This is a genomic window from Mesorhizobium sp. M7A.F.Ca.US.005.03.1.1, assembly GCF_003997975.1.
Classification (GTDB): Bacteria; Pseudomonadota; Alphaproteobacteria; order Rhizobiales; family Rhizobiaceae; genus Mesorhizobium; species Mesorhizobium ciceri.
In genome coordinates this window covers 1-42,708 of record NZ_RZRO01000060.1, presented here as the reverse complement: position 1 = coordinate 42,708, position 42,708 = coordinate 1, and the positions used below count along the sequence as shown (strand labels likewise).

The following is a 42,708-nucleotide window of genomic DNA, read 5'->3' as shown; positions in this document are numbered from 1 at the left end:
GCGCTGGCCCTTATGACGACTTCATCCAGATCGACGCATCGGTCAACCGCGGCAATTCTGGCGGCCCGACCTTCAACCTCAACGGCCAGGTCGTCGGCATCAACACCGCGATCTTCTCGCCGTCCGGCGGCAGCGTCGGCATCGCCTTCGACATTCCCGCTTCGACCGCCAAGCAGGTCGTTCAGGACCTGATGAAGAGCGGTTCCGTTCAGCGCGGCTGGCTCGGTGTCGAAATCCAGCCGGTCACCTCCGACATCGCTGAGTCGCTTGGTCTGAAGTCCAACAACGGCGCACTGGTTTCCAGTGCCCAGGACGATGGTCCCGGCAAGAAGGCGGGCATCACGGCCGGTGACGTGATCACCCAGGTCAACGGCAAGGACGTCGCTTCGCCGAAGGAACTGGCACGGCTGATCGGCGCCTACTCGCCTGGCAAGTCGGTTGACGTCACCGTGTGGCGCGACGGCAAGAGCCAGACGGTCAAGGTCGATCTCGGCAAACTGCCCTCGAGCGACAAGCAGGCCTCTGTCGACCAGTCGCAGCCTGCCGCTCCGGCAAAGCCCGACACGCTGGCCGATCTCGGCCTGACCGTCACCAAGTCCGAAAACGGCAAGGGGCTGGTGGTGACCGACGTCGATCCTGACAGCGATGCTGCCGATCGCGGCATCCAGCCGGGCGACGTCATCACATCGGTCAATTCGACCGAAGTGAACGGCACCGACGACGTCACCAAGGCGATGACCGAAGCGGTCAAATCCGGCCGCAAGGCGGTGCTGATGCAGATCACCCGCGACGACACCAATCGTTTCGTCGCGCTGCCCGTCGCCAAGGGCTGAGGTCGGCTCCGGAGCGTTCTCTCGGCCTTCCGAGGCGGGTGAGGGCGTTCCGGCGGCAAGTTGGACTTTTCCAGTGCGCCGGTTCAACACCCCCGAGCCGCCGTACGGGAAAGCATGGAGGAGCGCGCGTTAGTCAGTCATCGCGCCTTCCCCCGGCGGCAGCGGGCTTCCCATCGCCCGCTGCCGCACAATTTCAAAAGCGCTTCAACGATCCGATGCCAACGACATCGGCAGCGAGCAGCTTTATCGCGCACTGCTTCGAGCGATCTCGGTCGCGATGCGCTTTGGCAAAGGCCACAATGCAGATGTCTGCCACTCAACCTTCCGGCGAAATCGCGTATAACAGCCCTATGAAGATTCTCGTCATAGAAGACGATCGCGAGGCTGCGGATTACTTGCAGAAAGCTTTTGCCGAGGCCGGTCACACCGCGCATGTCGCCGGTGACGGCGAAACCGGCTTTGCGCTCGCCGACGCCGGCGACTACGACGTGATGGTGATCGACCGGATGATGCCGCGTCGCGACGGCCTGTCGGTCATTGCCGGTCTCAGGTCCAGGGGCAACACGACGCCGGTGCTGATCCTGTCGGCGCTCGGCGAGGTCGATGACCGGGTCACGGGTTTGCGCGCCGGCGGCGACGATTACCTGACAAAGCCCTATGCCTTCTCCGAGCTTCTCGCCCGCGTCGAGGTGCTGAACCGGCGCGCCAGTGCCAAGGAAGCGGAAACCGTCTACCGCGTCGGCGATCTCGAACTCGACAGGCTGTCGCATTCGGTCCGCCGTGCGTCACGCGAGATAACGCTGCAGCCGCGTGAGTTCCGCTTGCTCGAATATCTGATGCGGCATGCCGGCCAGGTGGTGACGCGCACCATGCTGCTGGAAAATGTCTGGGACTACCATTTCGATCCGCAGACCAATGTCATCGACGTCCATGTCTCCCGGCTGCGCGGCAAGATCGAGAAGGGCTTCGACAAGCCCATCCTGCATACGGTTCGCGGCGCCGGCTATATGCTGAAGAGTGGTTAGCTGCGGCATGGCTCTTTCCGTGCCAGCCATCATGAAGACGACGGCAGCGCGGCTTTCGGCGCTCTACTTCCTGCTCTTCGCGCTCTGCGCGGTGGCGCTCGTCTTCTACATGACCTCGCTGTCGGCGCGAATGCTGACCGCGCAGACGCAGGAGACCATCAATGACGAAGTGCTCGGCCTTGCCCGCGCCTATCAGCGCGGTGGCCTGCCGGTACTGGTCCGCGTGGTCGAAGCGCGCTCGCGCCAGCCCGGCGCAAACCTTTACCTGATCGCCGACGCCAACGGCCAGATCCTGACCGGCAACGTGCAGAGCCTCGAACCTGGCGTTCTCGAAACCGAAGGCTGGACCAGCAGTCCGTTCTCTTATCAGCGCTTTGGCGAGGGAGAGCTCGAGCGCCTGCGCAACCTTCCCGCCGAGCAGGGTACCACCACCCAATCCGAGCAGAACGATGCGCAGGCGCAGGGCGAAAAAGGCCACAACGCCATTGCGCTGGTGCTGCGGCTGCCGAACCAGATGATCATGCTGGTCGGCCGCGACCTTGGCGAGCCGGAACGGTTTCGTGCCGTCATCCGCCGTGCGCTGATGCTGGCGCTCGGCATGATGGGGCTGGGCGGATTGCTGATCTGGTTTTTTGTCGGCCGCGCTGCGCTGAAGCGCATCGACAGCGTGTCGGAAGCCAGCCGTCGCATCATGGGCGGCGATCTGTCGGGCAGGCTGCCGGTGACGGGGGTTGGCGACGAGTTCGACCGGCTCTCCGAAAATCTCAATGCCATGCTGGCCAGGATCGCCACGCTCAACGAAGGCTTGAAGCAGGTTTCCGACAACATCGCGCATGATCTGAAGACGCCGCTGACCCGGCTGCGCAACCGGGCCGAAGCGACGCTTTCGGGCAAGCAAAAGCCCACCGACTACCGGCAGGCGCTGGAAGGCACCATCGCCGAGTCGGACCAGTTGATAAAAACCTTCAACGCCATCCTGATGATCTCCCGGCTGGAGGCTGGCTACTCGTCTGAAAATACGAACCGCGTCGATCTTGCGGAAGCCGTACGCGATGTCGTCGAGCTCTATGAGCCGGTGGCGGAAGAGGCGGGCGTGTCGCTGGAAGCAGACGCGCACGAGGCGGTGTCCGTCAACGGCAACCGCGAACTGATCGGCCAGGCGCTGTCGAACATCGTCGACAACGCTATCAAATATTCGACCGGCGCCAATGCCCAGCCGGCGGTGCGCGTCACGCTCGAGCGAACCGGTGCGGACGTTCGCCTGTCGGTTGCCGACAATGGCCACGGCATTCCCGACGATGGCGACCGCGCGCGTGCCACGGAACGTTTCGTGCGGCTGGAGAAGAGCCGTTCGCAACCGGGTTCGGGTCTTGGCCTCAGCCTCGCCAAGGCCGTCATGACATTCCACAATGGCCGGCTTGAACTCTTGCCTGGCAATCCTGGATTATCCGTGGTCATGAGTTTCCCGGTTCGGGAGGATCACTGATGAGCACGGCTGCAAGAGCGAAAGATTGGCTGCTGAAGCCGGCGGCCAGGCTTGTTCCGCTGGACGAGGACCGTGCGCGGCTGGAACTGGCCGAGATCGCGTCCGCCGCACGCGAAGAAGGGGTGACGCGGCTGGCCAAGTTTCTGGCCGGCAAAGGGGAGGGCCAGGATTTCCTCGCCGCCGTCTTCGATCTGTCGCCGTTCCTGCGCGATACGGCACGTCGCCGGCCGCAAATCCTGGACGGGCTGTTCGAGCAGACAATCGAGGCTCGGCTGAAAGCGATCGGCGCCGCCATAGACCTGGCGCATTTGGCGGAGACCCTTTCGGAATCCGGCCTGATGATGGAGCTGCGCCAGTGGAAGTCGGAGGCGCATTTCCTCATCGCGCTGGCCGATCTTGCCGGCGAGGCCGAAACGGCGCTGACGGTCCGGCGGTTGAGCGACCTCGCTGACGCCTGTACCCGTGCCGCCGTCGACTTCCTGCTGCGCGACGCGCACGGCCAGGGCAAACTCAAACTGCCGGATGTCGACAACCCGTCGAAACAGTCGGGTTGGATCCTGCTCGGCATGGGCAAGCTCGGGGCACATGAGCTGAATTTTTCCTCGGACATCGATCTGGTGGTTTTCTTCGATCCGGAAGCACCGGCGGTCGTCGACCCGCTCGACGCCACCGAATTGTTTTCGCGGCTGACGCGCCGCCTGGTTCGCGTCCTGCAGGACCGCACCGAGCACGGATATGTCTTCCGCACCGATCTGAGGCTGCGCCCCGACCCCGGTTCGACACCGCTGGCGATCCCGGTTGAGGCGGCACTGCGCTACTATGAGGCGCGCGGCCAGAACTGGGAGCGCGCCGCCATGATCAAGGCACGTCCGGTAGCCGGCGATCTGGCCGCGGGCGCTGCCTTCCTCAAGGAGCTTCAGCCCTATATCTGGCGCAAATACATGGATTACGCGGCGATTGCCGACGTCCATTCGATCAAGCGCCAGATCCACGCCCACAAGGGCCATGGTGAGATCGCGGTCAAGGGCCACAACGTCAAGCTCGGGCGCGGCGGCATTCGCGAGATCGAATTCTTCGTCCAGACCCAGCAGCTTATCGCCGGCGGACGCTTCCCTGAACTGCGTGGCCGCGAGACCGTGCCGATGCTCGGCGAGCTTGCGACACGCGGCTGGATCACCATCGAGGCGCGCGATGCGCTCGCCCGCCAGTACTGGTTCTTGCGCCGCGTCGAACATGCCGTGCAGATGGTTGCCGACGAGCAGACCCACACGCTGCCGGAAGATGACGAAGGCTTGGAGCGCATCGCCCGCATGCTCGCCTTTGCCGATGCTTCTGCCTTTTCCCAGGCGTTTCGCGCCTCGCTGCAGCAGGTCGAACGCCACTACGCGGCACTGTTCGAAACAGCACCCGAACTGTCGACAGGCATCGGCAATCTCGTCTTCACCGGCGATGTCGACGATCCCGATACGCTGCAGACCTTGCACGGCCTCGGCTTCCAGCGGCCAAGCGACATCTGCCGCGTCATCCGAGGCTGGCATTTCGGTCGCTATCGCGTCACTCAGTCGGCGGAGGCGCGCGAGCGGCTGACGGAATTGACGCCGGCTCTGCTGCGCTCCTTCGGCCAGACGCGCCGGGCCGACGAAGCGCTGATGCGCTTCGACGAATTTCTCGCCGGCCTGCCGGCCGGCATCCAGCTGTTTTCCCTGCTGCAGTCCAATCCGGCCCTGCTCAAGCTCCTGGCAACGATCATGGGTGCGGCGCCCCGGCTGGCGGCGATCATCACCCGCCGGCCGCATGTCTTCGATGGTCTGCTCGACCCGGCCTTGCTGACGGAGCTACCGGACCGCGCCTATCTGTCGGCACGGCTTTCCGCCTTTGTCGAGGGCGACCGGCTTTATGAGGACGTGCTCGACCGGCTGCGCATTTTTGCTTCCGAGCAGAAATTCCTGATCGGCGTCCGGCTGCTCGCCGGCTCGATCGATCCGGCGCGCGCCGGCCGCGCCTTCTCCGATCTGGCGGATCTCACCATCGAGGCTGCGTTGCAGGCGGTGACGGCCGAATTCGCGGCGCGCCACGGCACCATTGCCGGCGGCGTGGTTGCGCTGCTCGGCATGGGCAAGCTCGGCAGCCGCGAGCTGACCGCCGGATCGGATGTCGACCTGATCCTGCTTTACGACCACGCGCCGGACGCCGAGGAGTCCGATGGCGACAAGCCGCTGGCGCCTTCGCATTACTACACCCGCATGACGCAGCGGCTGATCGCGGCCGTGTCGGCGCCGACGGCGGAGGGCGTGCTCTACGAACTCGACCTGCGCCTGCGGCCATCCGGAAACAAGGGTCCTGTGGCAACCCATATCGATGCCTTCAAGAAATACCAGCGCCAGGAGGCCTGGACCTGGGAGCACATGGCGTTGGCACGCGCCCGCGCCATTGCCGGTGACGCCAGCCTGTGCGGCGAGGTTGAAGCGGAAGTGGCGGCGGTGCTTGGTCAGCCGCGCGACGCCGCCAAGGTGATGGCCGAGGCCTCGGAGATGCGCGCTATGATCGAGAAGGAAAAGCCGCCGCGCGACCTGTGGGACATCAAGCTGATCCCCGGCGGCCTGATCGATCTCGAATTCATCGCCCAAGTGGCTGTCATCACCGGGCAGGTAGGCGCCGGGCCGCGCGTTACCGGTACCGCCGAAATCCTTTCGCGCCTGTCACCGGGCTTCGCCAATGCCGGGGCGAGGCAGGAGCTTTTCGACGCCTATGCGCTCTATCTGGCGCTGACCCAGATGACGCGGCTGTGCCTTACCGGAGCCTTCGAGCGCGACGACGTTCCGCCGGGGCTTTCGGATCTGCTTCTGGCGGTGACCGACCTGCCGGATTTCGGTGTGCTCGAAGCACATCTCAAGGAGACGTCGCAGAAGGTCAGGAAGGATTTCGACCTTTTGCTTCGTGCGGGATGACCGGGAAGCGATCGTCCCTTGGAATCGGGGACGTTTCGTGGTCCTCCAGTCTCATGCAGCTACTCTGTTCGCCGAATCTGCTGCAGCGCCCGGCTTGCGTGAGACTGCAAAATCCGGTCGCGCAGATAGGCATAGAAACGCGGCGGCAGCATGCCATAGTCGAATCGGGACGGTTTGCTCCCCGCGATAGGCCTGAGATGATCGGGACCCGGCCAGAGGAAATGATTGGTTTCGGTGACGACGATCCATGATGGCGTGTCATCGAGGCCGAGATAGGCCTTGAGGGGCGCAGGTATTTCTACTGCATCGGCAGGATCAGCTGGTGGCGAGTGTGTGACCGGAACGACCGTTATGACTTCACGGCCCTCCACGACCGCGCGGCGACAATGGCGCATGGTCGGTTTTTGCGACCTTCTTCGGCACCCTTTTCGTGTTCTCTCACCCAGAGGTAAGAATAGGAAATCACCAGACCCGGGATAGGTTTGGGCAGGCTCACGGTGTCCAGTCTTTGAGCATTGCATCAAGCCCGGCATATTCGCTCGATACGGCGCTTTCGGCGATGGCGTTAAGCGTCTCGTCGTCCAGCTCTTCCACAGGACGGGCGACCCGTCCCTTGACCAAGACCTCGAACATCGCCGCCGACAGGAGTACCGTGTGGGTCCGGCCATTCTTTGTGATTGCGACCGGCGCACGCTGGGCAGCATCCTGAAAACGCCCGACATTCTGCTGGAATTCCGTTGAAGTCACTCGCATGACAAGGCCTTTCTTTTTTATCCAAAATAGATAAAATAGATAACTTTGTCAAAGCGTTTCAGCTCGCGTCCACGAGGTGGATCAGGCCTGGGATGGTGATAAAAACTTCACGCTGCAACCTTGACGGCCAGCACGCTCTTCTTCACCGGAATGCGCACCGACACGATCGTGCCGACACCTTCGCTCGACCGGATCTTCAGCGCGCCGCCCTGAAGCTCGGCCAGCGAACGTGAGATGGCAAGGCCAAGGCCGGACCCGGCATGGCTCTTGGAGAACTGGTTCTGCACCTGTTCGAACGGCCGTCCGAGCTTTCCGAGCGCCTCCTTGGGGATGCCGCAGCCATTGTCCTCGATCGTCAGCACCAGCGCGCCGGATGTGTTGCGGGCCCTGACCGATATGTGGCCGCCCTGGCCGGTGAACTTCACCGCATTGGACAAAAGGTTGATGACGATCTGCTTGATCGCACGGCGATCGGCGACCAGCGTCAGCGCATCGGCAATGCGCGTTTCCACGGTGATGGCCTTTTGCGCCGCCTGCAGCGAAACGACGCGTACGGTTTCGCTGATCAGCGGGCCGAGGTCGATCTCTTCCCGGTCCAGAGAGAACTGGCCGGCCTCGATCTTGGACATGTCGAGAATATCGTTGATGACGCCCAGCAGGTACTTGCCGCTGCTGTTGATGTCGGTGGCATATTCCTCGTAGCGCTCCGATCCGAGCGGGCCGAACAGCCCTTGTTCCATCAGTTCGGAGAAGCCGATGATGGCGTTCAGCGGCGTGCGCAACTCATGCGACATGTTGGCCAGGAATTCGGATTTGGCCCGGTTCGCCGCTTCGGCCCGTTCGGTTTCCTTCATGTATTTGCGGTTGAGGTCGACCAGTTCGCGCGAACGCTCCTCTTCGGCCCGCCGCGCGAGGCTGAGATCATGGATCGTTGCCATCAGCCGTCGCTCACTGTCGACCAGCTTCTCCTGGTGCAGCTTGATCTGGGTGATGTCGGAACCGACCGAGACGATGCCGCCGTCCCGGGTCTTCAGTTCGTTGACCTGCAGCCAGCGGCCGTCGGCCAACTGCCGCTCGAAAGTGGCGCCGCCCTGCAGGCCGCTGGTGTGGGCAAGCCGCCTTTCGGAAGCAAAGGCCAGCATGCGTTCTTCCAGCGCCGCGCGCGCGGTGCCCGGCATCACGTCGCGGTCCGAAAGCCCGTTGTCCTGCTGGTATTTGGAATTGCACATGATCAGGCGCTGCGTCGAATCCCACAGCACGAAGGATTCGTTGATGTTCTCGATCGCCGTTCTGAGGCGAAGGTCGGCAGCCTCGGAACGCAGCGCCAGATGACGCTGTTCGGTGACGTCGACGGCGATGCCGATCAGCTGGATCTCCGGCGCTTCCGGATCGATGACCTGTGCCCGTGCGCGCATCCAGACCCATTGGCCATCGGCATGGCGCATGCGGAACACCTGATCGATGTGATCGATCTCGCGTGCGACGATTCTGTTGGCGAGCTCGAACAGGTCGCCGTCCTCGGGATGGATGATCTGATCGACCTCGCCGAAGGACAGCATCGTTTCGCAAGGCTTGTAGCCGAGCATGTCGTACATCGAGCGCGACCAGTACATCTTGCCGCGCACCATGTCCCAGTCCCACAGGCCGCAGCGGCCGCGAACCAGCGCCATGTCGATGCGCTGATGCGCTTCGAGGTAGATGCGGTCGGCCGCCTGCGCACGTGCCGCCTGGCCGAAATAGGCATAGAGGATGACGATCAGCACACCGGCCGTCAGCACGAACAGGGTGACGTTCAGCGAAACGGTCTTGCGCCAGGCATCGAAAACCGCGTCCTGTGGCACCAGGGCCGCCGATGCACCCTTTCCGCCATTCGCCAGGCTGACCGCGGCGTACCAATCCCGTCCGTCGATGTTGACGTCCATGACGCCCGCACGATCGCCGAACATGAACAAGGGCTGGCCGCCCTCGACGAGGCCGTCCAGCGAATGGCCCTGCCATGGCATCGAGCGTGGCGTCACCGCGACGATCTTGAAAGCGCTGTCGGTGATGACAAGCACATGGCTGCGGCCCATCGCGCCCTGACGGCTGGTGGTCTCCAGCAGATCCTGTATGGCGCCGGGCACCGTTTCCGAGGTGGTGGCGAGCGAACTGGCCAGCTGGCCCGCCGCCAGCGTCAGGATCGCCTTGGCATTGCGCTCGACATCGTCGCGCTCGTTCATCAGCGACAGCACGCGCAACGCCGCGATGACGATCAGGAAGGTGATGATGAGGACGGGTATTGATCGGCGCAGCAGCGGCTCGGCGGCCAGAAGCCGCCGGTAGGCCGGTTCGGCGATGAGTCGCGTATTCCCGGCAAGACCGTCGCCGCGCGTCTCACGATGCGCAAAAACCGTCCCTCCGGGCGCGCCCCACGCGTCCGCCTTCGCCATAAATGGCACTCCCCGAATTTGCCTATGCTGCTTGGTGATCCGGCAAACGCCGCACTTCCGAATCGTCAGTAAAGAATCAAAGGTGATTCGCCTTGTCCAGTGGTCCGGCGAAAAAAGATTAAAAATCGACTAAAATAATGGGCTTTCGCTGGCGCAGCGCCTAACGGAAGCCGCTGCTGTCAGGTCCTGGTTGAAATTCACCAGCTTGGCGGCGTGCACGGATCTCCCTTCTGCCACAACAAGGGGAGAAGAAAGAGAGCGGCTAAGCCAGCGTGCGCTCGACAATATCCCGCAGATCCGCCGACAGGTTTTCGGCGCCGGCGATCGAGAGCAGCGCTTCCCTGGCCTTCGCCTGCCGCAAGGGTTCGAGCGAACGCCAGGATCTGAGCGCCGTCGCCAGCCTTGCCGCCACTTGCGGGTTGCGCTTCTCAACCTCGAGGACGGTTTGAGCAAAGAACCAGTAGCCTTCGCCGTCGGCCCGGTGGAAGCCGGTCTGATTGGCGCTGGAGAAGGTGCCGATCAGCGAGCGCACCCGGTTCGGATTGCCCATCGAGAAGGCCGGGTGGTTGGTCAAGGCCTTCACGGTGTCGACGGTTTGCGGCCCCGGTACGCTGGCCTGGATCTGGAACCATTTGTCCATGATCAGCAGGTCGGACCCGTAGGTCGTCTCGAAAGCCGCCAGCGCCTCGACCGCCTCGGGCGAACCGTGGTGACGATGCGCGAGCACGGCAAGTGCTGCCGCGCGGTCGGTCATGTTGGTCGCGGACTGGAAATGCCCGGCAGCGAGTTCCGCTCCGCCCGGCTGCAGCGACAGATAATCCAGCAGGGTGTTGCGCAAGGCGCGTCGTCCGGCGCTTGCGGCGTCGGGGCTGAACGCTTCTCTGTCGGCAAGGCTGAGGTAGAGGCCCGAAAAAACGTCCCGGTTCGCAGTGCCGATCGCCAGCGCCAGTGCCTCGCGAGCCGCATAGATGGCATCGGGGTCGATGTTCCTGCCGATGTCGCGGGCAATGTCGGCTTCGCCGGGCAGGGCCAGCGCCAATGCCCGATAGGCCGGCTCCAGCGTCTCGTCGCCGGCAATGCTGCCGGCGAGCTCGGTCAGCCGCGGCGCAAAGGCCGGCTGCTTGCCGCCGAGGATCTCGCGGAACGCTGATATCAGCGCATCGGTCAGCAATGTGTTGAAGGCCTGCCAGCGCGAGAAGGCGTCGCCGTCATGGCGGGCAAGGAAGAACTGGTCGTCGGCTTTCTGCTCGACGGACAACGTCACCGGCGCCGAAAAGCCGCGGTTGAGCGACACGGCCGGGCGCTCGGTGACGCCTGAAAACCGCACCATGTGGCGACGCTTGCGGATATGAATGACGCCGTCCTCGACGCTGGCGCCCTCGACGCTACTATACGGCACAGGCTTGCCGCCGGCGCCGATCAGCCCGAAAGCGAGCGGGATGTGCATCAGCCGCTTGCGGCTTTCGGAGGGTGTCGGCGGCACCGACTGCTCGATTTCGAGTGTGAACTCCTGCGCGGCCGGATTGTGCGCCGAACTGATCGTCAGGTTCGGCGTTCCCGCCTGATGATACCAGAGCGCGAACTGCGACAGGTCGCGGCCGGACGCATCCTCGAACACCTTGATGAAATCCTCGATCGTCGCCGCGTCACCGTCGTGCCGCTCGAAATAGAGGTCCATGCCGGCGCGAAACACGTCGGCACCGAGAATTGTGCGGATCATGCGCACCACTTCGGAGCCCTTCTCGTAGACCGTCGCGGTGTAGAAATTGTTGATCTCGCGGTAGCGGCGCGGCCGCACCGGATGCGCCAGTGGGCCCTGGTCCTCTGGAAACTGGTGGGCGCGCAAGGTCCGCACCTCGGCAATACGCTTGACCGCGCGCGAGCGCTGGTCGGCGGAGAATTCGTGGTCGCGGAAAACCGTCAGGCCTTCCTTCAGGCAGAGCTGGAACCAGTCGCGGCAAGTGATTCTGTTGCCTGTCCAATTGTGGAAATACTCATGCGCTATGATCGCCTCGATATTGGCGAAATCGGCGTCCGTCGCGGTCTCCCGGTCGGCCAGCACATATTTGTCGTTGAAGATGTTGAGGCCCTTGTTCTCCATCGCGCCCATGTTGAAGTCCGACACGGCGACGATGTTGAAGACGTCGAGATCGTATTCGCGGCCGAACGCCTCCTCGTCCCATTTCATCGACCGCTTCAGGGCGTCCATCGCATAGCCGGCCAGCGTCTCCTTGCCGGGCTCGACATAGATGCCGAGCTCGACCGTGCGGCCGGACAGGGTGACGAAACTGTCCGCGAGCCGGCCGAGATTGCCGGCCACCAATGCGAACAGATAGGACGGCTTGGGGAAAGGGTCGTGCCACACGGCATAATGCCAGCCGTCGCCGAGGTCGCCCTTTTCGAGCGGGTTGCCGTTGGACAGGAGCAGCGGCGCCTCGTCGCGCATTGCCTCCATGCGCACCGTGTAGACGGACAGGATATCGGGACGGTCGAGGAAATAGGTGATGCGGCGAAAGCCCTCGGCTTCGCATTGCGTGCAGTAGACGTGGCTCGAGCGGTAGAGGCCCATCAGGGCTTCGTTGCCCGCCGGCGCCACCTCGGTCTCGATGAGCAACTGGAAGCGCCGCGCCACCGGTGGCTCGAGGATGGTCAACTGGTCGGGCGTCGCCAGCAGATCCGCCGGTTTTACCTTCTTGCCGTCGATCTCGATGCGCTTGAGCGTCAGCCCGTCGCCGTCGAGCACCAACGGTGCCGACACGGAGACGCCGTCACGGCGCTCTATCGTGAGCACGGCGGTGACACGCGTTGCGTCTGGCGAAAGGCGGAAGGTGAGGTCGGTTTGCGGAATGAGGTAGTCGTTGGGGCGATAGTCTTCGAGCTTGAAGACCTGGCCGGTGTCCGTGCGCATTCCGTGGGTTTTCCTGTCGATTGCCTTGGCGGCGGATTGTGTCCGCTGGTCCAAGAAATTTGAAGTCCGCGCTCTTTACACGAAACGGCCCCTCGACAAAACTGAGGCAATGCCTATTTCAGGCGTTCGTTCTCCTGTCATCATCACGAGGCATCCATGACCGTCGTCACACCGAAATTCGGCATGGGCGCATCCGTGCTGCGGCGCGAGGATGCCGCCTTCATCCAGGGCCAGGGCCTTTATACCGACGACATCCAGCCGGCTGGCGTCCTGCATGGCTATGTCCTGCGTTCGCCGGTCGCCAAGGCCAGCTTCACCATCGGTTCGACCGAGGCGGCGAAGGCCGCACCTGGCGTCCATCTGGTACTGACCGGCAAGGACCTTGCCCATCTCGGCGATCTGAAATCCGGCGTCATGCAGGAACAGCCGGACGGCACCAAGGCGCCGACGCGCGACATCCCGATCCTGTGCCGCGACCGCGTCAACTATGTCGGCGATGCCGTTGCCTTCGTCGTCGCCGACAGCCGTGCCTTGGCGCAGGATGCCGCTGAATTGATCGATGTCGACTATGACGGCGAAGACGCGGCTTCCGGGACCGCAAATGCACTTGCCGAAGGCACGCCGCTGGTCTGGCCGGAGCTCGGTTCCAACCGCGCCTTCAGCTACCACATGGGCGACAGGAAAAAGACCGAAGCGGCTTTCGCCAAGGCCGCACACGTCACCCGCATCGAGTTCGTCAACAACCGGCTGGTCTGCAACTACATGGAGCCGCGCTCCGCGATCGGCGAATGGAACGTCGAGGAGAAGCGCTTCGTGCTGACCACCGGGTCGCAAGGCGTGCACTCCATGCAGTACATCCTGGCCAGCGTGTTCAAGATCAAGAAGGGCCAGTTGCGCGTCATCACGCCTGATGTCGGCGGTGGTTTCGGGCCCAAGAGCTTCGTCTACCGCGAATATCCGCTGGTGCTGGAAGCGGCGAAGCGGCTTGGCCGCCCGGTGAAGTGGGCCGGCGACCGCACGGAACACTTTCTGACCGACGCGCAAGGCCGCGACAATTTCGTCACGGCCGAGATGGCGCTGGACAAGGACGGCCGCTTTCTCGGCATGAAGGTGGACCTGCTCGCCAACATCGGCGCCTATATCTCGCAATATGGTCCGTTCATCCCCTATATCGGCGTCACCATGTCGACCGGTGTCTACGATATCCAGGCGCTCGACGTCTCGGTGACCGGCCTCTACACCAACACCTGCCCGGTCGATGCCTATCGCGGTGCCGGTCGGCCGGAAGCAGCCTTCCTGCTGGAAAAGCTGGTCGATGCCTGCGCCCACGATCTCGGCCTGCCCGTCGAGGAGATCCGCCGCCGCAATTTCATCCGGCCGGAGCAATTTCCCTACCGGACGCAAACCGGCCGCCTCTACGACACCGGTGAATTCGAAGGCCATATGGAGCGCGCCATTGAGCAATCCGAATGGAAAGCGTTTCCGGAGCGGCTGGCGCAGTCGAAGGCCGGCGGAAAAATCCGCGGTCTCGGCATGGCGACCTATATCGAGGCCTGTGCCTTTCCGGGCTCGGAGCCGGCCTTCGTCGAACTCAATGGCGACGGCACGGTGACGCTGAAGATCGGCACCCAGACCAACGGACAGGGACACGCCACCGCCTATGCGCAGTTCCTGTCGGAAAAGCTCAATCTCGACATCGACAAAATCCATGTCCGCCAGGGCGATACCGATGAATTGAAGGCCGGCGGCGGCACCGGCGGCTCGCGCTCCATTCCGCTGGGGGGTGTGTCGGCTTCCCGCGCGGGCGAGGATCTGGCCAACAAGATCAAGCGCATCGCCGCCGACGAGCTCGAGGCTTCTGCCGGCGACATCGAGTTGTCCGATGGTGTTGCCCGCATCGTCGGCACCGATCGCTCGCTCGATTTTTCCAGCATCGCCAAGGCCGCCAAGACGCCTGACGATCTCAAGGGCTTTGGCGAGTTCGTGCAGGACGAATGCACCTATCCCAACGGCACCCACATCTGCGAGGTCGAGATCGATCCCGACACCGGCGCGACCGAGATCGTCCGCTACACCATCGTCGACGATTTCGGCGTGACCGTAAACCCGATCCTGCTCGCCGGCCAGGTGCATGGCGGCGTCGTGCAAGGCGTCGGCCAGGCACTGACCGAGGACACTATCTATGGCGAGGACGGACAGCTTTTGACGGCGAGCTTCATGGATTACGCCATGCCGCGCGCCGACAATTTCCCGTTCTTTCATTTCGAGACCCGCAACGTGCCTTCGACCACCAATGCGCTTGGCATCAAGGGCGCGGGCGAGGCCGGCACCATCGGCTCGACCCCGGCGGCACTCAATGCGGTGACCGACGCGCTCTGGCGCGCTTATGGCGTCAGGCACATCGACATGCCGGCAACGCCGGCGCGTATCTGGGCGACGATCCGAGAAGCGTCGGGAGCGTGACAGCAGGCCCCGGCAGCCCCTCGGCCACAGCCAGCGATGATGCCGGCGGGCACGACACGCTTACCGGCATCATGCTCAAGATCGTGTCGGTGGCGGTCTTCGTCGGCATGCAGACCTGCATCAAAGCCGCAGGCACCGTTCCGGCCGGCCAGATTGTCTTCTTCCGCTCTTTCTTCGCCATCTTCCCGATCATCGCCTTCCTGGCCTTCAGGAAAGAACTCGGCACTGCCTTCACCACCAAGCGTCCGTTCAACCACATCGCCCGCGGCCTGGTCGGCGTCTGCGCCATGGGGCTCGGCTTTTTCGCGTTGACCCGGCTGCCGCTGCCCGAAGCGATCACGCTGAACTACGCGCAGCCGCTGCTGGTGGTGGTGTTCAGCTCCATCTTCCTCGGCGAGGCTATCCGCGTGTATCGCTGGAGTGCGGTCGCGGTCGGCCTGGTCGGCGTGCTGATCATCTCCTGGCCGGAACTGACGCTGCTGAGTTCCGACCAGGCGCTCGACGACCAGGAAGTGCTTGGCGTCATGGCCGCTCTTGTCGCGGCAGCGATCTCGGCCGTCGCCATGCTCTTGGTGCGCAATCTCGTGCAAAGCGAGCGTACGGCGACCATCGTGCTGTGGTTTTCGGTGACGGCGAGCGTCATGTCGCTGCTGTCGCTGCCATTCGGCTGGCAGGCGCTGACGCCGCTCCAGGCGGCCCTTCTTGTTGCCGCCGGCTTCTGCGGCGGCCTTGGCCAGATCCTGATGACGGCGGCCTATCGCCATGCCGAAGCCTCGGTCGTGGCGCCGTTCGAATACACCTCGATGATCCTAGGCCTCGTCGTCGGCTATCTCGTCTTCGGCGACGTCGCCACGCTCCATATGCTTGTCGGCGGCCTGATCGTCGTCGCCGCCGGCATCTTCATCATCTGGCGCGAACGCCAGCTCGGCCTGGAGCGCACCCGCACGCGCAAGGCATCTTTGCCTGAAGGGTGACTACGACAGCTCGGCTCGCTCCTTCGCCAACCGAACCAGCACCGTCCTCGTCTGTTCGTCGGCGGGGAAAAACGATTCGATCGCCAGTTCCGAAAGCGTCACGTCGAGCGGCGTGCCGAACACGGTGATGGTGCTGATGAACGACAGCACCTGATCGCCATGCGCCAGCCTGAGCGGATGCACGATGGCGTTCGGCTCGACCGGCGACGGCCGGCTGCCTCTCAAGCCTGACGGATAAGTCCTCAGCTCACGCTCGAGTTCGATCAGCGCCGCGTCGCCGCTCGCGTCATTCTGGTGTTTCAGGCGCTCGAGCAGATGCGTGCGCCATTCCTGGAGATTGACGATGCGTGGCGCGATGCCGCCGGGATGCAGGCTGAGGCGAAGCACGTTGACCGGCGGCGTCAGCAGCGAAGCCTCGCTGACATCGGCAAGGAAGGGAGCGATGGCGGCGTTGGCCGAAACCAGGTTCCAGTGGCGGTCGACAGCGAGTGCCGGGAACGGCTCGTGGCCTTTGAGCACGATTTCGACCGCCGCCATCGCCGGCGCCATTGTCGTGTCGGTCAGCGAGCGTTCGCCGAAACTGGGGGCAAAGCCGGCGGCGAGCAGCAACTGGTTGCGTTGCCTCAGCGGGATCGACAATTGCTCGGCCAGATGCAGCACCATGTCGCGCGAGGGCGCGGCGCGGCCGCTTTCGACGAAGCTCAGATGCCGCTGCGAGATTTCGGCCTCCATGGCGAGGTCGAGCTGCGACATGCGCCGGCGCGTGCGCCATTCGCGAATGAGGCTGCCGGCGGAGGTTTGGGCTGTTGTCATGAGTGAATGGTTAGGCTGGTGAGGACGGCATTTCAATTACCTGCGAGGTTATCGCTAGGTGAGCCCTCGCAGCTTTGCCTTCACTTCGAGGAAATCCCGCCACGCCAGCTTCTTGTGCGACGGGGTTCGCAGGAGATAGGCCGGATGCAGCGTCGGCATGGCCGGGATGGCGATGCCGGATGCCGTCGTGTGAACGCGCCAATTGCCGCGCAGCCGCAATATGCCTTCCGAGGTGTTGAGCAAGGTCTTGGCCGACGGGCCGCCAAGATTGATCAGCACCTTGGGATTGACCAGCTCGATCTGCCGTTCGATGAACGGCCGGCAGATCTCGGTTTCGTGCGGCGTCGGCGTGCGATTGCCCGGCGGCCGCCAGGGAATGACATTGGCGATATAGGCTGAAGTGCGGTCGAGCCCGATCGCGACCAGCATGCGGTCGAGCAGCCGGCCCGAGCGGCCGACGAAGGGCAGGCCCTCGATGTCCTCGTCGCGGCCGGGCGCCTCGCCGACCAGCATGACGGCGGCTTCCGGGTTGCCGTCGGCAAACACCAGGTTCTTGGCGGTGGCCTTGAGATTGCAGCCCTCGAACGCCGCCATATGCTGGCGAAGCTCGTCCAGCGTCGTTGCTGTGGTCGCCAATTGGCGGGCAAGTGCCGCCTGCGCTTCGTCGGGAACCGCAGTCGTCGCAGACGGCGACCGCGCGACGGGTGGTGCATTTGCTCTGTCCCCGGCTTCGCCGCGGGTCGTCGAGCGCAGCGGTGCGGCGGTGCCACCCGAAGGCGCTGCAATCGGCGCGCGTTCCATCGGCTTTGGCGCAACCTCGGCGAACCGGTTCACCGGCTGCTCTTCGAGCGCCTCGTCGACGCCCACGCTGGCGTAAAACGCCAGCAGGTCGGCGATATCAGGTCTGTTGGTTGGGGAAGCGGCAGTCATCGATTCACATTCGTCCGCGTGGCGGCAATTTGCAAGGCTGGCAGCTTGGGTTCCTTCGCAGCCTCTCGCCGGCGCGTTGGCTGACGGAGCATCAAACGAAAAACCCGCCTGTGCGGCGGGTCACTGGCGCAACTCAGCACCATAGGCAAAAATGTACCATAGCTGAGCTCACCGGGTCAAGAAAAAATTCCTATCGTGTCAGCCCGTTGGTATGCGCGGATCCTGCACCAGGTAGAAGGTCCATCTGGGCGTGTAGTCGGTCATCAGGAATTCGAAGCTGGCGGTTTTCAGCGGGTCGACCTTGCCATTCCTGAACAGCAGCCGGTCATAGGGTTCGAAATCGCGATCGAAATCGGCGAAATTGCTCGACCGGATATTGTCCGGCGTCTTGTTGCGCTGGTCGAAGGAAAGCCCGTCGCCGAACACGCTCGGCTGGTTCAGGATCTCCTGCAATTCGAACTGGAATTCGACCCAGGCCTGGCCGCTGTTGTTGAGCACCTCGATGCGCATATACATCATGCCGTTGGCGAATTCGCCGGCCTTGCCGAAGGCCTGGATCGGCTTTGTCGTGCGGATCGTCAGCGTCACCGGCGTTGACGAAGTCAGCTCTTCGGTGATGACGAACGGATCGTCCTTCGTGCCGATGCCCGAGGCGCCGGTGATGTGGAAGCCGCCAAGCTCGTCGGAGAAGGAGTAGGCGCCCGCCGCCCAGACCTTCACTTCGTCGGCGGCAGCGTGATGCGGCGCCAGCATCAGAAGGGCCAAAAGGAGCGCCCGGCGGATCCGGCCGGGCGGGAAAAGAAAGCGCGTCGATGAAAAGCCGGCTGGCCCAGGAAAGCGCATGGCGTGAAGTATGGCCGATAAGCAAGCCGTCGAACAATTAAAAACGCGCGCCTCGCAGGCAATGGCGGGCGAAAAGCAGTCTTCCAGCCTCGCAATGCGCGACTTTTTGGCCAAAACGGCATTGTCACGTATGCGCCGGTTTCCTGTCGTCAATTGATGCGCTATGCAGCGCGGGAGCCAGCAAGATACCCGAATGGGATAAGCCAGTGCGGAGGGGTTGATGAGCGACATCGAACGCGAAAGCATGGAATTCGACGTGGTTATCGTCGGTGCCGGGCCGGCGGGCCTCGCCGCCGCCATCCGCCTCAAGCAGGTCAATCCCGAGCTTTCGGTCGTCGTCCTGGAGAAGGGCGGTGAGGTCGGCGCCCATATTCTCTCCGGCGCCGTCGTCGATCCGATCGGCATCGACCGGCTCTTGCCGGGCTGGCGCGACGAGGACGGCCATCCCTTCAAGACGCCGGTCACCGCGGACCATTTCCTGGTCCTTGGTCCTGCCGGCTCGTTCCGTCTGCCCAACATTTTCATGCCGCCGCTGATGAACAATCACGGCAACTACATCGTTTCGCTGGGCAATGTCTGCCGCTGGCTGGCGACCAAGGCCGAAGCGCTCGGCGTCGAGATCTATCCGGGCTTTGCCGCTGCCGGCCTGCTCTACAATGAGCAAGGCGCCGTCACCGGCGTCGTCACCGGCGACATGGGCGTCGAGAAGGACGGAACGCACGGCCCGGGTTTCGCACCCGGCATGGCGCTGATGGGCAAATATGTGCTGATCGGGGAGGGCGCTCGCGGCTCGCTCGCCAAGCAGCTGATCGCCAGATACAAGCTTTCCGATGGCCGCGAACCGGGCAAATACGGCATCGGCCTGAAGGAACTCTGGCAGGTCAAGCCGGAGAACCACCGGCCGGGGCTGGTCCAGCATTCCTTCGGCTGGCCGCTTGACTTGAAGACCGGCGGCGGCTCGTTCCTCTACCATCTCGAAGATAATCAGGTGGCGGTCGGCTTCGTCCTTCATCTCAATTACAAGAATCCCTGGCTGTCGCCGTTCGAGGAATTCCAGCGCTTCAAGACCCATCCGGCGATCGCGGCTACGTTCGAAGGCGGCAAGCGGCTGGGCTATGGCGCGCGCGCCATCACCGAGGGTGGCTGGCAGTCGGTGCCGAAATTGTCCTTCCCCGGCGGTGCGCTGATGGGCTGTGCCGCGGGCTTCGTCAACGTGCCGCGCATCAAGGGTTCGCACAATGCGGTGCTGTCCGGCATGCTGGCGGCCGAGCATGTCGCCGAGGCGATCGGCGCCGGGCGCGCCAACGACGAACTCGCTTCCTACGAGGAAGCCTGGCGCGCGACCGACATCGGCAAGGATCTGAAGAAGGTGCGCAACGTCAAGCCGCTGTGGTCGCGCTTCGGCACCATCGTCGGTGTCGGCCTTGGCGGCCTCGACATGTGGCTGAACACGCTGTTCGGTGTCTCGCCCTTCGGCACGCTGAAGCATGGCAAGGCCGACTATGCAACGCTCGAGCCTGCCGCCCGGCACAAGAAGATCGCCTATCCGAAGCCCGATGGCGTGCTGACTTTCGACAGGCTGTCCTCGGTGTTCCTGTCCAACACCAATCACGAGGAAAACGAGCCGGTCCACCTGCTTGTCGGCGACATGGAGCTGCAGAAGCGTTCCGAGCACGATGTCTTTGCGGGCCCCTCGACGCGCTATTGTCCGGCCGGGGTTTACGAGTGGGTCGACAGGGACGGCAACGCCGCCGCCGATCCCACGGCCAAGGATGTGCGCTTCGTCATCAACGCGCAGAACTGCGTCCACTGCAAGACATGCGACATCAAGGACCCGAACCAGAACATCAACTGGGTGCCGCCGCAAGGCGGAGAAGGCCCGGTCTATCAGGGCATGTAGGCCCGCGCCGGCCGCAGCGTGCAAAGGTCCCGACGATGGCTCGGGGTCTCCCGTGGCATGTGGAACATTAGAACTGTTGAAACTGCCGCGCGCTTATGGTTCCATTCCTTGACGATAAGGAGATGGCCAATGCGCCTGGCGGTTCTGGCATGCCTTGTGGCGATCGGTGCGCTGTTCGGCTTGGCTTCGGCGGCCTCGGCCGGCACCAGGGTGGTGGTCAAGACGCGGACCTACGACATCACCGGGAACACGGGGCTGGCGCTAGTCCAGGCTATGGACCGCAAAGGGCCGAAGCACGGCTTCATGACGCATGCCATCGCGCTGACCGGCTACGCAGTGGATTGGGACCTTGACACCAGCCAGGACAATGGCGTCTGCCGCTTGCGGCGTGCCAACGGCACGCTCAATCTCTTCTACACATTTCCGCGTGTCGCCTCGGCCACCACCCCGACGCTCCGGAAGCGCTGGACGCGGTTCTTCGCCGGCGTCCGCGCCCATGAGGAAACCCATGGCCGCATCGCCAGGGAGATGATGCGGGCCACGGAAAGATCCATCTCCGGCCTCAGGATTGCCGACGACCCGTCCTGCTACAAGACACGTCGCGAGGCACAGCGACGCATCAAGGCCACCAATGCCGCATATGAGGCCAAGCAGCTCGCTTTCGATGCGCGCGAGCATCGCGACGGCGGCCATGTCCAGCATCTCGTCATCGCTTTGGTCAGGCCCTGATCCTTCAGCCTGGCGTCTTGCCGGCCTGGACAATGGCCGCGGTCGCGGTTTCATGTTCATCGAGCGGCTTTTGCTGATTCAGCCTGAGCGAGAACTCCACCATGACCGGAAGGTGATCCGAGCCGGTGTCTTCCAGCCGTGTCGCCGAATGGATCGTCACGCCGCCCTTGCTGAAAACCTGGTCGATCGGCAGGCCGGCGAAGCGCCGCAGGAAATCCGGCAGCCTGATGTGGATCCAGGTCGGGCCGGCGGAAGGCATGACGGTCAGCCCGCCAAGCGCCGCGACCCGCCGCACGGCGGCACTCCATGGGGCGGCATTGCAGTCGCCCGCCATGATGGCCGTCTCGCCGAGCGCGGAAAGCGGCTCCGTCAACTCGCCGATCTGCCAGTACTGCTCGCGTGGCCAGGGCCAGCTGAGATGGATCGCGGCGACATCGACGTCGATGCCGCCGAAGTCGACGGTCGCTGTCGCCATGGCACCACGCCTTTCGCAACGCGCCTCGGTGCCGGCGGCAAAGGGCCGCCGCGAGAGCAGCGCGACGCCGAATATCTTGTTAGGGTAAGGACAGAGGATCCGGTATGGATATGCGCTGCTGATATAGCCAAGCTCGGTCGCCCACATCGCCGACACCTCGTCGAGGGTGATCACGTCGGGATTGGTCCGGCCGATCAGCGACAGCACCTTCTTCGGCGTTGGATTGTCGTAGCGCAGGTTCATCTGCAGCAGCTTGTAGATCGCGCGGTCTTCGTTCTTGGCTTCATAGGCGGCCTGAACCGGCCACAGGCGGGAGAAGGACAGCGAGCCGGAAGTGGTGGCGAAGGCCGCCACGGCAAAAAGCAGTGCCACGGCCGCTTGCAGTCGAAATGTCGTGGCCAGCAGCGGCAGTGCACAAAGCGCCATCAGCACGGCAAGATGGACGCGGAAATGCGAGAAGGAATCGAAGGCGGGATGCAGCGTTCCGAAAAACCCGGCCACCAGCGCGATCGAACAGGCCAGCATTGCCAGGAATGCAACCGAAATCAGCAATGTCCCGAAGCCCGCTCTCTCCATGCCGCCTGCTTATCGGCAGAAATGCGGCTCAATCAAGATGACGAAATGCCCATGCGATGCGTGGAATCGGCCTACTGGAACGCCGTTTCCGAAAAACTTCTGAGCTTGCGCGAATGCAACCGCTCCATCGGCATTTCCGCGAGCTTCTCCATAGCCCTGATGCCGATGGTCAGGTGCTGCGCCACCTGGCGCTTGTAGAATTCGGTCGCCATGCCGGGCAGCTTCAACTCGCCATGCAGCGGTTTGTCCGAAACGCACAGCAGCGTGCCGTAGGGAACACGGAAGCGGAAGCCATTGGCGGCGATGGTCGCCGATTCCATGTCGAGTGCGATGGCGCGAGATTGCGACAGACGCTGTACCGGCCCACGCTGGTCGCGCAGCTCCCAGTTGCGATTGTCGATGGTGGCGACGGTGCCGGTGCGCATGATGCGCTTCAGGTCGTAGCCCGAAAGGCCGGTGACTTCGGCGACGGCTTCCTGCAACGCCACCTGGATCTCGGCCAGCGGCGGGATCGGCACCCAGACCGGAAGATCGTCGTCCAGCACGTGGTCCTCGCGCACATAGGCATGCGCCAGCACATAGTCGCCCAGCGCCTGGGTGTTGCGCAAGCCGGCGCAGTGACCGAGCATCACCCAGGCATGCGGCCTCAGCACCGCAATATGGTCGGTGATGGTCTTGGCGTTGGAAGGCCCGACGCCGATATTGACCATGGTGATGCCGCCATGTCCCGATTTCTTCAGGTGATAGGCCGGCATCTGCGGCAGGCGCGGCGGTGCAACGCCTTCGCTGGGCGCGCTCTGCCCGCCCTTGGTGATGACATTGCCCGGCTCGACGAACTCCGTGTATCCGCCGCCGCCATTGGCCATCAGGTCGCGGGCGCGGGCGACGAATTCGTCGATGTAGAACTGATAGTTGGTGAACAGCACGAAGTTCTGGAAATGCTGCGGCGTGGTTGCCGTATAGTGCGACAGCCGGTGCAGCGAATAGTCGATGCGCTGCGCCGTGAAGGGCGCCAGAGGCCTCGGCTCGCCGAAGGCGACTTCGAAGGTGCCGTTGGCGATCTGGTCGTCGGTGCCGTCGAGATCGGGCACGTCGAACAGGTCGCGGATCGGCCGCTTGATGCGCTCTGCCGTCGCGCCGTCGACATGGGTGCCTTCAAGGAAGGCGAAATGCAGCGGGATGGGTGTGGTCGATTCCGACACCGTGACCGCAACCCCATGATTGCGCATGATCAGGCGCAACTGCTCGACGAGGTAGCTTTCGAACAGGCCCGGCTGGGTGATGGTGGTGGAAAAATGCCCAGGCGTCGGCATATGCCCATAGGCCTGGCGCGAGTCGATCTGGGTGAATGAGTTGGTGGTGACGCCGATCTCCGGATAGAAGGCCCGGTAGCGCTTGCCATTATCACCGCCTGCTGCCGCCAATTCTGCGAAGGAGTCGCGCAGGAACTTGGTGTTGCGATCGTAAAGCGCCTGCAGTGCCTTGACGGCCTTTTCAGCGCTATCAAAGCTTTGCCGGCCAAAAGGCTCCGGCATGACGACAGATTCGATGGCTTGTGGGTAGATTCGCTTTTCCATGGCTCAATATAGAGACTTGGATCGGCACTTGGGAGGGGTGTCGCGACCGAAGGCGGTCAAAGCGCCGTTTTTCTTCAACCGCGCTGCAGGCTGACCAGAAGCACAAAGCCGACGCCGGACTTCTTCAGGGCCGGTGCGTCGATCGTCGAGCCGGTGTCGGCGCGCATCATCGGCACGGCCAGGACCGGAGCGGCCAGAACCGTCAGGATAAGCGCCGCCCGCGGCAGAAGCCGAAGGGTCTTGAGAGCGTTGGCGGCGATGCGGTTCATGGCGTTCAGCTTTTCTTTTCGAGGTCTTGGTTTCTTTGTTCAGTTGCGAAGATGGGTGGGGCAGGCGAGGCGGCAGGTTCTGGAACTGGCTTCGTCCCAGGCGCGGGCCGGACGGCCCGCTTCAGCGACGAGGATGGCGAAGAACATTCCAAACAGGCTCACCAGCAGGCAGACGATGGTGAAGCGGCGAGCAAGCATTGGGTCGGTCTCCTTCAACACGCCGGAGAATGCCCTGATGCAACTGAACCGGCTCTGATGGCGGCGTTCATCTGCGGTTCAAGATGATTGACGGGGTTTCGATGGCGCTGGCGTCGGTTGGATAGCCGCCGGCCTCCATCGAGCATCACCGGCGCAGGATGTGTCGACAAAACGAAAACGGGGCCCGTCGGGGCCCCGTCATCAGGTCGGAAAGATGCGCTCGATCAGAGCTTGTGCCAGGTCTGGCTCTTGCAGATCAGCCCGCCGAGCACGCAGCCGCTCATCTTGAGAGAGGTGCCCGACAATGTCGCCTTGCCCGAATAGGTCTTGTCGTTTGCCGGATCGGTGATGTTGCCGGCATATTTGTTGTCGCCCGTCGCCTTGAGGGAGCCGATGGTCTTGCCGGCATATTTGCCGGACTTGAGCGTGATGGAAAACGAGCCGCCGCCAGCGATGGCTGCGGTGTCGCCGGCCTGCGTCTTCCAATTGCCCTCGATCGGATCGGCCCAGGCCGCACCGGCCATGATCAATGTGGCCGCAAGGGCCAGGCTCACTCTTCGAAACATGTCTTCCTCCCTTTAGATGTCCGGCCGGATGCTCCGCCTCGGTCTGCCGCTTACGCAAACGTAAGCTAATCCAGCTCCCGGCAAAACAAAAGCGGTGCCGCAACGGAAGACTTTCGGATTTTGAAGGGCCCCGAATGCGCCTCCTGGCCAAGGAAATGAAACGATCGGCGCATCGCCTTTGTCTCCTGTGGTTAGCGAAGTCTTGAATTGGCATCGGGAAATTTTCGTCAAATTTGACGCAAGCAGGCTGAATTGCTGGCTTTGTATCCTTAACGAATTTCCGCGTTTACCTCTTGTTTTAGCTTTGTTTTCCTCAAATTAAGCACGCCATTTAACGACGGATTCAAGCCTGCACGGCATTCTCGAAAGCATCGGAAGAGCAGCCGCCAAGGACGAAAGAAGGCAGCTCTCGGGAGCCTGACAGGGGCCGGAAACAGGGGATTGAAATGGCACGTTTTGAAATGCTTGAAGCAGGTTTCGGCGCCATGGGGGCAACTGCCCAGGCCGACATCCTTTTCGAACTGGGCATGATGTATGCGACCGGACGCGATTGCGAGACCGATGTCGTTGCCGCCCACAAATGGTTCAACATCGCCGCCATCAAGGGCTCGGCCCGCGCCGCGGAACTGCGCTCGGAACTGTCGGCGGCCATGTCGAAGGTCGAGATCGCCACGGCGCTTCGCGAAGCCCGCGAATGGATGACCATGCACTGAAATCTGCCAATCGCAGACAAGCCTATCGAAGACAGGGAAGCTCCGGGATCAAGGCCGCACAGACGGCCGGACCCGGCGAAATTGAAGGCCGCGCAAGACGGTCACGAGGGCAAGCGAAAGAACGCGGCAGGCCGCAAGGCCCAGTCGTGCGCGACACAGGGAAGCTGAGCGGGATTTTTAGGGGCGGGGGCGCCTGGAGATTGCTCGACGGGCAAAAAAGCCACGACCAGCCGGAACAAGGCTGGCGTGGCTTTTTGCGTGGATGACGTCTTGCAGGCCCAATCGAGCGGCGCCAATGCGCCTAGACAGGCCGAATGAAGGATGAAATTGTCCCGCCTCTCTGGAAGAAGCGTGGCCGGGGCGGCCGCGCGTGAGTGGAGGAGTTCTACCATCATGAAAAAATTGAGTATTTTGAACGCGGCCATATTCGGCCTGATGATGAGCACGCCGGTCGCATTCGCCGACGATATCACCTTTGCGGTGATTGGCCCGATGACCGGACAGCTCGCCACCATCGGCGATCAGTTCAAGCAGGGCGCACAGGCCGCTGCCGATGCGATCAATGCCGCTGGCGGCGTCAACGGCTCGATGATCAAGCTTGATATCGAAGACGACCAGTGCGATCCCAAGCAGGCGGTGTCGGTTGCCAACCGCGTCGTCGCCGATGGCGTCAAGTTCATCGACGGCCATGCCTGCTCGGGTTCGAGCATTCCGGCCTCGGCCGTCTATGCCGAAGCCGGCGCGCTGATGATGAGCCCGGCTTCTTCCAACCCGGTGCTGACCGACGCGGCCGCCAAGGCCGGCTGGCCGACGATCATGCGGCTTTATACGCGCGACGATGCGCAGGGCGCCTTCATCGGCCCATGGATCGCCAAGAAGTTCGCCGGCAAGAATGTCGTCGTCCTGCACGACAAGAGCGCCTACGGACAGGGCGTGGCTGACGCCGTCAGGGCAACGATGAATGCCGGCGGCCTCAAGGAGGTCTATTATGACGGCATCAACGCTGGCGAGAAGGACTATTCGGCTCTCGTCACCAAGCTCAAGGACTTGAAAGCCGACGTCGTCTATTTCGGCGGCTACCATCCTGAAGCTGGCCTGATCCTGCGTCAGTCGGCGGAACAGAACCTGAAGTTCCAGCTGATCATGCCGGACTCCATCGCCTCGCCGGAATTCTGGCAGGTCGCTGGCCCGGCCGGCGAGGGCACCATGTTCGTCTTCCCGTCGGATCCGCAGGCAAAGCCGGAAGCCAAGGCAGCCGTCGAGAAGATCAAGGCCGGCGGTTTCGTGCCGGAGGGCTTCACGCTGTTCTCATACGCCACCATCCAGGCATTCGCCGAAGGCATCAAGCGTGCCGGCAGCGACGATCCGGCCAAGGTTGCCGAGGCGCTGAAGAACGGCACGCCGATCAGCACCGTTGTCGGTAATGTCACCTTCGACGAGAAGGGCGATCTCAAGAATGCCAGCTACGACATCAACCAGTGGCATGACGGAAAATATGCGCCGATCGCGCAGTAATCGCCGGCCCGGCGACTGAATAGCATAGGGAAATGGCCGGGGTCGTCCCCGGCCATTTTCTTGTTTGCCCTGTAGTCTGCCTTTCGAACCGTCAGCTGGCTACAGCGGCCGAAGCGGCTTGTTCCTCGAAGAATCGCACCAGCACTGTCCCGTCGGTCACCTGCGCGCCCTCGGTGGCAATCTCGGCGATCACGCCGTCATGCGGCGCGGCGATGGTATGTTCCATCTTCATCGCCTCCAGGATCAGCAGCGGTTGGCCCTTGATCACGGCATCGCCCTTTCCCACGCGTACCAGCTTGACCAGTCCCGGCATCGGCGCGCGCAGGCTGCCTGAACCCGCCGCTGCCTCGTCGGCCCGTGCCAGCGGGTCCGGCACCGTAAAGGTGTAGCCGACGGCGCCTTCAAACACGGTGATGTGGCCTGGCCAGCGGGCGAGGCGTGGTGTTGAGCGAAAATCATGCGAATTGGTGTCGTCATAGGGCTTGTCCAGCGTCACCTGGAACCGCCCGTCATACCGCACCGAAACTTTCGCCACGATTTCGTCTTCGCCAAACTTCAAACGTGTGCGTCGCGCCACGCTGTGGAAATGCGCATAACCGGCAAGCGACGACCACGGATCGTTGGGTGACGGCGATGCTCCGGCGCCGGAGGCCGCAACGGCCGCGGCAGCGATGGTTTCGCCAGTCGGCGGCGCGACCTCGATCAGCGCCGTCTGGTGCCTGGCGATCAGGCTGGTGTCGACATCGCCTGCGGCGAAATCCGGATCGGCGGCGAGAGCGGCAAGAAAGGCGGTGTTGACGGTCGAGCCGGCGACCTCGGTTCGCGACAGCACTGCACCGAGAGCTTCGAGAGCCGCCTGCCTGTCCGTTGCGTGGACGACCAGCTTGGCAATCATCGGGTCGTAATAGGGCGAGATGGCGTCACCCGCTCGCACGCCAGTCTCGATGCGCATCGTGGCGCCTTGCGGGGCCGCATCCGGAAATTTCAGATGATGCAGCGTACCGGTCGCCGGCAGGAACCCTTTTGCCGCGTCCTCGGCATAGATGCGCGCCTCGAAGGCATGGCCGACGAGCGCGATCTCGCTTTGCGTCTTGGGCAGCTTTTCGCCTGACGCGACCCGCAACTGCCACTCGACCAGGTCGGTGCCGGTGACCATTTCGGTGACCGGGTGCTCGACCTGCAGACGGGTGTTCATCTCCATGAACCAGAAGCGGTCGGCCTTCAGGCCCTGCGAGGCATCGACGATGAACTCGATGGTACCGGCGCCTGAATAATTGATCGCCTTGGCGGCCTTCACCGCCGCCTCCGTCATCGCCTTGCGCAAAGCGGGCGTCATGCCGGGCGCCGGCGATTCCTCGATCACCTTCTGGTGGCGGCGCTGCGCCGAGCAGTCGCGCTCGTAGAGATGCACGACATTGCCCAAATTGTCGCCGAAGACCTGCACTTCGATATGGCGCGGCTTGTCGACATATTTTTCGACCAGCACACGGTCGTCGCCGAACGCGGCTTTCGCCTCGCGCCGTGCGCTGGACAACGCCTCGGAAAACTCATCGGGATGCTCGACCCGGCGCATGCCTTTGCCGCCGCCGCCGGCGCGCGCCTTGATCAGCACTGGATAGCCGATCTCGCGCGCCTTGGAGGCAAGCAGCACGATCTCCTGCGCCTCGCCATGATAGCCCGGCACGACCGGCACGCCGGCCTTGTCCATCAGCCGCTTGGCGGCGTCCTTCAGCCCCATGGCACGGATAGAGGCCGCGGATGGGCCGATGAAAATAAGCCCCGCCGCTGTCACCTGGTCGACGAAATCGGGATTTTCCGACAGGAAGCCGTAGCCGGGATGAATGGCTTGCGCACCCGTTGCCAGGGCCGCCGCGATGATCTTGTCGCCGCGCAGATAGCTTTCGCCGACGGGCGAGGCGCCGATATGCACCGCCTCGTCGGCCATCTCGACATGCAGGGATTTTGCGTCGGCATCCGAATAGATGGCGACGGTACGCACGCCCAGCTTCCGAGCCGTACGGATGACACGGCAAGCGATCTCGCCGCGGTTGGCGATCAGGATCTTGGCGAACATGGAGCCTCCGCATGTAAGGTTCGAAGTCCATGGGAAGCATGGCGCTTGAACACCCCCCTCTGACCGGCAGGACAGAGGGGGGTGCTGTCCCGCGAGCCTTTTAAGCCCTCGGAGTAAACCTCTCCCTTACCAGGGAAGTGCTCTACCTTGCGGTCGGCTGTACCTACTTCGAGGCCGCGATCTCGCAACTGCCGCCGGTCGTGACTTTGTAGTGGCCGCGGGTGGACTGACAGGATTTCATCGCCAACTCTTCGGCCGTCTTTTGAGATGGTGCGTTGAGGTGGCCGCCGCAAACTATGTACGACGACATTATCCGTGCGTAGGGAGTGGTTGCGTACGCTGAATGGCCACCGGCCGCGACATAGGCCTTGTAGGCCTTGGTGCAGGGATCCTTGGGATTTCGCGGCAGGTACGGCGGGAAACGCTTGTCCCCCTCGCTTCCCGCCAGTGAGCCGGCCATGCCCGCGCCGCACGCCGCGATCGTCAGCAATCCGGCAAATATCGCCATGGCTGTTCGCTTGGAATTCGTGGATTTCATTTTGTCTTCCCCAAGGAGAAAAACCGGGCGCTTTCCGGTCTATTTGGACGCGGCGATGCTGCAGGCGCCGGCGACGGTAACCTTGTATTTGCTTTTGCTGGCCTGACAGGATTTCAGTGCCAGTTCCGCCGCCGCCTTTTGTGACGATGCATTCAGCTTCACGCCGCAAACGAAGTACTCGGTCGCCGGAACGATTGGCGTCGCCGCGAAAGCCGAATGGCCTGCGGCTGCGAGATACGCTGCATAGGCCTTCCCGCAGCCCCCGGTGGTTCCTATAGGAATGGTCACCGGGTAGCGCACGTCGCCCTTGCTGCCTGCCAGCGATCCGGCCATGGCAGCGGTGGAGGCCGCCACCATCAGCAAGCCTGCCACTATGGGGGTGGCTGCTCGTTTGCAGGTCCCGGATTTCATTCTGCTTCCCCCATTCGCAAAAAAGTCTCGGCCGGTTGCTTATTTCGATGACGAGATTGCGCAGCCGCCACTCGCGGTCTTGAGCTTCCACCGTGTCAACCCGGCCTGGCAATTGCGCAGCGCCGTCTCTTCCGCCGCCTTCTGGGACGGCGCGTTGAGCTTCGTCCCGCAGATGATGTAGAGGTCGACAACGCGCGAATAAAAGGTTGTGGCGTAGGCCGAATGGCCGCTCGCCGCGACGTAACCCTTGTAGGCAACGTTGCATTCGCCCGAACCCAAGGTCGGCGGAAAACGCACGTCTCCCTTGCGTCCTGCGAGCGATTCCGCCGAGCTGATGCCGGTCGCCGTTAATATTAGAAATGCGGAAAGTATCGAAGCAGCCGTTCCCTGGCAATATTTCAGTTTCATTTCCAGCCCGTCCCCATTGCCCCATGCTGGATAAACAGTAGCGAATATTTTGTCCCCCCGCCAGTTCACTGTTTGAGATTCGAAGCCGCCTATACTGACCAATCGCTTGGTCCATACAGTTCAGCCTTTTCACACGGCAGCAACGGCCTGCCGGTATAGTTCCGCCGTTTGGCTGTCGAAGTTGACCGTCCATTCTCACATCCGAAACACGCCAAAGCGCGTGTCCTCGATTTCGGCGTTGAGCGCGGCCGACAGGCTGAGCGCCAGCACGTCGCGCGTCTTTGCAGGATCGATGATACCGTCGTCCCAGAGGCGTGCGGACGAATAGAGCGGATGGCCCTCATGCTCGTATTTCATCAGGACAGGCTTCTTGAATTTCGCCTCTTCCTCGGCGCTCCATTCTCCGCCCTTGCGCTCGATGCCTTCGCGTTTGACCATGGCAAGCACCGTTGCCGCCTGTTCGCCGCCCATCACCGAGATGCGGGCGTTCGGCCACATCCACAGGAAGCGCGGTGAATAGGCGCGGCCGCACATGCCGTAATTGCCGGCGCCGAACGAACCGCCGATGATGACAGTCACCTTCGGCACCCTGGCGGTGGCAACCGCCATCACCAGCTTGGCGCCATCCTTGGCGATGCCGCCTGCTTCATATTTTCGACCGACCATGAAGCCGGTGATGTTCTGCAGGAAGACCAATGGAATTTTGCGCTGGCAGCACAGTTCGATGAAGTGCGCGCCCTTCAGCGCGCTTTCGGAAAACAGCACGCCGTTGTTGGCGATGATGCCGACCGGCATGCCATGGAGATGGGCAAAGCCGGTGATCAGCGTGGTGCCGTAATTCTGCTTGAACTCGTCGAATTCGGAACCGTCGACGACGCGCGCGATGACCTCGCGCGCGTCATAGGGCTGGCGCAGGTCGGTCGGCACGATGCCATAAAGTTCATCCGCCGGATGAAGCGGCGGAATTGCTCTCCTAGAGTTCAGGCTTACAGTCTTGTTCCGATTCAGGTTCTTGACGATGCGCCGGCAGATGGCGAGGGCATGGTCGTCGTCCAGCGCATAGTGGTCGGCAACACCGGAAAGCCTGGTGTGCACATCCGCACCGCCGAGATCCTCGGCACTGACATCCTCGCCCGTCGCCGCCTTCACCAGCGGCGGGCCGCCGAGGAAGATGGTTGCCTGATTGCCCACCATGATCGTCTCGTCGGACATCGCCGGCACATAGGCGCCGCCCGCCGTGCACGAACCCATGACGCAGGCGATCTGCGGAATGCCTGATGCCGACATGTTGGCCTGGTTGTAGAAGATGCGGCCGAAATGCTCGCGGTCGGGAAACACCTCGTCCTGGTTGGGCAGATTGGCGCCGCCGCTGTCGACGAGATAGATGCAGGGAAGATTGTTCTGCAGTGCGATCTCCTGCGCCCGCAAATGCTTCTTCACGGTCAGCGGATAATAGGTGCCGCCCTTCACGGTGGCGTCGTTGACGACGACCATCACCTCGGTGCCTTCGACGCGGCCGATGCCGGCGATCATGCCGGCCGAAGAGATCTCCTCGCCATACATCGACCATGCCGCGAACTGGCCGATCTCGAGGAAGGGTGAGCCGACATCCAGCAATTGCGCAAGGCGCTCGCGCGGCAGAAGCTTGCCGCGCGAGACATGGCGCTCACGCGCTTCCTCCGAACCGCCGAGCTCGACGGTGGCAGCCTTCTCCGCAATGTCGGCGACCAGCGCCCGCATGCGCTCGGCATTGGCACGGAAGGTTTCGGAGGAGGGGGAGATCTGGGTTTGCAACGTGGCCATACCTACACCCCCTCCGCCATGATCTCGCGGCCGATCAGCCAGCGGCGGATTTCGCTGGTGCCGGCGCCGATCTCGTAGAGCTTGGCGTCGCGCAACAGGCGGCCGGTTGGATAGTCGTTGATGTAGCCGTTGCCGCCAAGCAGCTGAATGGCGTCGAGCGCCATCAGCGTCGCCTTCTCGGCGGCAAACAGCACGCAGCCGGCGGCATCTTTTCGCGTCGTCTGGCCACGATCGCAGGCGGCGGCGACGGCATAGACATAGGCGCGCGCGGCATTCAGCGTCGTGTACATGTCGGCCAGCTTGCCCTGCACCAGTTGGAACTCGCCGATCGCCTGTCCGAACTGCTTGCGCTCATGCACATAGGGGATTGCCACGTCGAGGCACGCCGCCATCAGGCCGATCGGGCCGCCGGCAAGCACCGTGCGCTCATAGTCTAGGCCAGACATCAGCACTTCGACGCCGCGCCCTTCCTCATGCAGCACGTTGTCGAAGGGCACCTCGACATCCCTAAACACCAGCTCGCCGGTGTTGGAGCCGCGCATGCCGAGCTTGTCGAGCTTTTGCGCCACGGAAAATCCGGCAAAAGCCTTCTCGACGATGAAGGCGGTGATGCCGCGCGATTTCTGGTCCGGATCCGTCTTGGCATAGACCACCAGCGTCTCGGCGTCCGGCCCGTTGGTGATCCACATCTTGGTGCCGTTGAGCACGTAGCGGTCATTGCGCTTTTCGGCGCGCAGCTTCAGCGAGACGACGTCCGAGCCGGCGCCGGATTCCGACATCGCCAGCGCGCCGACTCGCTCGCCCGAGCACAGTGGCGGCAGGTATTTTTCCTTCTGCGCCGGCGTCGCCCAGCGGTTGATCTGGTTGACGCAGAGGTTGGAATGGGCACCGTAGGAGAGGCCGACCGAGGCCGAAGCGCGCGAAATCTCCTCGACGGCGATCACATGGGCGAGATAGCCCATGCCGCTGCCGCCGAAGTCGGGGTCGGCGGTGATGCCGAGCAGGCCGAGCGCACCGAGTTCGCCCCACAGATGCACCGGGAATTCATTCGAGCGATCGATGTCGGCGGCGATCGGCGCGATCCGGTCCTGGGCAAAGCGCCGCACCATGTCGCGCAGCGCCTCGATCTCTTCGTCATGCCCGAAGCTGAGCGTGTTGGTGTACATTTTTCTCCTCCCTGCGCATGACCCCGAAAATCGACTTTGATTCGAAAAGGGATCATGCGCGAATCAAAAGGCTGCAGCGTCCTTTGCGCGTCCGAAGGGACGCGCGGCGCTGTAGGCGTCGATCTTCGCGCCGACGAGCCGCATTGTCATTGAAAGATATGTTGTGGTCACTTCGCCGATCGACAGCCGTTCGCCCGGCCGAAACCAGACGATGACGCCGGTCATCATCTGGATCAGCGCCATGGCGGTCAGTCCGGTGTCGTCGATGCTGAAGGCGCCCGTCTCGGCGCCGTCGCGCAGGATGGTGCGCAGCTCCTTCTCGTAGGCAGTGCGCATGCGCAGGATCTGCGTCAGCCTTTCCGGCGACAGGCTGCGCAATTCCATGTTCGACACATGCGTGGCGTGCCGTCGCTCGATGTGGAAAGTGATGTGGTTTTCGACATAGGCCGAAAGCCGCTGCACGGGATCCGCATTAACCGGGCGAGCTGTTTCCCACGCTTCGGTCAAACCTTCCATGTGCTCGCGCATCAGCATGAACAGAAGCTCTTCCTTGGTCGGAAAGTAGCGGTAGAGCGCGGCCGCCTGTACGCCGACCTCGGCTGCGAGCTGTCGCATCGACATCGCCTCGTAGCCAAAACGCGCGATCAGATTGACCGCCGCCTCACGAATGGTCGCTTCGGTCTTTTCGCCATCAGACCCGGCGGTGCGTGCCATGTCAGCTCCTCTGCGGAGCAATAATAAAACGAACGTTTAATTAATTCAAGGCGCTCAATCCAAATCCGCCTTCATGCCACGATCCTGAACCCAACAGAGGCGTTGTCTGCCTCCAACTCCTCGACGTCGACCTTGGAAACCAAAGCCCCGGCCGGCCCTTTCCAGAGGCGCTCGATCATTGTCGAGACCGCCTCATCGAGGCCTGCGATCTCGGCCGTTACGGACCCGTCCGCTTCATTGCAAACCCAGCCCGCAAGACCAAGGCCCGTGGCCTCATCCCGGGCCCAGGCTCTGAAGCCGACGCCTTGCACGTTACCGTAGACGCGTGCGTGCACTTTCCTGCGATGACCAGCCATGAATCTCTCCAAGCCTGTCTCGTTTTGAATCTGGCGCACGACCTGAGGAATGCAACCTGCGCGCGGACGCAATAGCTGGGCCTTCCGGCTTTAGCTGGCCTTCTGGCCTTGAATTTAATTGACTCAGTCCACTAATTTAGGAAAATGGAACTGCTTTATTAGGAGCTGGCCGCAAATGTTGGACGAACGCAACGCATTGGTGGCCGATGTCCGGCGCTTCAATCGCTTCTACACGCGCACTGTCGGCCTTCTCGACGAGACGCTGACACAAAGTGCATTCACTTTGACCGAGGCGCGCGTGCTGTTCGAACTGGGTCACCGCAGCAACCCGGCTTCCGCCGAAATCGCCGGCGAGCGAGGTTTCCTGGTTGGTGCTTTTCGGCTGGAGAATGGCCCGGCGGCCTCCGAAATATCGAGACAGTTGCGTGTCGATGCCGCCTATCTGACGCGGATCCTGCGCAAGTTCGCGGGCCAGGGGCTGACCGAGGCCAGAACGGACCCGGCTGACCGGCGCCGAAGGGTCCTCTCGCTGACCGCAAGGGGCGAGGCAGCGCTTGCCAGGCTGCAGGCGGCGGCCGATCGGGATACGGCGCGGCTGATCGAAAGCGTACCCGACGACAGGTTGCATGAACTGCGCAGCGCCTTGCGCAAGGCGGGGGAATTGCTGGGTGATCCCACCCGTGAAAGCGGTGAGGTGACGTTGCGGCCGCACCGCGTCGGCGATGTCGGCTGGGTCGTGCAGCGCCAGGCCCAACTTTATGCCGAGGAATATGGCTGGACGATCGAGTTCGAGGCCATGCTCGCCGAGATCGGCGCCGATTTCATTCGCAATTTCGTGCCCGGCCGCGATTTCTGCTGGATCGCCGAGCGCGGTGGTCAGCCGGTCGGCGCGGTGTTCCTGGTTCATCAGGATGACAAGGTGGCCAAGCTGAGAATGCTGCATGTCGAGGCGTCGGCGCGCGGCTTCGGCATCGGCAAACGACTGGTGGCGGAATGCGTGAACCAGGCCCGGGCTTGCGGCTACACCAAGCTGGTTCTGTGGACCAACGACATCCTCGTTGCGGCGCGCGCGATCTACGAACGTGCCGGCTTCAGGCTGGTCTCGCAGGAGCACCACCGCAGCTTCGGCAAGGATCTGACCGGCCAGACCTGGGAAATGGATTTGTAGGCGGCTTTTGCTGCCGGTTGCGCGCCAGCGGTATCCTAATTGCCCCGCGCTGCCGCCAAAGCACCGGGAAGTTCCTCGGCAAAAATGTCGAGCTCGTGATCGAGGCCGACGCTGACGCGGATGCAGCGGTCGAGCCGTGGCACCATCGGCTTGCGGATGAAGACGTCGCGTGACAGCAGGGCTTGCAGAAGTTTCAGCGCGAAGGCGCCATCGCCGCAGCAATCGATGGTGACGAAATTGGTCGCCGACGCCAGTGGCTTCAGCCCGTTCGCCTCGGCAATGCCGGCGATGCGTCGGCGGCCGGCCGCGACCCGCGCCACCACGCTTTGCAGATAGTCCTGATCGGCGAGCGCCTCGACGCCGGCGATCTGCGCCATGCGGCTGACGCCGTAATGGTTGCGGATCTTCTCGAAGTCGCGGATCACCTGGGCCTCGGCGATCGCATAGCCGCAGCGTATGCCCGCCAGCCCGTACGCCTTCGAGAAGGTTCGCATGCGGATGACGTTTGGCCTGGAGATATCGATCGGCGGCAGCGCCGAGGCCGGCCCGAGTTCGCCATAGGCCTCGTCGAGCACCAGCATGGTGGTTTCCGGCAGCGCCTCGATGAAGCGGATGATCTCGCTCGCCTCCCACCAACTGCCCATCGGATTGTCGGGGTTGGAGAGATAGACCAGCGGGGCCTTGTCCCTGCGCACCGCCGCCAGCAGGCCATCCAGGCTTTCCCGGTCGTTCTCGTAAGGGACCGTCACCAGTCGTCCGCCGACACCGGCGATGTGGAAGTTGAAGGTCGGATAAGCGCCGAGCGATGTGACCACAGCATCGCCGGGCGCCACATACATGCGTGCCACCAGAGCGAGCAGGCCATCTATGCCTTCGCCGACAACGACGTTCTCTGCTTTTACGCCGTGATGCGCGGCTACCGCCACCTTCAGATCGTGATTGTCGGGATCGCAATACATCCACATGTCGCCGGCGATCTCGGCCATGCGGGCGATGACGCGTGGCGAGGGACCAAAGCTGCTCTCATTGGCGCCGATGCGGGCGCGAAAAGCGCGGCCACGCTCGCGCTCCTGCGCTTCGGGGCCGACAAACGGCACCGTCGAGGGAAGCGCTGCGATGAGCGGCATGAGGGGAGGGCGCTGATGCATGGTGGAAGCTCGCTTGAAAGGGCCTTCTTGCTAGCGCGCCGGATGGGTCGGTGCAAGTTGCCGCTGGGCAGATCCGTAACGCTGGATTCTTTCGGCCGCTTTTGCTAGCGAGACGTGATGAACAACCGTCTGCCGCCTGCTTGGTCAAAGCACATCAAGCCCGGACCCGCGCCGAAAGCGAAGGGGCCGATACTCAAGCCGACAATGAGCCAAGAAAACGCTCAATCGCGAGCGCAGGCCGACGAAGCGCTGCTGAACCAGGCCTATGCCCTTCAGCAGGCCCAGCGGCTCGACGAGGCCCAGGATCTGTGCCTTCGGGTGCTGGCGCGCACGCCAAACCATCCGCTCGCTCTGTATATCCTGGGGACCCTATACCAGCGTTACGATGACGAGATGGCCTTGCGGTATTTCGCGCGGGCGGTCGGCGAGGAACCTAAAAACCCCTACTACCACCTCAGCCTGGGCGAGGCCTATGCGAAGGTCAGCGAATATTCGCCAGCCATCAGGCATATGCTGTATGCTTTGGAACTGCAGCCCGGCCTTATCGAGGTGCTTTGTGCCCTGGGGCACGCCTACACCAAGTTTGACAAACCCGGCATGGCTTTGCCGCTCTACGAGAAGGCGCTCAAGATCAACCGCGATCATCCCAAAGTGCGGGCGGGGCTGGCCAGTGCGCTCAGCGGCCTGGGGCGCATGGATGAGGCCGCCGCCTGTCTGAAAGAAGCAATCGGACGTCGCATCGACGTGCCGACTGCCTACAACGACCTTGTGCAGACGAAAAAATTCACCGAAGAGCCGGAGGAACTCCAATCCATCCTGCGTGAACTCGGCAATCCCAAGCTTGATCCGGACAGTGCTTACAAGCTCCATCACGCTGCCGGCAAGGTGCTGAACGACCTCAAGCGCTACAGTGAGGCATTCGACCATTTCAACAGGGCGAAACGGGCCTCCGGCTACATCTTCGATATCAATCTGTATCGCCGCTGGATCGACTCCCTGATTGAAACCTTCACGCCGGACTTTCTGGCGGCCAGGGCCGGCTATGGAAATCCTTCCGAAGTGCCTGTGTTCGTGGTCGGCATGCCGCGGTCGGGCACAACGCTCACGGAACAGATCTGCGCCAGCCATCCCGATGTTCAAGGGGCAGGCGAGCTTAACAAATTGAGGCGGGTCGCCAATGCAATCGGCCTTAAAACCTCATCGGCTGGCGATTTGAGCCGGCCGGCCATGTCGGTCACGCAAGACCTGTCCAGAACGCTGGCGGAAGAGCATCTGTCCTACCTTAGGGAGTGGGCGCCTGCCGCGCTTCGCGTGGTCGACAAGATGCCGCACAATTTTGAAATGATCGGCCTTATCGGTCTTCTCTTTCCCAACGCGCGCATCATTCATTGCCGCCGTGACGCCATCGACAATTGCGTCTCTTGCTTTGTCCAGACCTTCAACAAAGGACACAGCTACAATACTGATTTGCGGATACTGGGTCTGTACTATCGTGAGTATGACCGACTGATGCGCCATTGGAACGAGGTTTTTCCAGGCCTTATATTCGAAAATCGCTACGAAACGCTGGTCGAGGATCAGGAGGCGCAGTCACGCCGCCTCATAGATTACCTTGGGCTGCCCTGGGATGACGCCTGCCTGCGTTTTTTCGACAGGGATGGTTCGGTCAACACGCCCAGCCGCTGGCAGGTCCGCCAACCGATCTACAAATCGTCCGTCAAGCGCTGGAAGAATTATGAAGGCGAGATCCAGCCACTCATCGATGCTTTGGGCGACTTGGCGGACGCGTAATTCAAACGAGTCTGGCGTGCCTCTCATGCGCGCACGCCTCCTCGATTTTGGTTGGCACTGCTGAGCTGAAGAAGCGCAGGGATGCGCGTGATTCCGCCCCCGATGGTCCCAAACGCAGTCGCTCGGTTGGTCGATTATTTTCTACGGGTCGACCCTCGAAGCGCTTGGTCGCCAACGCGCCGGCCGCAGTGTCCGAAGCTGCCTATGAGGCCAGATCTGGTGGATTCAACTGGTTTTTTTTGGTAGCTAGGGACCATGAACAGCCGCCTGCCGCCCGCTTGGTCCAAACACCTGAAAACTCGGTCCGGACCGCAAATCCCGCAGTCGAAAATCGTGCAGCCCAGGGCGGCCTCTCTGTCGCACGTCCAAGCCGACGACGCACTGCTAAGGCAGGCCTTCAACCTTCAGCAGGCAGATCGGTTGGCGGAGGCAGAGGCGCTATGTCAGCGCGTTTTGGCGCGCAATCCCCGACATCCTCTTGCTTTGTATTTGTTGGGCACCTTTGCGCTCGATCTGGATGACGAGATGGCCATTCGCTGTTTTGAGAGGGCCGTGAGGGAAGCACCTCAAAATCCGCACTATCACCTGACGCTGGGTGAAACCTATTTGAAGGTCGGCGAACATTCCGATGCGATCCGCCATCTTGAGGTTGCCTGCCAGCTGAAAGGCGACTGGGTTGAAGCGCTTTGCGCACTTGGGCGCGCCTACACCGAATTCGGCAAGGCCGATCTTGCGGTGCCGCTTTATGAGAAAGCGCTTGAAATCGACAGCGGCCGTTCCGCCATTCGAATGGGACTGGCCAATGCGCTTGTAAGCCTGGGCCGGATGGACGAGGCGGCGGGATATATGAAGGAGGCGATCAGTCACCGTCAGGATATCGCGGCCGCCTACAACGGCCTGGCCAGCATCCGAAAATTCTCTGAAGAGCCGGCGGAATTGAAATCCATTCTGACCGAGTTGAAAAATCCGGGACTCGACAGGAAAAGCATACAGCAGTTCCACCATGCGGCCGGGAAGATACTGAACGATATCAGGCGCTACGACGACGCGATCGGCCATTTCCGCCAGGCAAAGGAACTTTCAACCCGCCGCTTCGGTATGGAGTCCTATCGGCGCAGCGTCGATTTCATGATAGAACTGTTCGATCCCCGGATGCTGGCCGCCAAGGCAGGTCATGGAAGCACATCGGACGTGCCTGTTTTCGTGCTTGGCATGCCGCGTTCCGGCACCACTTTGACCGAGCAGATCCTTGCTAGCCATCCCGACGTCCATGGAGCCGGTGAGCTGACAAAGGTTCGGCGCATCACCAACAGGCTGGCGCCGAAAACACGCTCGCCGGAGGAATTCCGAAAATCCGTCCTGGATATGACAGTTGATCAGTCGAAGTCCCTGGCCGATGAATATCTCACCCATATCAGGCAACGATCGCCCGACGCGCTGCGGGTAGTGGACAAGCTGCCGCATAATTTTGAGCTTATCGGCCTTATAAGGATCTTGTTCCCCAAGGCACAAATCATTCACTGCCGTCGCGATGCCATCGACAATTGCATCTCGTGCTATTTCCTGAGTTTCAACGAGGACAATATCTACAACGCCGATCTCCATACACTCGGACTATATTATCGCGAGTACGACCGGCTTATGCGGCATTGGGACAAGGTGTTTCCAGGGCAAATCCTGCAGAACCGCTATGAGGACATGGTCTCTGACCAGGAAGGCCAATCGCGCCGCCTGATCGACCATCTGGGACTGCCCTGGGACGACGCCTGCCTGCGATTCTTTGACAAGGGCGGCGCGGTGAACACGTTCAGCCGCTGGCAGGTTCGACAACCGATCTACAGCTCGTCCGTCAGTCGCTGGAAGAATTATGGCAGCGCAATCCAACCGCTGATCGATGGCTTGGGCGATTTGGCTGGGAATTGATCCAGCCGTGAAAGCTCCGGCGCTGCCGGACTGGCGAATAGACCCGATTGCCGTAGCTGTCAGGGCTCGGCTTCGTCGGATGGCTTGTCGCTCGCAAGCCTTCAGGAAGTGCAGGGGCTCGGTCTCGGGCAGCGTCGCCGCATCTTTGGCAAGCCAATGAAAAACCGGCATGAAAAAACCCGGCGGTTGCCCGCCGGGTTTCGATTTCGAAGGCGAAATTGATTAGAAATCGCGCTGGAAGCGGAGGAGACCGCCGACATTGTTCTTCTTGGTTGCCGCGACCCAGACGGAGTCGTTGTCGATGGCGCCCTGGCCGACGCGCTGCCAGTCGACTTCGGCCGTGACCGTGAGGCCAGGAACAACGGTGTAGGCGACGTTCGCCGCGACGCCGATATCCTTCCAGTCGTCATATGACGCCTGGAGGTTGAACGAGGTCTTTTCGTTGAACTTGTAGGTGCCACCGCCCCACAGAGCCCAGTTACCGCCCCACTGCTTGTAAAAGCCGCGGCCGAGCGCGTCGATATTGTTGGTATGGTCGTTGAGGTTATCGTCGGTGCCGTAGCCGGCCATCAAGAACAGCGACAGTTCGTTGGTGGCGTTCACGTCCAGGCGAACCTTGCCGGCGACTTCCTCGTAGTTGCTGTCATACGACACAACACCGGTGATGGCGCCCCAGCCTTGCGTGTACTTCAGACCGCCGACGACATGCGGAACATAGCTGTCGATGGTGCCAACCTCACCCGAACCTTCTTCGAGCGAAACCACGGCCGAGAGGCCATTGCCGGCATCGAAGTAGTACTGAATGACGTTGGTCTGGAAATTGCCGTACGGGACGATCGTGTCGTTGATGACGTTGCCGGCATAGCCGATAAACGTATCAAAGGCCGATTCGTCAGCGCCGACGCGCAGGCCGCCGAGCTGGATCCAGGCGAATTCCAGAGCGCTGCTCTTGTTGCGGGCCTGCCAGCCGTCGCCATTACGGTTGGGGTTCGTAGTGCCGCCGGGCCCCGAGTTATCGCCAAAGTCGCCGTAGTTGTTGCCGAAATTGATGCGGTATTCGGTGTAGGTCTTCAACGTGCCGAGTTCGGTTTCCTGGCCGGTCCAGGTCTTCAGCGTGAAGCGGGTGTTCTTCCAGTAGGTCGAGTTGTCGTCGCCGTGCTGGTGATCCGTAACGTGGTTGACGCCATCGAACGAGCCGCCGTCACCCACGCCGACATCATAGCGGACATAGCCGCCGATGCGCAGGCAGGTCTCGGTGCCGGGGATGTAGAAGTAGCCAGCGCCGTAGACGTCGCAAATCTTGACGTATTCAGCGGGTTCCGGCTCGGCGACGACGACGGCGTCGGCGGCGCGCGCACCGGAAACTGCGATCAGGGCCGCAGCGGAGCCGAGGAGAAGGCTCTTGATGTTCATTTTCTGACCTCCAGTCAGAATCGGATGAAACAGCGGCTTGCGGAGAGTCAGGCGACGCCACAGGAACGGCGCTTCCTTCGACTATCAATTTGTTATTGTTAGGAGATTTGTCCTGCGAAGCGCGCAGCGCGAAGCAGGATGGCGGAGAGGATGGGATTCGAACCCACGAGAAGCTTTTGACCTCTACTCCCTTAGCAGGGGAGCGCCTTCGACCACTCGGCCACCTCTCCGTTGCGCCGCTGGATAAAGAAAAGCGCTGGCACAATCAACAAGCCCGCATCATTATCTGAAAAAATAAGAAGGCGCCGAACCGCGATCTTCCATGCATGTGGCGGTTCTGCGGTTGTTTCCTGGCTAGCGACTCGGGAACTCGCCATGATTCCGTCGGTCCATCGCCGGATTCGGCGGCAAACAAGGGGTTGCGGCGGGCCTGATGGTTAACGAGAGCTTTCTGAGTGAGGCCAAATCGTGTCATTTGTGCAACAACGCCAGGGGATAGCAGCCAGGCAGCCCTTTCACCGGTACGATCGTGGTTGAACGCCGCCGCCTCATGAGTAATGTCGATTTCGAAGGAGCGGCGCGGTGCGCATCTTTTTCGGTAGTGGGGATGGGGCAGGGAACGCTGTCCTTCAGCAAAGAATACCCAGACCCGTTTTTTAACTTTTGACTGGAGGTCAGAAAATGAACATCAAGAGCCTTCTCCTCGGCTCCGCTGCGGCCCTGATCGCAGTTTCCGGTGCGCGCGCCGCCGACGCCGTCGTCGTCGCCGAGCCGGAACCCGCTGAATACGTCAAGATTTGCGACGTCTACGGCGCTGGCTACTTCTACATCCCCGGCACCGAGACCTGCCTGCGCATCGGCGGCTATGTCCG

Annotated in this window: 37 protein-coding genes and 1 tRNA gene; 15 read left to right on the top strand and 23 right to left on the bottom strand. The window is 62.4% G+C overall.

Annotated features, from left to right (window positions below):
- The 4 genes from EN990_RS22735 to EN990_RS22720 form a co-directional block, all read left to right on the top strand.
- The coding region (locus tag EN990_RS22735) for a PDZ domain-containing protein (protein ID WP_127388390.1) at positions 1-833 on the top strand (833 nt) is incomplete at its 5' end.
- Positions 834-1,183: 350 nt separating this feature from the next.
- Positions 1,184-1,858, top strand: a complete 675-nt coding sequence (locus tag EN990_RS22730) for a response regulator transcription factor (RefSeq protein WP_023812818.1) — start codon at positions 1,184-1,186, stop codon at positions 1,856-1,858.
- A 7-nt stretch (positions 1,859-1,865) separates the two neighbouring features.
- Complete coding sequence (locus tag EN990_RS22725) at positions 1,866-3,344, top strand: HAMP domain-containing sensor histidine kinase (protein ID WP_013532630.1); 1,479 nt, start codon at positions 1,866-1,868, stop codon at positions 3,342-3,344.
- Positions 3,344-6,292, top strand: a complete 2,949-nt coding sequence (locus EN990_RS22720; RefSeq protein ID WP_127385318.1) for a bifunctional [glutamine synthetase] adenylyltransferase/[glutamine synthetase]-adenylyl-L-tyrosine phosphorylase — start codon at positions 3,344-3,346, stop codon at positions 6,290-6,292. The genes EN990_RS22725 and EN990_RS22720 overlap by 1 nt, the downstream gene beginning before the upstream one ends.
- Positions 6,293-6,351: 59 nt before the next feature.
- Here the strand turns inward: EN990_RS22720 and EN990_RS22715 are convergent, their stop codons facing one another.
- The 4 genes from EN990_RS22715 to pepN all read right to left on the bottom strand — a co-directional run bounded on the left by EN990_RS22715 (position 6,352) and on the right by pepN (position 12,382).
- Positions 6,352-6,687, bottom strand: a complete 336-nt coding sequence (locus tag EN990_RS22715; RefSeq protein WP_245465113.1) for a hypothetical protein — start codon at positions 6,685-6,687, stop codon at positions 6,352-6,354.
- Between the two features lie 97 nt (positions 6,688-6,784).
- The gene (locus EN990_RS22710) at positions 6,785-7,045 is read right to left on the bottom strand and encodes a type II toxin-antitoxin system prevent-host-death family antitoxin (protein ID WP_013532628.1); all 261 of its coding nucleotides are present in this window, start codon (positions 7,043-7,045) and stop codon (positions 6,785-6,787) included.
- Positions 7,046-7,152: 107 nt separating this feature from the next.
- Positions 7,153-9,474, bottom strand: a complete 2,322-nt coding sequence (locus tag EN990_RS22705; RefSeq protein WP_063171742.1) for a PAS domain-containing sensor histidine kinase — start codon at positions 9,472-9,474, stop codon at positions 7,153-7,155.
- Positions 9,475-9,736: 262 nt separating this feature from the next.
- Positions 9,737-12,382: an aminopeptidase N gene (gene pepN / locus EN990_RS22700; RefSeq protein ID WP_127368674.1), complete on the bottom strand. Its 2,646-nt coding sequence runs from the start codon at positions 12,380-12,382 to the stop codon at positions 9,737-9,739.
- Positions 12,383-12,538: 156 nt separating this feature from the next.
- Between pepN and EN990_RS22695 the strand changes: the two genes are divergently transcribed.
- Entirely contained in the window at positions 12,539-14,845 is a 2,307-nt protein-coding gene (locus EN990_RS22695; RefSeq protein ID WP_127368673.1) for a xanthine dehydrogenase family protein molybdopterin-binding subunit, read from the top strand.
- A 71-nt stretch (positions 14,846-14,916) separates the two neighbouring features.
- Positions 14,917-15,819, top strand: a complete 903-nt coding sequence (locus EN990_RS22690; RefSeq protein ID WP_244506971.1) for a DMT family transporter — start codon at positions 14,917-14,919, stop codon at positions 15,817-15,819.
- Here EN990_RS22690 and EN990_RS22685 read toward each other — a convergent pair whose 3' ends face one another.
- The 3 genes from EN990_RS22685 to EN990_RS22675 form a co-directional block, all read right to left on the bottom strand.
- Entirely contained in the window at positions 15,820-16,632 is an 813-nt protein-coding gene (locus tag EN990_RS22685) for a helix-turn-helix transcriptional regulator (RefSeq protein ID WP_127385319.1), read from the bottom strand.
- Between the two features lie 54 nt (positions 16,633-16,686).
- Complete coding sequence (locus tag EN990_RS22680; RefSeq protein ID WP_127370498.1) at positions 16,687-17,562, bottom strand: uracil-DNA glycosylase; 876 nt, start codon at positions 17,560-17,562, stop codon at positions 16,687-16,689.
- 198 nt (positions 17,563-17,760) lie between these two features.
- Complete coding sequence (locus tag EN990_RS22675; protein ID WP_013532621.1) at positions 17,761-18,405, bottom strand: hypothetical protein; 645 nt, start codon at positions 18,403-18,405, stop codon at positions 17,761-17,763.
- Positions 18,406-18,415: 10 nt separating this feature from the next.
- On the opposite strand from EN990_RS22675, the gene EN990_RS35545 reads away from it, so the two are divergent.
- From EN990_RS35545 to EN990_RS22665, 3 genes are all read left to right on the top strand, one after another.
- The gene (locus EN990_RS35545) at positions 18,416-18,562 is read left to right on the top strand and encodes a hypothetical protein (protein ID WP_156949323.1); all 147 of its coding nucleotides are present in this window, start codon (positions 18,416-18,418) and stop codon (positions 18,560-18,562) included.
- A gap of 63 nt (positions 18,563-18,625) precedes the next feature.
- Positions 18,626-20,305: an electron transfer flavoprotein-ubiquinone oxidoreductase gene (locus EN990_RS22670; protein WP_127369303.1), complete on the top strand. Its 1,680-nt coding sequence runs from the start codon at positions 18,626-18,628 to the stop codon at positions 20,303-20,305.
- Between the two features lie 129 nt (positions 20,306-20,434).
- A complete protein-coding gene (locus EN990_RS22665) occupies positions 20,435-21,034 on the top strand; it encodes a DUF922 domain-containing protein (protein ID WP_127369304.1) in 600 nt (199 codons plus the stop codon).
- A gap of 4 nt (positions 21,035-21,038) precedes the next feature.
- Here EN990_RS22665 and EN990_RS22660 read toward each other — a convergent pair whose 3' ends face one another.
- The 5 genes from EN990_RS22660 to EN990_RS22645 all read right to left on the bottom strand — a co-directional run bounded on the left by EN990_RS22660 (position 21,039) and on the right by EN990_RS22645 (position 24,695).
- The gene (locus EN990_RS22660) at positions 21,039-22,085 is read right to left on the bottom strand and encodes an endonuclease/exonuclease/phosphatase family protein (protein ID WP_013532618.1); all 1,047 of its coding nucleotides are present in this window, start codon (positions 22,083-22,085) and stop codon (positions 21,039-21,041) included.
- A 71-nt stretch (positions 22,086-22,156) separates the two neighbouring features.
- Complete coding sequence (locus EN990_RS22655; protein WP_245459357.1) at positions 22,157-23,620, bottom strand: AMP nucleosidase; 1,464 nt, start codon at positions 23,618-23,620, stop codon at positions 22,157-22,159.
- Between the two features lie 116 nt (positions 23,621-23,736).
- The gene (locus EN990_RS22650) at positions 23,737-23,931 is read right to left on the bottom strand and encodes a hypothetical protein (protein ID WP_027162961.1); all 195 of its coding nucleotides are present in this window, start codon (positions 23,929-23,931) and stop codon (positions 23,737-23,739) included.
- A gap of 39 nt (positions 23,932-23,970) precedes the next feature.
- Positions 23,971-24,129: a hypothetical protein gene (locus tag EN990_RS35540; RefSeq protein ID WP_023812838.1), complete on the bottom strand. Its 159-nt coding sequence runs from the start codon at positions 24,127-24,129 to the stop codon at positions 23,971-23,973.
- Between the two features lie 224 nt (positions 24,130-24,353).
- On the bottom strand, positions 24,354-24,695 hold the full coding sequence (locus EN990_RS22645) for a DUF2147 domain-containing protein (protein ID WP_013532615.1): 342 nt from the start codon (positions 24,693-24,695) through the stop codon (positions 24,354-24,356).
- Positions 24,696-25,141: 446 nt separating this feature from the next.
- Here EN990_RS22645 and EN990_RS22640 point away from each other — a divergent pair, with 446 nt between their 5' ends.
- Both EN990_RS22640 and EN990_RS22635 read left to right on the top strand, forming a co-directional pair.
- Positions 25,142-25,408, top strand: a complete 267-nt coding sequence (locus EN990_RS22640; protein WP_013532614.1) for a sel1 repeat family protein — start codon at positions 25,142-25,144, stop codon at positions 25,406-25,408.
- Positions 25,409-25,801: 393 nt separating this feature from the next.
- Positions 25,802-26,923: an ABC transporter substrate-binding protein gene (locus EN990_RS22635; protein ID WP_013532613.1), complete on the top strand. Its 1,122-nt coding sequence runs from the start codon at positions 25,802-25,804 to the stop codon at positions 26,921-26,923.
- Between the two features lie 91 nt (positions 26,924-27,014).
- Here EN990_RS22635 and EN990_RS22630 read toward each other — a convergent pair whose 3' ends face one another.
- The 8 genes from EN990_RS22630 to EN990_RS22595 all read right to left on the bottom strand — a co-directional run bounded on the left by EN990_RS22630 (position 27,015) and on the right by EN990_RS22595 (position 34,393).
- On the bottom strand, positions 27,015-28,997 hold the full coding sequence (locus tag EN990_RS22630) for an acetyl/propionyl/methylcrotonyl-CoA carboxylase subunit alpha (RefSeq protein ID WP_127385441.1): 1,983 nt from the start codon (positions 28,995-28,997) through the stop codon (positions 27,015-27,017).
- 163 nt (positions 28,998-29,160) lie between these two features.
- On the bottom strand, positions 29,161-29,535 hold the full coding sequence (locus EN990_RS22625) for a hypothetical protein (RefSeq protein WP_164753856.1): 375 nt from the start codon (positions 29,533-29,535) through the stop codon (positions 29,161-29,163).
- 39 nt (positions 29,536-29,574) lie between these two features.
- On the bottom strand, positions 29,575-29,946 hold the full coding sequence (locus EN990_RS22620) for a hypothetical protein (protein ID WP_013532610.1): 372 nt from the start codon (positions 29,944-29,946) through the stop codon (positions 29,575-29,577).
- Between the two features lie 39 nt (positions 29,947-29,985).
- Entirely contained in the window at positions 29,986-30,456 is a 471-nt protein-coding gene (locus EN990_RS22615; RefSeq protein ID WP_318011939.1) for a hypothetical protein, read from the bottom strand.
- 93 nt (positions 30,457-30,549) lie between these two features.
- Positions 30,550-32,157, bottom strand: coding sequence for a carboxyl transferase domain-containing protein (locus EN990_RS22610; protein ID WP_127385442.1), 1,608 nt, complete (start codon positions 32,155-32,157; stop codon positions 30,550-30,552).
- 2 nt (positions 32,158-32,159) lie between these two features.
- Complete coding sequence (locus EN990_RS22605; RefSeq protein ID WP_064993366.1) at positions 32,160-33,323, bottom strand: isovaleryl-CoA dehydrogenase; 1,164 nt, start codon at positions 33,321-33,323, stop codon at positions 32,160-32,162.
- 63 nt (positions 33,324-33,386) lie between these two features.
- Positions 33,387-34,037 carry a TetR/AcrR family transcriptional regulator gene (locus EN990_RS22600; protein WP_127370255.1) on the bottom strand — a complete coding sequence of 217 codons (651 nt, stop codon included), beginning with the start codon at positions 34,035-34,037 and terminating at the stop codon, positions 33,387-33,389.
- Positions 34,038-34,108: 71 nt separating this feature from the next.
- The gene (locus EN990_RS22595) at positions 34,109-34,393 is read right to left on the bottom strand and encodes an acylphosphatase (RefSeq protein WP_063173625.1); all 285 of its coding nucleotides are present in this window, start codon (positions 34,391-34,393) and stop codon (positions 34,109-34,111) included.
- Positions 34,394-34,568: 175 nt separating this feature from the next.
- Between EN990_RS22595 and EN990_RS22590 the strand changes: the two genes are divergently transcribed.
- Positions 34,569-35,561: a helix-turn-helix domain-containing GNAT family N-acetyltransferase gene (locus EN990_RS22590; protein ID WP_127370254.1), complete on the top strand. Its 993-nt coding sequence runs from the start codon at positions 34,569-34,571 to the stop codon at positions 35,559-35,561.
- Between the two features lie 35 nt (positions 35,562-35,596).
- Here EN990_RS22590 and EN990_RS22585 read toward each other — a convergent pair whose 3' ends face one another.
- Positions 35,597-36,709: a pyridoxal phosphate-dependent aminotransferase gene (locus EN990_RS22585; protein ID WP_127385715.1), complete on the bottom strand. Its 1,113-nt coding sequence runs from the start codon at positions 36,707-36,709 to the stop codon at positions 35,597-35,599.
- 117 nt (positions 36,710-36,826) lie between these two features.
- Between EN990_RS22585 and EN990_RS22580 the strand changes: the two genes are divergently transcribed.
- Complete coding sequence (locus EN990_RS22580; protein ID WP_127369673.1) at positions 36,827-38,500, top strand: sulfotransferase; 1,674 nt, start codon at positions 36,827-36,829, stop codon at positions 38,498-38,500.
- A 255-nt stretch (positions 38,501-38,755) separates the two neighbouring features.
- The gene (locus tag EN990_RS22575; RefSeq protein WP_127369674.1) at positions 38,756-40,423 is read left to right on the top strand and encodes a sulfotransferase; all 1,668 of its coding nucleotides are present in this window, start codon (positions 38,756-38,758) and stop codon (positions 40,421-40,423) included.
- A 222-nt stretch (positions 40,424-40,645) separates the two neighbouring features.
- Here EN990_RS22575 and EN990_RS22570 read toward each other — a convergent pair whose 3' ends face one another.
- Both EN990_RS22570 and EN990_RS22565 read right to left on the bottom strand, forming a co-directional pair.
- Positions 40,646-41,836: a porin gene (locus tag EN990_RS22570; protein WP_127387456.1), complete on the bottom strand. Its 1,191-nt coding sequence runs from the start codon at positions 41,834-41,836 to the stop codon at positions 40,646-40,648.
- A gap of 139 nt (positions 41,837-41,975) precedes the next feature.
- Positions 41,976-42,066: transfer RNA gene (locus EN990_RS22565), tRNA-Ser, on the bottom strand.
- A 451-nt stretch (positions 42,067-42,517) separates the two neighbouring features.
- Here EN990_RS22565 and EN990_RS22560 point away from each other — a divergent pair.
- On the top strand, positions 42,518-42,708 hold a 191-nt coding region (locus tag EN990_RS22560), incomplete at its 3' end, for a porin (RefSeq protein ID WP_027038050.1).

Excerpts from the sequence above, each read along its gene's own strand:
- EN990_RS22575 (WP_127369674.1), top strand. The coding sequence starts at position 38,756 with ATGAACAGCCGCCTGCCGCCCGCTTGGTCCAAACACCTGAAAACTCGG.
- EN990_RS22690 (WP_244506971.1), top strand. The coding sequence starts at position 14,917 with ATGCTCAAGATCGTGTCGGTGGCGGTCTTCGTCGGCATGCAGACCTGC.
- EN990_RS22670 (WP_127369303.1), top strand. The coding sequence starts at position 18,626 with ATGAGCGACATCGAACGCGAAAGCATGGAATTCGACGTGGTTATCGTC.
- EN990_RS22660 (WP_013532618.1), bottom strand. The coding sequence starts at position 22,085 with ATGGAGAGAGCGGGCTTCGGGACATTGCTGATTTCGGTTGCATTCCTG.
- EN990_RS22580 (WP_127369673.1), top strand. The coding sequence starts at position 36,827 with ATGAACAACCGTCTGCCGCCTGCTTGGTCAAAGCACATCAAGCCCGGA.
- EN990_RS22645 (WP_013532615.1), bottom strand. The coding sequence starts at position 24,695 with ATGTTTCGAAGAGTGAGCCTGGCCCTTGCGGCCACATTGATCATGGCC.
- EN990_RS22730 (WP_023812818.1), top strand. The coding sequence starts at position 1,184 with ATGAAGATTCTCGTCATAGAAGACGATCGCGAGGCTGCGGATTACTTG.
- EN990_RS35540 (WP_023812838.1), bottom strand. The coding sequence starts at position 24,129 with ATGCTTGCTCGCCGCTTCACCATCGTCTGCCTGCTGGTGAGCCTGTTT.
- EN990_RS22650 (WP_027162961.1), bottom strand. The coding sequence starts at position 23,931 with ATGAACCGCATCGCCGCCAACGCTCTCAAGACCCTTCGGCTTCTGCCG.
- EN990_RS22620 (WP_013532610.1), bottom strand. The coding sequence starts at position 29,946 with ATGAAATCCGGGACCTGCAAACGAGCAGCCACCCCCATAGTGGCAGGC.
- EN990_RS22665 (WP_127369304.1), top strand. The coding sequence starts at position 20,435 with ATGCGCCTGGCGGTTCTGGCATGCCTTGTGGCGATCGGTGCGCTGTTC.
- EN990_RS22590 (WP_127370254.1), top strand. The coding sequence starts at position 34,569 with ATGTTGGACGAACGCAACGCATTGGTGGCCGATGTCCGGCGCTTCAAT.
- EN990_RS22640 (WP_013532614.1), top strand. The coding sequence starts at position 25,142 with ATGGCACGTTTTGAAATGCTTGAAGCAGGTTTCGGCGCCATGGGGGCA.
- EN990_RS22725 (WP_013532630.1), top strand. The coding sequence starts at position 1,866 with ATGGCTCTTTCCGTGCCAGCCATCATGAAGACGACGGCAGCGCGGCTT.
- EN990_RS22705 (WP_063171742.1), bottom strand. The coding sequence starts at position 9,474 with ATGGCGAAGGCGGACGCGTGGGGCGCGCCCGGAGGGACGGTTTTTGCG.
- EN990_RS22595 (WP_063173625.1), bottom strand. The coding sequence starts at position 34,393 with ATGGCTGGTCATCGCAGGAAAGTGCACGCACGCGTCTACGGTAACGTG.
- EN990_RS22715 (WP_245465113.1), bottom strand. The coding sequence starts at position 6,687 with ATGCGCCATTGTCGCCGCGCGGTCGTGGAGGGCCGTGAAGTCATAACG.
- EN990_RS35545 (WP_156949323.1), top strand. The coding sequence starts at position 18,416 with ATGGCCGATAAGCAAGCCGTCGAACAATTAAAAACGCGCGCCTCGCAG.
- EN990_RS22720 (WP_127385318.1), top strand. The coding sequence starts at position 3,344 with ATGAGCACGGCTGCAAGAGCGAAAGATTGGCTGCTGAAGCCGGCGGCC.
- EN990_RS22655 (WP_245459357.1), bottom strand. The coding sequence starts at position 23,620 with ATGCCGGAGCCTTTTGGCCGGCAAAGCTTTGATAGCGCTGAAAAGGCC.
- pepN (WP_127368674.1), bottom strand. The coding sequence starts at position 12,382 with ATGCGCACGGACACCGGCCAGGTCTTCAAGCTCGAAGACTATCGCCCC.
- EN990_RS22605 (WP_064993366.1), bottom strand. The coding sequence starts at position 33,323 with ATGTACACCAACACGCTCAGCTTCGGGCATGACGAAGAGATCGAGGCG.
- EN990_RS22675 (WP_013532621.1), bottom strand. The coding sequence starts at position 18,405 with ATGCGCTTTCCTGGGCCAGCCGGCTTTTCATCGACGCGCTTTCTTTTC.
- EN990_RS22600 (WP_127370255.1), bottom strand. The coding sequence starts at position 34,037 with ATGGCACGCACCGCCGGGTCTGATGGCGAAAAGACCGAAGCGACCATT.
- EN990_RS22625 (WP_164753856.1), bottom strand. The coding sequence starts at position 29,535 with ATGAAATCCACGAATTCCAAGCGAACAGCCATGGCGATATTTGCCGGA.
- EN990_RS22635 (WP_013532613.1), top strand. The coding sequence starts at position 25,802 with ATGAAAAAATTGAGTATTTTGAACGCGGCCATATTCGGCCTGATGATG.
- EN990_RS22680 (WP_127370498.1), bottom strand. The coding sequence starts at position 17,562 with ATGACTGCCGCTTCCCCAACCAACAGACCTGATATCGCCGACCTGCTG.
- EN990_RS22695 (WP_127368673.1), top strand. The coding sequence starts at position 12,539 with ATGACCGTCGTCACACCGAAATTCGGCATGGGCGCATCCGTGCTGCGG.
- EN990_RS22610 (WP_127385442.1), bottom strand. The coding sequence starts at position 32,157 with ATGGCCACGTTGCAAACCCAGATCTCCCCCTCCTCCGAAACCTTCCGT.
- EN990_RS22570 (WP_127387456.1), bottom strand. The coding sequence starts at position 41,836 with ATGAACATCAAGAGCCTTCTCCTCGGCTCCGCTGCGGCCCTGATCGCA.
- EN990_RS22685 (WP_127385319.1), bottom strand. The coding sequence starts at position 16,632 with ATGACAACAGCCCAAACCTCCGCCGGCAGCCTCATTCGCGAATGGCGC.
- EN990_RS22585 (WP_127385715.1), bottom strand. The coding sequence starts at position 36,709 with ATGCATCAGCGCCCTCCCCTCATGCCGCTCATCGCAGCGCTTCCCTCG.
- EN990_RS22630 (WP_127385441.1), bottom strand. The coding sequence starts at position 28,997 with ATGTTCGCCAAGATCCTGATCGCCAACCGCGGCGAGATCGCTTGCCGT.
- EN990_RS22710 (WP_013532628.1), bottom strand. The coding sequence starts at position 7,045 with ATGCGAGTGACTTCAACGGAATTCCAGCAGAATGTCGGGCGTTTTCAG.